The following is a 57671-nucleotide window of genomic DNA, read 5'->3' as shown; positions in this document are numbered from 1 at the left end:
TTACGTAACTCACAAAAAAGATCGGAGTCGAGACCATGAGATTACTTATCAACTTGTTAAGACCGCGATTGTTAAAGCTGGAGTGAAGGTGGATTTGTGGGAGTATGCCATCTGGTTGCTTTGGAAATCTTTACTATTTCGGGATCTCAAGTTTGACGAATTGGCAGGTGCTCATCGATTATCTATTCACACAGTACAATCTAAAAAGAATGAGGCGATCAAAACCTATCGTTCTCAATATTTACCTATAGATGCTGAATCTAGCGCGGTACTACCTCCTGGTTTTCTCTGGCGATTCTTCTTACCTCATGAGGTTTTTTTCAAATCATAATTTCCAAAGCTATAGCTTTATCCTTTGGAATTGAAAAAAACGAAATTGTGTTTAACTTTGTTTGAATGAATAAGGCAAAAAAGAAATTAGTGAAAGATTCGGAACAACCACTTTCTGGTTAATCACTAAATCTTAGATTTAATGTGGTTTTTAGCCAATTTCTCATTGCTATATAGCTATTAATTGATGTAATAGATACATCAATTAATAGCTGGTGCAAAAAAATGTCTACTTTCAAAATCCCAATCTCTTTATTTAAAATTAACCGGAAAAACAATGATTCAATCAGAAAAAAACTTTTGCTTTTGTACTTTAGCATTAGGGAAAAAATATAGCGCTCTTGCTTCCTTATTAGCAAAAGATATAGAAAGATATTCTCCTAACACTTCCTTTATTATTTTAAGCGATCATCCGGAAGAATTTAGTAAATATTCTCAAGTTTTAGTCTTTAAGCATCAGCAAAAAGGTGTTAAATGTTACCACGATAAAAGATTTGCAATTGCAAAAGCTTTATCACTTTTTAATTCGTGTATATTCATTGACTCAGATATGCGAATCTTGGCACCAGTGCCAGAAGATATGCAGTGGCTGCTAACACCAGGAATTAGCGCTAGAGCTTGTATGGATATGCCAAAAAAATTTACTAAAGTTCTTGCAGGAACTGCTAGTAGTAAATTCGTCAGAGAGTTTGCAATTGTTAAAAATGCAACAAAAATTCTTAACTTGGAAACAAGTTGGAAAGATATTAATTTTGTTCACGAGTACTTATTCTCAGTCACTAAGGATTCAGGTAAAGAAATTGAATTTTTGCAGCAATGGGATATGCTTGCCAATTACTTTGAGCTAAACGGAATTTATGAAGGTGAAGGGAGCGCAATAGGTTTAGCTGCTTATAAAGCCGGTCTAGCAGTTAGATGGAGTGAGATGGAAGGCATTTCATTTTTCAATAATAAAATTGAATTAGTAAAAATTAGCAAGGGTCAATCAACTAGGGCTGAAATTTCTCAGTATTTTGAAGCTCACGAACAAATTTTATACCCTAAACGCCCTTTCCTGAGCAAAGCTATAGATAAACTTGGAAAAGCAATTATGCATTTTTACAGAAAAATGCGGTTCAAAATTGTTAGCTCTTCTTTGTTAAACTGATATCTTAACACTGTTATCCAAGTTGAAAAATCAGGTTTTTGGGCAAAAAATCTAGGTTCTTGGCTTCGCAATTACAAAAAACTCAATTTTCTTTTAAAACTACCTTTGAGAGCATCCCATTAAAGTGATTGCTATCATAATCGCCTAGCATGAAAAATGCGAGTTCCGTTAAATGATAGTTTCTCATAGATTTAGATCAGAATTTTAAAGGGAACTTACCCTATAGAACCCTATGCGAAGGTTTGTTTAGTCACTCATTCCAGTCGTTCGGTTTTGTGGCGTAAGATTTGAGAAAAGGTTTTCTGTCAAAATTGTTAAATCAAGTGTTAAATGCTATTTTCTAGTGTGATTGTGTGGAGTATTGAAACAGATGGTTTCATTTATAACTCGGACACCGGGCATTCCGGGGGATTCTGCTTCTGAAACTGACGGATTAGGGAAAGGGATTGAGAGCAGTTTTGAACTGAATTTAATCTCATTACCAGCAAATCCTTTATTTGGCACAGATGGGATTCGGGGACGAGTGGGAGAATTACTAAGTGCACCTCTAGCATTGCAAGTTGGTTTTTGGACGGGAATTGTTTTGCGTAAATATGCTACTCAAGTAGGGCCAGTCATTCTTGGACAAGATTCTAGAAACTCTAGTGATATGCTAGCAATGGCTTTGAGTGCAGGGTTAACAGCAGCAGGGCTAGAGGTTTGGTATCTGGGATTATGCCCCACTCCTTGCATTGCCTATCTCACCAGCATTAGTGATGCCATTGGCGGAGTGATGATTTCTGCTAGCCATAATCCGCCAGAAGACAATGGTATTAAAATTTTTAGTACCGATGGTGGGAAATTACCCCAAATATTGCAGGTAGAAATTGAAGCCGGACTACGTGGCAAAATATCACCTATTGCTAAAGTCAGTAATTGCGGACGGCATTACTCACGTTTGGAGTTAGTAGGGCATTATAGTGAGGCGCTGAAAAAACCCTTGAACAGTGCCACAAAGCTTCAGGGGATGAAGATTGTTTTAGACTTGGCGTGGGGAGCAGCAGTCGGGTTAGCACCAGCAGTATTTACAGAAATGGGGGCAGAGGTAATCTGCTTACATAATGAAGCCAATGGCGATCGCATTAATGTCAACTGCGGTTCCACGCACCTAGATATTCTTGCAGCCACAGTACAAGAACACAACGCCAACATCGGCTTTGCCTTTGATGGCGATGCTGATCGCGTCTTAGCAGTAGACAATACTGGCAGGCAAGTTAACGGCGATTACATTCTCTACCTATGGGGACGACACTTAAAACAAAACCAACAATTGCCAGATAACCTGATTGTATCTACAGTCATGGCTAACTTAGGCTTTGAGAAAGCTTGGCAGCAAATTGGTGGTAACTTAATTCGTACCGCAGTCGGCGACCAATACGTACAAGCCGAAATGTTGCGGACTGGGGGAATGCTAGGCGGCGAACAATCAGGTCATATTCTTTGCCGTCATTATGCTGTGACTGGAGATGGCTTATTAACAGCCTTACATATAGCAGCTTTGGTGAAAGAGGCGGGTGTTCCCTTTAGCGAATTAGTAGATCAAAGCTTCCAGACCTATCCGCAGCTGTTGCGGAACGTGCGAGTTGTTGATCGTGATCGCCGTTTAGGATGGCAAGATTGTCAACCTGTGCAAGAAGCGATCGCTGTTGCTGAAGCTGCAATGGATGATTCCGGCAGAATTTTGGTTCGCGCCTCTGGCACAGAGCCAGTAATCAGGGTTATGGTAGAAGCTGCCAATGCTGAACTTACCAACTACTGGACAAATGAATTAGTTTCCAAAGTTCAACAGTATCTGATGGACTAAATTAGTTATTATCTCAGCTTTTAACAAGCGCCAATTTTACGTCACAGTTTCTACTAATGACCAGGGCTGGTTAATTTGTAGAAGCTGTGACATTTGTATTTGCATTGTTAGATCGTGAGCGACTTATTACCTTTCAACAAAACTCACCGCATTAGGATAACTAGTCATGGCATCACTCTGAACGTGTTATTATTTATTTCGAGATTCTTAGCTATATGTTCTAAGATAATATTATGCTTGTTTTTGTTATCCCACTCAAAAGTGCAAAAGTTTCTAATTCCTGGGAACGTGTTACACAATTATTTGAAAGATGCATTAAATCAGTTTGCAATCAAACCTCACCCAACTTTCACGTTATTGTTGTTTGTCATGAAAAGCCGAAAATAGAATTCACTCATTCTCATATCACATATATTACAGTTGATTTTTACCCTCCCAACGAAACTAACCCTGTAGCTAAAGGAGATACAGATAAGGGGCGTAAAATATTAAAAGGATTGGTTTATGCTCGTCAATTTTCTCCCACTCACACTATGACAATTGATGCTGACGATTGTGTTAGTAAAAATTTAGCCAAATTTATTCTACAATATCCAGATTCTAATGGATGGTTTATAAATAAAGGTTATAAATATCAAGAAGGCAGTAATTACATATATATTAAAAGAAACAATTTTTATAAGATGTGCGGCAGTTGTAACATTATCCGATATGATTTAAATGATTTGCCTGAAGCCGCAGAATATAATCGTGGCTATGGATATTATAGATATTATATAGACCACGCTAAAGTCAGAGATATTTTAAAGAACAGAGCAAAACCCATTAAATCATTACCATTTCTAGGTGCAGTTTATATATTGGACACAGGAGAAAATCTTTTTGATAATTCAAAAAGATTAAAATTTAACATTTTTAATCGCAAATTATTAAATCAATCATTTATAGATGAATTCGGATTGTACAACTTACAGCAATCTAGAGAGATTTGTCAACTATAATATATTTCCCTGAGGCTGATAGGCTACAGCACCATTATGCCGAAAAGAAAATCAAAATCCCAACCATCTAAAAAATTGAAAAAGCAGGCTAAAAAGGAAACTTCTACCCTTAACCTCAAAGAACAGTTAGCCCAAAAACGCAAAGCAGCCCAAGCACGTAAAGAACTCACTAGCTTACTTACCACCGCCACCTTTGGCGGTGTCTTCGTTGGCATTGTGCTTTTTTTCATAGGTGGAATTAAAGCAGCAGTCCCTGGTGTCTTGGGGATAATTATCATGTCCCTTTCCTACAAATACCCGCGTCAAGCGCTATATGCATTCATCATTTACGTACCTATTGGGGGTACTATAACTTACTACTTGGGCAATAGTCCCATACTCCAATTAGCTAAAGATGCCTTTTACATTCCAGCCCTAATTGGACTTTGGCAGACTTGCCGTAACCAGGGGCTACCCCTAATTATTCCCCAAGGCATTAAAACCCCATTTTATATTGTTTTGGGTTGTAGTCTGCTAACACTATTATTTATTAATGGTGGACAGCAGTTTAACCCGCCTAGCGTCGGATTATTGGAAAAAGCACCCCAAGAAATACCATTAGGTATGGGAATTCTGGGACTGAAAGTATTTTTAGGCTATGTCCCTTTGATTGGTTGTGCTTACTATCTAATTCGTAATAAACAGGATTTTCTATTTTTATCGCGCCTCCAGATTGTCCTTACACTAATTTGCTGTGTGCTGGGATTTATTCAATACCTATTACTACTAACTGGTGTATGTCAAGGCACAAGAGGTCTGGAAGGAAATGCTTTATTTGTCACATCACTAGAAGCCCGGTGTTATTTTGGTGGAGCGCTCCTATATAGTCCCGAAGAAGGAGTCATTCGCCTACCAGGGACATTTGTAGCTCCTTGGCAGTGGGCATGGTTCTTAATTTCCAGCACCTTTTTTACCTTTGCCACTGGCTTTACCGACCCCTCCCCAATATGGCGACTAGTTGGTTTAGGTTCTTTAGTAACAGTTTTTATCAATGCTGTAATTTCTGGACAGAGAATCGCCTTAGCTTTAGTACCAATCTGCTTTGGAATTTTGTTATTGCTCACTGGTCAAATTGGCAATTTAAAAAGATTTATCCCCATAGGGATAGGACTTGCCTTTGTTCTGGGAATAGCAATGGTGACTAACCCTGCTGTTGTTCAAGAGAGAACCGAGAGTTTTACAGGACGATGGGAGGCTTCACCACCTCAAGATTTTATCGTTCAGCAATTTCAAGAAAATTGGAAAAACGTAGATGGGCCATTAGGAAGCGGTTTAGGTCGAGCAACTAACTCTGCCCGCGTAATGGGTGAAACTAAGCTAGTGGAAACCTACTATCCCAAAGTACTTTTTGAAGTGGGAATTATTGGAGTGCTAGCTTTTCTGGGTTTGGTCACTAGTTTAACAATTATTGGCTTTAAAACCTATCGCTCCATAAAGAACCGTAATTTCCGCAGTTACGGAGCGGCTTTGTGGGTGTTTATATTGTTTATTAGCTACAACACCTATTACTATCCTCTGGATGTTGACCCGGTTGCTGTCTATTATTGGTTTTTTGCGGGAGTTCTTTTTAAATTGCCAGAACTAGAGAAACAAGATATACAAGATGCTAATCCTCAGCAAAAAAATCAGAAAAAACGTCTAAAAACAATTTAAATGAAAGAAAAATGGCAAAAGTTATCATAGTAGGACAAAAACACCTAAGCATTCCCAACTCACCTCGAAATTCTCGGCATATACTTATCCGCCCCAAGCCTTTCCCCACAGGTAGATATCCTATAGAAAAAATTTGGTATCCTTTAAGCAGCTTTTTTCCCTGGCAACCTATATGGGGAAGATACCAAGCTATTCATTCTTTCAACAAAATTTTATATACAAGCAAACCTTGGTTTGTTACCTTTGAGGATCATCGTTTTTTATATAGAAATGCTCAAAGTCAAGGTAAAGCTGCAATTTATGAATTGTTAAATAATCGATTAGCACTAGAAAATTGCAAAAAACTTATAGCTATCTCAGATTATGCGAAATTGAGATTAATTAAGCGGATGGAAGGTTGGAAGATAAAAGAAAAAGTAAGTAAGAAGTTGGATGTAATCCATCCAAGCTTTCCAGTAAGGGTCAACGAATCGAAACTTTATCAACAACAGCAAAACCTCCAGCTTATATTTATAGGAAATCACATTGCCCGCAAAGGTGGGATTGTTGCTTTAAGACTTGCTAAAAAAGCTGAAAAATTAGGTTTACCTATTACTATACATATAATTTCCGATCTGGGGCGTGGTTCAGGAGTTCCCACAGATTTCCCCGATGAAACCAAATATGTAGAAGATTTAAAGTTGTTGGATTTAAATAACGTTGTCTTTCATAAAAATATTCCTAATGACAAAGTTCTTGAGTTATTATCGCAAAGTCATTTTCAATTAATGGCGACATTACATGATACTTACGGCTATAGTATCATCGAAGGTTTTTCAGTTGCAACTCCTGCAATTACAACAAATGTATGCGCTTTACCCGAGTTTATTCGTCACGGCGAAAATGGCTATATTTTAAGGTTACCAATTAATGAAAATAGGCATTGGAGTAATTGGCTGTATGAAGAAAAGACTAAAACTATTGAATATTGGGAAATTTTAAACAGCACTTATGATTATTTGGCAGAGCAAGCATTCCAACAAATCACCCAATTTCTTGATAGAAGTGATAAGCGAGAACATTACGAATTTTTAAGTGCGGGAGCGTTAGCTCAAGCGCAAATTGTACATAACTCTGAAAAGCAAAATGAGTTATTTGATGAACTTTATGCAGCAGCAGTATAAAGAATTAAAGACAATCTTAAGCAGTCATTTGCTATTGACTGAATTTAAATTAAGGCAATAGTAACTTAATAAAGTAAATGAAAATTAAGTTTTATAAGGTTATTATCAAATTAGAAAAATCACTGAATAAAAATCATGGATAATTGGCCATTAATTACTGTGGTTATCCCGACCTATGGTCGAGAGGAAGCCCTACAAGATAGTATTGTAGATGTTTTGAAACAAGACTATCCAAATTTTGAACTTTTAGTGGTAGACCAAACCCCTAAACACCAACCAGAAATTCAAGCCTATCTAGAAGAGATGGCGAAGGCAGGTAAAATTAAGTGGTTGCGCTTAGATTGGGCAAGTTTGCCAGGGGCACGGAATTATGCTGTGCGGCGGTCATCTGGTGAAATAATATTATTTATTGATGATGATGTTCAGCTAACCCCAGAATTATTAGCAGCCCATGCGAAGAATTATTTGCAAAATCCAGAAGTAGGGGCTGTAGCCGGTCGGGTATTTGACAGAATGAAATTGGGTGATTCTGGAGGAGATTTACAGATTGAATATCTACCTCCCCAAGCTATGGACCCAGGAATTGCTTGGTATCATATTGATTTAGTACATACCATCAAACCTCAGCAAGTACTGACAGCCAGGGGTTGTAACATGTCATTTCGCCGCGAAATTTTTACTAAGTATGGGCTAAGGTTTGATGAGAGGTTTCGCGGTAGTGCTGTGCGCGAAGAGTCAGACTTTTGTTTGCGGGTGCGACAGACGGGGTATAAAATTTGGTACGACCCAGAGGCTCATTTGGTGCATTTAGGCGAAGAAACAGGGGGTTGTCATGATATTAGTATGCGATCGCTCAAATATCAACTCACCTTTTATCACAACCATTTCCTATTAGGGTTGAAAAACCTTACTGCTAGTCAAGCTTTACGCTTATACGCCCGTTTATTTGATTGTCACGTTCTTGGACGCCCACCTTGTCACAAAAGTGGTTCCCCCATTAAAATTGCCACTCGTGCTATTTTCTACACTTTGGGTTTTTTGAAAGCCTTGGGTACTGTCATTCAATCACTTTGGAACGATGGTCAAATTTATAGCCGATTGGATGAACAAGTTTAATTAGAATTTATGAGTCAGGAGTTAGAAGTTAGTGAATATTAAATAATAACTGACAAAAAATAAATATCAATTAATAAATATCAATGAAAATTTTAGTTGCTAGCCACACTTATATCGTAGACCTCAACTGTGAAAAACTACGTGCTTTATCTCAACTAGAAGCCGATATTGAAGTGACAGTTGTAGTCCCAAAGCGTTGGAAACCAGGTGGTGTACAAAATAGAATTATTGAAACAGAATACTGTGATGAAGGCACATTTAGAATAGTTCCCATTTCTAATTTTAGTCAAAATCATCAGGGACTCCTTACCTTTGGTACTGATTTGATATCTTTGTTAAAAGAATTTCGTCCCCAAATCATCCAAGTGGAACAAGGGTCTAGGGGACTAGCTTATACTCAAATGATTGCTTTAAATCAGCTATTAGGGCTAAAAGCAAAAAATGTATTTTTTACCTGGTGGAATTTACCATATAATCTGAAATTACCAGTTGCTTTATTAGAAAAATATAATCTGAATCACAGCCACGGCATTATTTCTGGTAATCAAGATGGAGCAGAAATTTTACGGCAACGGGGATATAAAGGGGCAATTAAAGTCATGCCGCAACTGGGTGTAGATGAAAGTTTATTTACTCCCAAACCTCAATTTGATTTAGCAGCTAATTTGGATATTAAAAAAGAAGATTTTGTTGTAGGTTTTGTTGGACGATTTGTGCCAGAAAAAGGTTTATTAACGCTTTTGCAAGCCTTAATTAATTTGAAAAATCAACCTTGGAAACTACTTCTACTGGGACGAGGAGAGTTGCAAAGTCAATTAATCAAAATCGCGGCAGAAAACAATATTGAAGAACAATTAATTTTGGTAGAAAGCGTTCCCCATAACGAAGTTGCAAACTATATTAATTTAATGAGTACTTTAGTACTACCGTCAGAAACAACTTACAAGTTTAAAACTTTAACTTCTGTTGGCTGGAAAGAACAATTTGGCCATGTGCTTATTGAGGCAATGGCTTGCAGAGTACCTGTGATTGGTTCTAATTCTGGTGAAATTCCCTATGTAATTGGCGATGCTGGTTTAGTATTTCCTGAAGGTGATGCTCAAGCCCTTGCTAATTGTTTAGTTCAATTAATGGATAAACCAGATTTTGCTCATACTATGGGTGAAATGGGTTATCAAAAAGCAATGATTCAATATACAAATAAAGCCTTAGCTAAACAACAATTAGAGTTTTATCAAGATTTAGTCATTAGTCATTAGTGAATACAAATGACTAATGACAAATGACAAATGACAAACAAATGAAAATATTACAGATTGTTCCTTCAATTTCTCTGATTTACGGCGGTCCCAGTCAAATGGTACTAGGATTAGCTCCAGCTTTGGTAAGAGAGGGAGCAAAAGTTACAATTATTACAACTGATAGTAATGGTGATAATGGTCAAATCCCTCTAGATGTTCCTTTAAATCGCCCAATTAAACAAGATGGTTATGAAGTAATTTACTTTCGTTGCGCCCCATTTCGTCGCTACAAATTTTCCATAGATTTATTAAACTGGCTAAAACGTCATACTCATGAGTTTGATATAGCACATATTCATGCTCTATTCTCTCCTATAAGTAGTGCTGCTGCTATTGTGTGTCGTCAGCAAAAGCTACCTTATATTTTCCGTCCTTTAGGTACTCTCGATCCGGCTGATTTACAAAAGAAAAAACAATTAAAGCAGCTTTATGTCGCAATTATAGAACGTCAAAATTTAGCTGGTGCAGCAGCAATTCATTTCACGAGCGCTCAAGAAGCTAAAATCTCAAAACGATTTGGAGTGTCTACGCCAGATTTGGTGATTCCGTTGGGTGTAATCCCCCCTCAATCCCCCATTCAAAATGTATATAGTCTGTTAAGAATACCAGAGGATGCACCTTTAGTATTGTTTATGTCACGAATTGACCCGAAAAAGGGGTTAAACTTGTTGATTCCGGCGCTAGAGAAGTTGTTAGCGGTTGGTTATAAGTTTCATTTTGTCTTAGCTGGGACAAATCCCCAAGATCCAGATTATGAAAAAAAGATAATATCTCAAATTCAAAATTCACCACTGCGATCGCACACTACAATTACTGGCTTTGTTACTGGTGAATTAAAAGCTAGTTTACTACAAGCTGCTGATTTATTTATCTTGCCTTCCTACTACGAAAATTTTGGGATTGCTGTAGCTGAAGCAATGGTAGCAGGTATACCCGTAGTAATTTCTGACCAAGTGCATATTTGTCAACAGATACGTGATAGTGAGTCGGGTTGGGTGGGTGCAACAGATATCCAAGAACTATTAGAGTTACTGCAAGAAGCTTTGCAAAATCCAGCAGAACGCCAACGACGCGGATTAAACGCCCAAAAATATGCATTGGAAAATTTTAGCTGGGATGCGATCGCTCGTCAAACAATCCAAGCCTACCAGAAAATTCTGGCAAACAAACTGTAAGTGTCATGGGAGCAATGTGATAGGTTGAAATAGCAAACTGTTAAGAGCAATCATCTCTTGTGGCTGCTAAAGATCGCTTTCATCAAGTTGTTAAGACATCTCTCACCAAGGATGGGTGGTATATTACTCACGATCCATTACAAATAAAGGTAGGCGGTGTTGATATGGAGATTGATTTAGGGGCGGAACGGTTACTGGCAGCAGAGCGAGGTGATGAAAAAATTGCGGTTGAAGTCAAAAGTTTTCTGGCTAGCGCATCCCCAATTTACCAGTTTCATACAGCATTGGGTCAGTTCATTAACTACCGAGCAGCTTTGCGTCGTGAAGAACCGGATCGCGTCCTTTATTTAGCTGTCCCTGACTTAACTTATAACAGCTTCTTTCAACTTGATTTTCCCGCCTCAATTTTACAAGAAAATACTGTCAAACTGCTGATATACGATATTCAATTGGAGCAGATTGTACAATGGAAAATCTGACAGATGAATTAATGAACTATCAGCAAACTGTGCAGCAATTATTAATGGGCTATGCTCAAAATAAGCCTGCTTATGGTGATATTGAAGTTGAAACTATTTTTGATACTCAGCGAAATCACTATCAAATTATGCATTTGGGTTGGCAACATAAGCGCTGGATTCATCAATGTGTAATGCATCTTGATATTCGGAATGAAAAAATCTGGATTTTCTACAATTCAACTGAACATGATATCGCAGCCGATCTAGTCAGGCTGGGTGTACCAAAACAAGATATTGTGCTGGGGTTCCATCCTCCTTTTATGCGTGAAATGAGTGATTATGGGGTGGGATGAGAAAGTTAAAGAACGTTTCTCACCGCTCGTCCCTTATTTGAGAGTGCTGATAACCTAAAATTTTGTTTCAAACCGCTAAAGTCCGATTGGGAAATAGGGGTTTTATGTCATGATGGCAAAGTAGAACACATATGATCTTCTAACTACAGGAAATCTCTCATGGCTCTCCGTCTAGGTGACACAGTACCCAACTTTACACAAGCCTCAACACACGGCGACATCGATTTTTACCAATGGGCAGGTAACAGCTGGGTTGTGCTGTTTTCTCACCCTGCTGATTTTACACCTGTTTGCACAACAGAACTCGGCACAGTTGCCAAGCTAAAACCAGAATTTGACAAGCGCAATGTCAAAGCGATCGCACTCAGCGTTGATGATGTAGAATCCCACAAAGGCTGGGTGGGAGACATTGAAGAAACTCAAAGCACCACCCTCAACTACCCAATTTTGGCAGATGCAGATCGCAAAGTTTCTGACCTTTACGACATGATCCACCCGAATGCTAATGCAGCTGTGACGGTGCGATCGGTTTTCGTGATTGACCCCAACAAGAAACTCCGCCTCACTTTTACCTACCCTCCCAGCACGGGACGCAACTTTGATGAACTTTTGCGGGTAATTGATTCTCTGCAATTGACTGATAACTACAGCGTGGCGACACCAGCTGATTGGAAAGACGGTGAGGATGTCGTAATTGTCCCCTCACTCAAAGATCCAGAAGTACTCAAACAGAAATTTCCCAAAGGTTACGAGGAAGTTAAACCGTATCTGCGGCTAACTCCTCAGCCTAACAAGTAAATCTGAAAATGATTTTGGATAAAAAAGCAAAGACGCAAAGTTATATCTTTGCGTCTTTGTTTTTTGCGTGAGAATATAGTCAGTGAGCTAGGCATCATAACCTGGAGGAAATTTCGATGTTTTCATCCCCTTTGGTTTTGCAAATTCCGTCATCAATGCAAATGACAGACGAACAATTTTTTGAGTTTTGTCAGATGAATCGTGACTTACGCATTGAACGAAATAAATTTGGAGAATTGGTAATTATGCCTCCGACTGGTTCAGAGACAGGAAACCGAGAAGGTAACATATTTGGGCAGTTATGGGTTTGGTCGGAACAAGATGGTACAGGTATAACTTTTAGCTCTAGTACCGGATTTAAGTTATCAACAGGTGCAGAACGCTCTCCAGATGCTTCCTGGATTAAACTAGAACGGTGGAATGCTTTATCTCCAGAACAGCAGCGAAAATTTGCTCCCATTTGTCCAGATTTTGTAGTCGAACTCAAATCTCCTAGCGATAACCTCCAGACTTTGAAAGAAAAAATGGAGGAATATATGAATGAGCCAGGAATACAGTTAGGCTGGTTGATTGACCGTAAACACCGTAAAGTTTATATTTATCATCCTAGATTGCCAGAGGAATGTTTAGATAATCCTGCTATCGTTAGCGGCGAGTTGGTATTGCCTGGGTTTATTTTGAATATGAATAAAGTTTGGTAGGTAAAGTTCTATAAAGTAATTTAACTATTCACGAGCAATGAGGTTAAAAATGTTGACTAGTGTTGAAGGAATATATCGTAATGGTCGAGTGGAACTCACTGAACAACCTATCGATGTAGATAAAGGAACGCGAGTAATTGTGACTTTTATCAGGTTAAATGGGATTGACCTAGCCTCTCAAGGCATTAACGAAGCGCAGGCTGAGATTTTGCGATCAAGGAGCATCCCGAATGTGTAAAAACATAAATTGTCATTTTTAGCATAACGTAGTCAAGCAAAGCAATCGCATTTGTGTATAATTAACGAACACAAGCTCCAAGCCCTATACGTTCGCACAGCATAGAGAGTCCTAGAGAAAGTATTAAGAGTAAATTCCAGCTAATTAACTTAATTGCTAATATTTCAGTAAAAGTAAAGTTTATCCCTAAAAAAAAATGAGTACCTAGTTGTAAAAAAATAAGGCTGAGAATACCATTAATACAAAAAATACCAAGACTATATTTTGATAATAGTTTGACAGTTATCCTTAAAGGTAAAGGTATTTGATTTTCCTCGATAGAAGAAAAGCATATAAACATAACTATTGCACTCAATATACAAGAAAATATTGCATACTCAAAAGGAATAACCTGTCTATCAGTAACAGTATGCAAATAGTTATATTCACCAATCATAATCAAGCTGGTAGATACAAGCATAAATATTTTTACTAGTGCAGGTATATGATTAGATAATTTTACAAGCTTAAACCAGTTTTTATAAAAGCAAGCACCTAATGACATATACACAAACCAGTAAGCAAAAAAAGGACGACCGATACTTCGTAAAAATATAATTATATCCGTACCAAATACTCTTAAGTTGGATAAATAGATTAAAGCCAGAACAATTAGTTGAAAGACTAATACTATAAAAAAGTTTTGAAGTTTCCCCAATTGACGATTAAAAATAATAAATACAGGTAAAAACTGCAACATTACCAAAAGGTAATAATAGCCAGGAAATATCTTGCCCCGTAAAACAAGTATAAGAAGAGATTCAGTTTGATTTGCTTTACCTAACAATCTCAAAGCCACAGCTAAACCACCCCAAAATAATGTTGGAATTAGCAAGCGAGTAAAACGTTTTTTTAACACAGGATAGAAAAATGCAGTAGAGTTTTTTTCTAAGCTACGCTCAAGCAGTAAAAAAGAGATTGTGAAAAATACTGGCACACAAAATCTTAAGGGTGCAAATAGTATATCCATCAAGTACGAAGCTGATGAATAAGTGGACTCAGGAATAAAAACACTGTGGTAAGAAACAACTGCTGTAATGCTTATTGCTTTCAGCATATCAACCGAGAAAAGTCTATCTGTTTTTAGATTAGTATTTTGTGACACATCTAAGTCCTTGAATGTATAGTCAAATTTACGGTATTTTATAGTAAAATTTTGTTAATTTACGGGCACTTTCTTCCCACTTTTGATTACCTGTAACAGATGCCCAATAAGCAAAAGCACGAATTTGTGATCCAGGTCCTACTTTTTTATATCGGGAACCATCCCTGGTTTTTTCTCGCCCACCTGTGCGGGTATTCCCCTCGGTGCTAATTTCGCCAGAAGACAAGATTCGTGTTTGTTCCCAGGAGAGTGATTTGTCAATCATCTGTGCTACTTTGGGAGTCAAGGAATCATTAGGGAAGTATGTTACCCAACGTTGGGCATATATCATACCTACTGTTTGGTAACTGCTGTCATAACCACCTTTTTCTGGGTTCACACCATTTGGAAGTTGCAGGGATAAGCCGTCTTTAATCGATTCACGACTGTATTTAATCAATTCTTCATCGCCAGTCAGTTTACCTGTAAGCCCTAAAGCTGCTGCAACTAAATAACGACGGTGGGTGTAGGGTTCGTTGCGTCTGATTCCATTTTTCCAGACATTAGGCAAAATCATCCATCGCGCAGCACGATGCACCAAAGGTTTATATCTGGCTACTTGGTTAGCATACTTTTCAGAATACGGAGATTGTTCTATTACTAGAAGGGTATGAGCAACAGATTGTACAAAAAAAGATGTACTGTGAAAGCGATCGCCCGTTATAAAGAAGCTACCATCATCAGCTTGATGGGCAAATCCCCAGTCAAACATTTTAAATCCCGCTTCAATGGCTTGTGGATCATTGTTAATCAACCCACCAATAATTAAGTCTTCCCCATATCGTTGCTCTTCAATATACCAACGTTTAGCCTGATTACGTATCCAAAGGACGTTTGCACCATTAGCACCATTAGGCATCATTGATTTCTGCAAACCTGACAAATGTCGGTAGAGAACATTGGCGATTAAATCAGTTGATTCATGCTCAAAATCTGTTTTTGCAGAAAGTTTGATGGGAATTTGTTTATTTTCCTTTACCAATGTATGGATTCCAGCGTTTACAGTACTTCTGTTAGAAGTCGCAGCAATAAAGACGATTTGTGTTACTAGCTGCAATAACAATAATATTGAGAACCGAGATACTAGACATCTCAGTATAAGCAAAAAACTTTTTTTAGTCACAGATATTACCATCAAATTTACTGCTGCTATTCTTGTTTAGCTAAAAAAACTAGAGACTAAGCTACCAATCCTGGCTTGGTACAATAATATATATCTTCATCTGGCATCAAGCCAAATTTTTGAATATTATCAATCCCTAATTCTTGCGCGTAGCTATCAACTTTTACTGTAAATCCAGCTTTTTCAAGCTTTTCTTTATAATCACGGCCATACATTCTCATGTGATCATGATGACCAAATAGCCGTTCTCTTTCTTCAGGTGATAAATCACTTGTTCCTTCCAGGGTCTTCTCTAGCTTAGGATCAAGGGGGATATGTAAAATTGCCCAGCCGCCAGGTTTTAATACTCTGCATAATTCAGCCATAGCTTGCCAATCATTAGGAATATGTTCTAGAACATGGCTACACAAAATTACATCAAACACATTATCTGGATATTGAATATTTGTAATATCCATCTGCACCATTGCTTCGTTTGGTTGTAAATCAGCACTGAGGTAACTAATATTAGGCAGATTAGATATAGATTTTTTGAGAAGATATTCTGGTGCAACATGAAGTAATTCGAGTTTTTGTGAAAGCAAATTTGTCTTGTTCTTGAGATAAAGCCAAAGTAAACGATGCCTTTCTAAAGATAAACATCTAGGGCATATAGCATTAGGTCGCTTCTGAGCGCCAAAAGGTAAAAACTTTTGAAAATTTCTTTCACAGCAAGGGCAGAAAACATCATTGCCAGCATACCAGAGTGAACGTATATAAAGATAGGGAGTTCCTAGTTTAAAAAAGAAAGAACGTTTTTTGAGAATATATGGATATATCTTTAGAAAAATAGAGCGGTTCATAAGTGCCTCAGATCAAATGTAGTATTTAGTAAATTTTCAACGAGAAGAATTTTGCGAATCATTTACTTGCTTAAGTTTTTGGAATCCAGCAGAATCTAACAGTAAGATTACACCTCCTGGTAAGGCTAATAGCCAACTTAGCATTGTCATCGTAATAGATAACAAAAGAGCTTGCTCTCCAGTTAGACCAATTCGATTGAACAAGTAAATCCATAAACCTTCTTTTACACCAAGACCCCCTAGAGATATAGGAATTAACGTAATTACCGCTATGATCGGAATAAAAACTAAAAGCTCCAGGTAAGAAATAGGAATTTTTAGTTGTTGAGCTATAAGATAGTGATAATAAACTATAGCAAGCATTAATAAAAAAGAAAGACAGATCGACAAGCCTAAAGCTTGGCGATGTTGAACAAATTGTCTTAAAAGCATTTGGATTTTAGCAAAGCGGACTCCTAAATTTTGCAAATGTAGTTTTTGTAGCCAAGGTTCTGCTAACTTTAGTAACTGAGGACTAACAATTAAAAACACTCCACCAACTAAAGAAATAACACAACCAAAGAAAAGTAGAATAATATCCCAACGTCCAACTACTTTCACGGCAGGAGGTAAGCCTAATATAGCTAAAGCAGATAAAGCAAAAAGCCCTGTAAATCTTTCTAAAAATACAGATACAAGTGCAGCTTCAGAATCTTTAGTTTCTTTTGTTAATCGGTAGACACGATAGGCATCTCCACCAAAAGAACCAGGGAGAAATATATTGAGAAACATTCCAGCAAAATAACTTTTGAGGAGACTAATCATCGGTACTGAATGTCCAGTGGAATGGAGTACAACTAGCCATCGCCAACAACTCAACCATTGACAGCCTGTATAATAAATTAGAGCAAAAGCAACAAATGGCAAAGATAAAGTCTGAAACTGTTTCCAGGTTTGATTAATATCTATATGAGTGAATATTAGGACTATAAGTCCTATACTAATAACAGTTTTAAAAAGTACTATTGGTTTGATTTTCACTTTAATCTCTTTAGCTCAACGAGTGTTAGTAAGCTCCTAAATCTTTACCTTGGTTAGGTATACGATTTGGTAATCCATCTTCTGGTTGCCAAAGCCTTAAACGAGTTCCAAAAGTTTCAAAAACAGGTTGACCCAAGTTTTTAATATAGTCCCTTAGTTGAGGTGTTACTCTGGTATTTCTAACATCATCTATATTAATCCATACTCGATCTGACTTTTCTAAAATATGGTTTAACTGGTCTACATTATTAAGAACAACTCCACCACCCCAACGATCAATCAATTTGCCATTATGCCAATATAGTCCATCAAAATTCTCATGCTCTTTAGGATTGAATAAATAATAATCTAGCTTTCCTAAGCTAGTGGGTGTAAAAGAAGACATAGGCGAAATAACGATATCTTCCGGTTTTCTATGATTTCTGACATAAGTTAATAGTTCATTATTTCGTCTAGTTAAAGATTCTTGGTAACTAGCTAAAACTCTCATTGGCTCTAAATTAAATCCGATTAATATAACAAGGCTAAATAAGGCCAATGATTTTAAATAAGGAAAACTAGATAATAAGAAATTTATTTTTTCTATTAAAACTTTAATTAAACAGATACTACTATAAATTGAAAGCAATATAATTAATGGATAAACGCTATATACATAACGTTCTGCAAGATTATATGTTAATACAGTAACTAACAAAAAATTAATCAATATAGTACTAAATAAAAAAATTATTGTTGTCTCTTTAATTTTTACAAAATAAAGGAAACCAAGTAAAAAGAATAAGCTCAAAACTATATGTGATCTATCAGATCCAATCAATAACATAGCAAACAAATCTGTAACATCAGAAAAATGAAGTCGCAAATAAGAAGCGGTTGCATTAGATAATGCGGCTAGAGGAGTTATATTTCGTATAACAGCAATAGCCAAATTATAAATAAAAATGGCTATAGTCATTATGCTACCTACAACAATCTGCCAGTCATTGCGTAGGCAAAATGGGCGATATAAGTAGATAAAACCGATAAAAAATACTGGTATAACTGTTAAATTAATCTCTTGAGTTAGTAAACTCAAAGTTAAAGAAACAAAAAAGATGTACTGGTAATGTCGCCCTAATTTTTCAATAAAACCTTTTAAAAATGACCAAAAACTAAGAATAGTTAAAAATTGGAGAAGTTGATAAGCTCGTATAAAACGTGAATACCAAAGTTCACAAGGTTCTATGGCTAAAACTAATGCTATTAGTAAAGCAATCCAAACTTTACCAGTAACTTTACGAGCCAAGATATAAATTAAAACTAAAGTTGCTGTACCCCAAATTACAGATAGCAAACGAGCATTAACTATAGAATCTCCTACTACCCGTAACCAAAGAGCCAGTAGATATTGATAAAAAGGACCGCGAGTATACCAAATACCAGAAGTAGCTATAGGTGCACCTGTGCGAAGAATACCTCTACTTGCATCCAAAGAAGTATTTTCATCAGAATCTAAGTCAATAAAACCAAGGTTATAAACTCTTAGCCCAAATCCTACACTGACAATTAGGATAAGAAATATCCACTCACCCCAAATAGGCCATCTCTGCTGTATAAAATTAAATTTATCTTGCAATACTCGGATTGGTGATTGTTCCCGTCTTTCCATCCAAACGAAAATGTAGGCAATAATCGCTACTACAAATACTAAGCTAAAGACAAAGAAGACATTTCCACTCGATGCCAAGCTGAAACTAACACAAGCTACTAAACCCAGCGAGAACCAAATAAAAGATAGAGGTAATTTATTAATCTTTCTATTGACGCGAATGTAAACTAATGTCAATATAAGTATGGCTGTAAACCCAAACAATATTACATAGTTACTTTGCGGTTGGGCAAATAGTAAACCAACTTCTGCTTCTGCAAAGCGGTGTTTTAGTAAACCAATAGCCGCTAAAAATAAAGTACTTGGTGAGAGTATTGCAGATCCTGCAACAAAGTTATCCCACCAACGATTCCCATATCCCAGCCATAAACCTAAAAGTGGAGCATAAATTACCGCAAAGACAACTCCTCCTATTAACCATAAACTTTGATGCCATAAATAATTAGGGTAATTGAGCAGATATGCATTACCTTCAAAGTTGCGTTGGAAACCTTCTGCTTTAGGTTTACCTAAAAGACTTACAAGTTTATCCTCACCTGCACCTTCTGTCCATCTAGATATAGGTTGATTTAAACTTGTCCAAGTATTATCAGTGTTAATTTTGCCAACAATTTCGCCTGTTGTTGTTTCTGCCCATCCATCGAGAAAAAAATTAAGAATATTATTAGGGTTAATAGAATTAGTCCCTATTAATACTGTATTTAGTGGACTAATTAAGGTTATAGCTAATGTATTATTTCCAGGTTTGAGAAACCTTGTAATTTCTAAAAGATGCAGTTGGTTATTATTTTCGTTTCTGTAACTATTAACAAGATTGCCGTTGATTAACAGAGAATATGCACCTTGCCCAGCAAATCGAATGTAGGCGCGAGAAATCCGATCTTTTGGTATTTGCCAACTACCTCTGAGCCATGCTTGCCCTTGAGAACTTTGATTTCCTGCAATCCAATTACCTTGTAGAGGGCGGTCAAACAAATTTTTACTTAAGCGACTGTAAGTTGCTTCTCTAACTGAACCCAGTAATTTCGCTTCTAACCAATTTTCATCTGAAAAATCTCGGTCAAACCATTGAAGAGATTGACGAGTTTCTGACAGATTAGAAACTTTCCAGATAGTTTCTCCCGTTGACAAACGAATCGGTGTAGCATCATCTGTAGGATAAACAGCCCCCTCAACAACTACACGAGGATTAGTTTGTCCTTTTTGAATTTCTAATGCAATAACATTTTTACCTGCGCTTAAATAACGAGTTATATCTACATAAGCTGTTAATTTCCAGTCATTGGAACTAGCCAGTAAATAATTAAGTGATGTTTGAGTTACATAGCGATTACTATCATTAATATTTTGAAAAGGTAGTCTTAGACCTGCACCAAGACCACGAGAACTATTGGTAACATTGTTTTCTTTTGCTACCTGCCTTCCATTCACATATAAAGTAAAGTCATTATCAGCACTTATTCTTAGCCAGCCTGCTTTTGCCTTATCAGGTAAGTTAAAGGTATTACGTGTATAAAAACGGTAATTAGGTGTTTGAGGGGCAATCCATTGGACTTGTTGTGACCAATTTACGCGCTCTACAGAAGTAGGTATTTTCTCCCAAATAGAAAACATCAAACTTCCCAGTAATAATCCTAAAGCTAATATTAACCCCAATGGCAACCAACGCTCTGAACGTTCCATTATTATTCCTCTAATCCTGATTCATCCCAAGCCTTAGTGTCAACCGACTGACGGTATCTTTCCCAGGTTTTACTAATATTGCCTTTGTTATATTCATTCCAAGTCAGATGGACATAGGCTTGTCCCATTAAACCAATCCCTGGTTCTTGAAAATACTTCTGTCCATCTATGATTTGTTTAGCAACTTCAGCCGATTTCTGAAATTCTCCATTCACAACCCTGGCTAACATCAGGTCATATAAAGCCTCAACATGACCTGGAAATATGTTAAATGATTGTTCAAAAATATCTGCTGCTGTGCCAGCATTTCTAGTATTAGCTTCGTTAAAATAATTAACACCTCTATTTAAAATGGCTGCAACCAAATACCCTCTTACTAAAAAGCGGTTAGGCTGAGTATCTAAAGATTTTTGAAAATAGTTTTCTGCTTCTAAAAAATTACTATTTTGATAATTTTCTAGACCCTGAATGAAATTAATTAATCCTATTTCAGCAACATCTGTATATAACTCTGCTCTGGCCAGACGCTCTAAAAATTCTTCATCTCCCTGCAAAGGTGGATACAATCTTGTTAAAAGTTGGCTGGTGTTTACTACTTGAGAATATTCACCTTTGGCAAACTGCACATTTAATTGATAATTAACAATATTAAAATAAATATGAGAGCCTAAAATAGCAGTAAATAATAGTAAGTTCACAGGCACTAAGATTTTCATGTCTTTAGTTAGAGAATTGATTCCCTGCTGTTCACATGCTAGATAAAGGCTCATTAGGCAAATCAGTATTCCAATTAGGCTGAAGCTCCAACCTTGTCCAATAAAAGCAAAAAAACTATTTTTATAACCAAATCCTTCAAGGATAACTTTATCCCATGATGGAAATTGAAAAAATCGGCTATCCTCAATTTTTATGCCAAAACTAGAAGTAGGATCATCTGGATTATCTAAAACTATATTCTGTTTCCATTGAGCTTGAACTTCTGAGAAATTTTTATCTACATGAGATGATACTTTTTCTCCCTGGTTATAGTATTCTGCTGCAACGAAAGATACAGCAGGCGACCAAGTTGTAATGAAATAGGGAAACAATAATATTGGTATTAATACACCCCAAAAAAATAAGCGTGGAGCTTGTCGAACATGAAATACAAAAGTGTAAGTAAAACCAGCGATCGCACACAAAGCTAATGGCACTCTCACAGCATTTGCCCAAAATAGATTTGTCCCGAATGCTTCTAGGGTTTCTGGAGGTAACCGATACCAAGGATAGATAGCTCCTAGTAATAGTAAAATAGAGCCAATTAGCAGAGTAATTCTTTCTCGATTAAACCAACTAGTAAAGACAAAAAATCTGTAACTCCAATAACTTTGATTCATCTGTTAATTTCTCTCTGCGATTGGCAATGATGCAGATTTCGTGTTTAGGCGATCGCCTGGATTTAAAGCTCTAGGAGAAGGTACTACCTGTTCTCCAGGTTTTAAGCCTTCTAGTACTTCGCGTTGATTATCAAATGTTCTTCCTAATTTGACTTTTTTTACAACAGCTTTGCCTGCTTCGGCAACCATCACCATACCTTCACCACCAGACAAATGAGTAACAGAACTTTCTGGAATCATTAAAGCTGTTCTACTTTGCTCAGTAAACTGAACATAACCTTGCAAACCCGGAGGCATTTGCAACTTATCAACAGCAACCCAAACAGAATAGGTAAATTGTCGGTCAATACCCACTTTACTGGGTTTATCGGTATTAGTTTGTACAGTCGGATTTAGCTGAATAACTGTTCCTTCAAAAGTACGTCCAGGGTATGCCACCAACCGGACTATAGCTTTATTACCAACTTTCACAGCGTTAAGCCTAGCTTGATCAATGTAAGCCTTAAATACAACATTCTGAGTTAAAGTTATTAACGAGTCACGGCCCCGTGCATCCGCTATTTCACCAGCATTTATGTTTACCGAACTCACTAAACCATCGGTGCTGGCATATATAACTGTTCTACTTAAATTTCTCAGAGCCTCTTGTAGTTCTATTCTCCTATTGTCAACTGTCAGGCGAGCATTTTTTACATCTTTATCTAGTGTCTGCTGGGCTAATAACAGAGCTTGGTGAGAAGAAATGAAGTCGTTTTGGCGAGCAATGTAGAAATCTTGGTTGGTAAATTGCTGGCTTTGGGTACTAATAATTCCCTGTTGAGCAGCTGCTAGTTCTCTTTTGCGCGTTGCATAGATATCTTGCATATCATAGAGTTGAAACTTGGATATTGCTCCTTGATCTGCTAAAACTTTAATTTGTCTCAGTTTCTCTTCAGCAGTCCCTACCCTTACCTGAGCAGCCTGGATATTGTTGTTTAATTCTTGCTCTGCAAGTTTGTCAATTGTTCTTAGTCTAGTTTTAGCTGAATAAAACCTGTCTTGAGCAGACTTAACATCCTCTTTCAAGTCTGATAACTTTTCTGATACTGAGTTTTCCACGGTTGTGAGGTTCTTTTCTGCAATAGCGAGGTTATTGCGAGCCGTATTCACTCCATTTACAAAGGGAGCTTTTTGTAACTGGAGCAGAGGTTGGCCTCGGCGCACCCATTGCCCCTCCTCAACGAAAAGTTTTTCTACAGGCCCCGATACTAAAGAACGAACATTCACCTCCTCCATACCAACAGATTCACCAGGAGCAGCTAGATTATCCTCTAAACTTTTTGACTCTACTAACGCAGTTTCTACTTGGATAGGTTTACCAGCCATACGTTGTAAAGCTGGATAACCAAAACCTGAAGAGTAAAATCTTGATTCTGGATCTTTGAGAGCAGGGAAAAGTACAGTAAAGCTTAAAATCCCCATTAAACCTAAAGGAGCTACTACGCAAGTAGTAAGAATCCCGCGAGTTAAAAGAATACGTTGTTGTATCATGGTATACGGAAACGTTATTCAAGTCTGGATTTACTTAAGTATTTTTGTAAAAGCTATATGGATAGTTCCCTGAATGGATAACAAACTAACATTCCTTATAAAAATCGCAATTAATCGTGTAAAGGCTATATGAATATTTCCCTGAATGGATAACAAACTAACATTCCTTATAAAATTACAATTAATCGCAAATTTTACTAAGCAATAGTTTCGGTAGCTTTTTCGGGTACAGTGTTATTCAATGCGTTTGCCAATACTTGCTGCCACATAGGCGTAATGTGATGCCAGTTAAAACGAACTTGTATATCTGCTAAACCTTGTTGACCCATTTTTTGGGCTTTAGTGGGATTCAATAACAAAGTCAAGATTGCTTGTGCTAAAGCTTCTGGGTCTTTTTCTGGTACTAATAATCCTGTAGTTCCAGAATGGATTACATCGACAATTCCTCCTACAGCACTGGCAATTACTGGCTTTTGATGGGCTAAAGCTTCTATCATTACTATTCCTAAGCCTTCGGTATCGCCCTTGCTATCTACAATTGCTGGTAGTACAAATATGTCACACCCAGCGTATTCATCAGCTAATTCTTCTTTACTGACAAAGCCAAGGAAATCTACTACATCATTTAGACCTATTGCATCACACTGTGATTTAATCTCATCTTCAAGAATTCCCTTGCCCACAATACGTAAGCGTACAGGATATTTCGCTAAGACTAAAGGTAGAGCCGCCAATAAATATCGCAAACCTTTACGTTCATCTAACCTACCAACAAATAGAAGCTTAGATACTTCCTCTGGCAAAGGTTTTTTAGGTGGCTTTGGCTTTATAGTCATACCGTAAGGGATAACGGTAACAGGCCCGTCATAAATTTTACAAATTAACCCACTAGTAAAAGAAGAATTGGCTGTCACACCTTTAGCCAGAGGGAGTAACCAATGGAGGATATGTGTCACGAAACTGAACTTATTAGCTAACATAAGTTCGGCTCCGTGGAAACTAAATACCATCGGAATACCCAATAATACATTTGCAGGTAAAGCAATTAACCCGTGAGGAAAGGGCCAATGAATCTGGAGTAAATTTGGCTTTTCCTTGCAGCATACCCAAAACAATTGCAACATACCAAACAATATATAAAAAGCAGCAGCTATCAAATAAAGAGGCTGTCTTTGCAACTTGGTAGGAGCACCATCTCTTGTCAAATTTTCAAAATTTTTTGGGCAGTAGCGAAAGCGATATACTTTTACTCCATCTAATACGTGGGTTTTAGAACCTTCGTAGGCAGGAGCAAATACTGTAAACTTAGCCCCTGTTGCTTGCAAACGTAAAATTGCTTCACGTATAAAAGCACCATGATTGTCGTCAGCAGTCATAGGATATACAGAAGTGATAACAAGAATGTGTTTACCTTCAATATTCATAGATGTGAAAAAATTACTACATTAGGATAAAAATGAAACCCAGGAGAATATGACTAATTCTCTCTGGGTTTATTTCTGGCTATTTGAATTTACTAGACTATTTCCTGTTGAACAACACCAACATAGTTTATGACTGAATTAATTCTTTTCTCTTGGCGTCGATTAATTAGACGACCTTGAGTTTGAAACCACCACCATAACTTGACAAAATCAATAGCTGAAGTCAGAAGACGCTTCTTGCCAAATTTGCTTATTCCAGAGTGCCGAGGATGCCAAGGTGTAGGAACTTCTATAACGTTATATTTCTGTGCTGCTAATACTGCCAATAAGTAGCGATGGGTAATTGTTTCAACTGGCAGAGTCGATAATAAATCACGACGGACTAGTTTAATCCAGTTCATATCATGGATTTTTAAACCGAAGAGTAAACGACAAGTGGTATTGGCTAATTTTGAAGCAAGAATCTTCCCATCACCTCGTTTTTGCCGCCAACCTGCTACTGCATCTACCCCTGGTACACAAGCTTTTAATAGTAATGGTAAGTCAGTCCGAGGATCTGACTCTAAGTCTGCTTGTCCCCAAAAGATCCAATCAGTTTTGACATATTCTAATGCCGTCTTCCATACTTCAGTTACACCAAGCCTGTAGGGATGGCGAATGATTCTTAAATAATCGCATTTTTCACTCATTTGCTTGAGGATTTGATAGCTATTATCTGTACTGCCATCATCAACCACTAATACTGGCAAACTAAAGCCCATATCCTCAAAAGTTTCTTCTATATTAAGCAGGAGTCGTTCTAAATTTCCTTCTTCGTTAAGACATGGAATAACTATAGTAACTGAAGAATTCTGAGGCAATATATCTTGTTTAAGATATGAGTTTTTAATTACGTCTCTAACAGTTGTAGTAACCATTTTTTATTGCTCCAAATTCAGTATTTGTCTTAAAAATGCCACTTGTTTAAAAATTAAAAGCTTTTAATTTTTTCACATTAATAGAGTAGTATTTAAATAAATTAAATACTGTTTAGTAGTGCATCTATTTACTAGTAAAAATTGGATGTCATTAGCTAGTTTATCAATGGCTCATCAACTCTAGCCACCAGGACATTTATCAAAAAAAGGGAATTTATTTAATCGAGCTAATATTATATAAGTAAATTTCGGTATGAAATAAAGTTTTAGCTCTTGATTTATATCCCTGTCTTTATAAACAAATATAATTTCTATTTTTATAAAATAAATCAGTATTTTTAGCAAATTTTTGGAAAATTATTATTAACAATAATAGGATTTTTGTTGAGCAAAATTTATTATTATCAGTATTTTTACTATTGTTTTTGAATAAAAATAAGTTATTGGGTTATTTGAGTGTTAACACTTAAATAAGTAAAATTCTAGTAATAAATATTACTAATTTTTCGTTTATTTAAGTAAAAGTTTAAGCTGTGATTGTAAAAATTTCTAAGTATAGAACGAAAAGTTAAGCAGAGGAATTGGAGTTAAGTTTTATATACCGCGTATTGTAGTTTCCTCTTTTTCCTTTACCTTGAATACCATCACTCGGTATAAAACGTCTACAGTCACTCGTCGCACATGAGTAAAGGCGGTTTCTCCAACATAGCTGCCTTTTGCCTTCTGTCTCCTGAATTAGACTCACTTGTTATACCAGCTTTTTCGCCACTGTTGCATTTCTTTAATCTCTGTATTTTGTGCCTTGATAATTTGTTGGGCTAATTGCTTGATTTCAGGGCGCTTAGACTTACTCAAGACATCTTTAGCCATTATTACGGCCCCTTCGTGGTGAGGAATCATCGCATTGATAAAGCGCAGATCAAATTCAGCATCGGCTGCACCTAAATCCTGACTCATCATCATAGTTTTCATTTGATCAGACGACATTTCCATCATGTGCCCCATTTGACTGTCATAAGCCATTGGTTTATCTCCCGCTTTGGGATACCAAGCTTTTCGCCACTGCTTCATCTGAGTGATTTCTTGGTTTTGCGATTTGATGATATTGTCTGCTAGCTTTTTGATCTCAGGACGTTTTGATTTCTGCTGCGCTTCTTTTGCCATTTGCACAGCCCCTTGATGGTGCGGTATCATAGCGTCGATAAATCGTAAATCTAAATTAGCATCGGCTGGGCCTAAATCCATTGCCATGCTGTGATTCATATCACTACCGTGGTTCATCATCTGCTTGTCATTAGCATTGGTAGCAGTTACCTCCGGCGCTTGGCTTTGGTTTTGAGAAGCAGTATTGGTACAGCCTGTAATTAACCCACCTGCTGAAGCGATCATACTCAAGCTTAACGCCAAAAACCCATTCCTCAAAGATAGCAGTTGCATAAATCTCACCTAACAGTTTCCTAATTCTATATTTAACGTGAGTTCGATGAACCTCTCCCTGTTTTGAACAAAAGTTCAAGTCTTTCCGTCTCTGAGTCGGAGAGGGAAAGGTTTTGCGTAGTAAAACCAGGGAGAGGTTTTTTATTCAACTGATGAAATCTAAAAAACCCCGACTTCTTTGATGAAAAACTCCACCCACAAGGGGATGGAGTTTTGGGCATGGGGAAGAAGTTACAAGTGCCCAATACTTCTCTTCTTAGGTTGCGCCCTAAGCGTAGCTATGCCGCAGGCTTTACGACTACGCCCCTCGGCTTTGCTCGGGCTGAACTCAGTACAAGTGCCCAATGCCCCAAGCGACGGGGCGACTATCCCTCTCCACACCACTTGCGGGATGGCGTTTCCCGTCGCTTTCAATAAATCAGGGTTCTTATTGTTCATTTATCACTTAAAATTGTGTAAGCTTCATTAACTAAGTGCATTTTCTCTCGTGCTTGTTTTAGCAGTTGCGGCTGATTAATAAACAAATCTGGATGCCATTTTTTTACTAAAGTTCGATAAGCCTGCTTTATCTCAGCCAAAGAAGCATTTGCTTGCAATCCTAAAATGCTGTAGGCACGAGTAATCTTATCTTTTTCCGTCTGGGTTTTTGGTTGATTGGGTGCTTTGTTGCTTTGAGTTGCATTTTGCTGTTTACCAGTTTGAGAACCAGGCGAGCGCATCTCTGCTTTCATTCGCGCTATTTCCTCACTGATTTCCCAATCACGAAATTTTGCCTCTAAGTCTTCTTCCCGTAGATAGGGAGAAGCTTTTGGCGGTGGTGGAGAAACAGATTTTACCCTTGTCTGAGTATTCTTAACAGTATTTTGCTGTTGGTTAACACTAGTATCTTTTTTAGAAGAAGTTTGAACTCTCTCTGGCTGTGGCGAATTTTTTCTATGAGTGTTGCTAGATTTAGGTATATCTTTATAAGGTTGATAATTTGAGGATATTTTGACTTTTTCTAGCTCTCGTAGCAACTGATTAAAACCGTTTTGTAATTGCTGCAACCTTTCACGTTTTTCAGTAATTTCTAGCGGTTCTTGACTAACTTCAAAACAAATTACTTTTTCGGCTTTCTGTTCATATTCAGCCAAAAGAGATAATCCTCGACTACTGAAGCCAGATAAATAATCTTCAATTGCTATTATACAAAGTTTAGCAACTTCCTGATGATAAGATTCTTTTGCTAATTGATCGTCTTGTTTTTGGATATTCTTGTTTAGCAAATAAGAAATACTCCCAACGACAGCAGCACCAACTGGGCCGCCTAACAACCAACCAATACCACCACCAACAGCGATGGAACCAGTTTCACTCAAATCATCAGTATTGCTTGGCTTTGAGGGTAATATTACTTGTGGTTCGCTCGGAAAGGGAATTATTAAATCTTGTGGTCGTTCTTTTTGGAAAAATTCGTAAGCTTGATTAAGCCATTTGACTAAAACTAATTGTAACTGACTCAGGTCTTTTTTCAGAGTATTTGTTTGCCAAGTTTTAAAGTTATTTTCAGCTAATGCAACTGCTGCATCAGCTTGATATTTTATGAGTAGCTTGGGTAATGCTAACCAATCGCGTAACTCTCCTACACTAGTAGTAAAACCTTTAGAAATTAATTCGACAGCTTTGCGTTTAATTTCAATTTTATTATATTCTTTATCGTTAAAAGATTTTATTTCAATAGCAATCGGGTCAATTTTAGATTTTAACAAAAGTTGGATTTGAGAAGCGATCGCTTGCACTCTTGGCAAACGCACATTACCACGATTTGGTTGCAAAATCCCCACAATGTTTTGCAAAGCTGTTTCAAAAGCCGCTAACCCACTACTATTGGCAGCAGCAACATCGCCTTTTAATCTGGCTCTTAAAGCAGGTAAAGCATCAACGCGATATAAATTACTAAAATCTGGAGGGAATTCGGCTCGAAAGCTTTCTGCAACGAACCGTAAGCGATTTTGAACTTGTTTTTGCTCGTCTGGTTCGAGTAAGTTAATAAAATTAGCAACAAATATAACTGTTTTAATACCGCGATCTAATAGCCAGTCTCTTAAGTTTTCTCGCTCACCTAAAGTCATTAACTTACGTGCATCTAATAATTGGATGACTAAATCTGCACTTAATAGTTGTTCTCGAATTAAATTATCTTGTTCATCTCTATCATTAGTTCCTGGTAAATCGAGAAATTCTACACCCGTTTCCAAAAAGGGATGGGGACAAAAAACTTCCACAGATGCTACATCTTTTCGCATCTGCCTATTGCCATCAAGAATTGCAAATTGTTGTAAAACTTCTGTACCACTGCGATAGATTTCTCTCCCATCTAGCAACATGATGCGAGTCCGCACATCAGAACCATACCTGACAGTAATCGCCGTGCCTGTAGTGGGAATTAAATCAATTGGTAAAGTGCGATTCCCTAGCATGGCATTGAGTAAAGTAGATTTACCATGATTAAAGGGGCCAAACACCGCAATCCGAAAGCTAGGATTAACTAGATGATTGGAAATGGTAGTTATATCTTGATGCAGTTGCGATTTGCGTTCTAAATTCAATAATGCAGATGCAGATTTGAGAGAATCTGCTAAATCCTTATAACATTCATACTGTTGTTGCATAGTTCCTTTATCTTCCTTGTTCCCAGTTTCTAACTGGGAACAAGAGTAACGAGATGTATTAGCTATAATACGCTAATAGATTGCTATACGCTGCCTCAATTTTTTGCAAATGAGCTATTACATTTTCCTGTAAGTTTTTTAAACGGTTGAACTCACTTTCACGATTTATTTCGCGGGTTTGTTTCTGCTTGACTAGATTATCTAATTCAGATTTACGAGACACAATATCATCGTTAATCCGTTTACTCACTTCTCTTTCATAAGAGTCAAAACATTCTTTAACGGCATTATATACAACCTGAGATTGCTCATGCGCCACTTGTGGTAGATGTTTAACTAACTCTTTCTTCGCCGTTTTAACTAACTCTTTACGCGCTTGATCTGCTTGCAAAAATCCAACTCCTAAACCTAGCAGCGCAAACCCGATGGGGCCAAGAAAAATACCTGTCACTGCTGTAATTATCCCACCAATACCAATTACAGTGAAGTAGTTTAATAAGATATTTTTCCAATCAAATCCAGCGCCAGCTAGCGCCACGCCAGCAAGATTTCCTCTAGACAAGGATAACAATCCCATTGCCCATTTTGCCCATCCGGGGGAGTTATCTTCTTCAGCAGTGGTAGTCGTATTTACTTTGACGTTTTGTCCAGTGAGCTTTTCTGTGATTTGGTCTGTGATTTGATTATAAGACGCGCCATATTGTGCAGCACTGTGAGAAAGTTCTTTAAAAGCTGCATTGATATCTTTTTCAGCAGTTAATGTCCAAGCAGCAGATTTGTCAGTAATATATTGCTCAAAAGCTTTTTGCAATGCGGTGTTAAATGTTTCCCGTTTACCACTACTGAGGAAATCAAACAAATTTAATTCCGGCTGATAGCGTAAGAAATCGGTTTCAAAGGTATTACCTAAGTTTAAAACGTAGCTGCGAAAAGATTCGGAAATTGTTCTTGCTTGAGTGTCTCTAGTATTGATAATTTCTTTTTGGAATTCATCTCGAATACCTGTGAGTTTGTTAAACTCTGGTTCTACTGAATCAATCCGTTTTTTTAATTCATTTACATCTTGGTCAAGTAATGGTATGCGTCTTGCAACTGCTTCGCGGGTATGATTGCAGGCAACTCTTGCTAAGGTTCTGACTTGACGAAGTTCTGCGATCGCACGTTCTCTGGTAAGAAAAGTATTAAGCGCTTCCATAAACTTCGGAAAGCCAGTCCCCTGTAAATCAGCTTGGGGATTTTTTAACCGTCGTCTGAGTGCTTGAATTGACGAAAGCTCAAACACGCGTTCGTCATAAATATTCTGACCTTCTACAGTACAATATTCTGCTAAATTCGCATTAAATACTTGCCGCAATCTATCCTCAGATGCTTGTAATTCTTCGACATCATCAGGATCAATCAATGATTCCCGCACCTGATCCCAAGCATTAATTAAGAATAAAACTGTCAATCCTCGACCTTTGATGTAATTTTCTAGGTAGCGACGCTCACCCAAGGTACAAGGTTGAGAAGCTCTCATCACAAACAAAATTGCATGGCAATTATTTACATAACCCAAAGATAATTCATTTCGCGCTTCTGTATCATTCAATCCTGGACTATCAACAATTTCAATTCCCTTTTCTAGTAGCGTTAAGGGATACTCAACTACTGCATAATCAACATCGGGAAATGCTTGTTTTTTCTCCTGCTCTAGTTTTTTAGCTTCAGCCGGATCAATGGTATATTTATATTTAAAGTTCTGAAAGTCTAGCTGTTGTGGGCCTTTTCCATCATTAAAATGAATGGTAACTTTCTTTTCTGGCCCATAGCGTAGAACTGTTAACACTGCGGTACAAGGATTAACATCGCTCGGCAATAAGTTTTCCCCAATTAAGGCATTGAGAAAGGTACTTTTTCCGCGCTTCATATCGCCCAATACTAAAAGACGAAATACACCTTGGCGGAGGTTTTTACTAGCTATTTTAATATCTTCAATATCTCGCTCTAAACTGAGTTTTCCTGATAAAGAGTCTCCAACCAACTCAGCTTGATTAATTGTTTGCGCTAAATTACTCAAACATACAGAAATCTCCGTTCGCACTTGAGCAACGCGCTCTAAATCTTGGATAAATCTGTCAGTTGCTACCCGGTCGCTGATCATAATTACACCTTAACTAAAGATTGGTTTTTTTAGATTCCAAAAATAATTTGTAAGACATCCACCCCAGTGCAGCAACAATAATAAACCCAGCCAGTACTGAGGCTATTTTCACTGCAACCAGCGCTATCACACCAAGAACAAAAAGTTTTCCACCCAGAATTACTTTTTTCACCCAAGGTTTTTGGGAATTTTCTGGTTGATGCTTCACAGTTTGATGAAAAGCTATATCGGTAGCATGGATGTTACTTTCCATTTCCCGGAGTCGCAATTCAATTTCTCGTTCTCGTAATAAGTGTTCTCGCTATTCAAGTTCTTTTTGGCGATCGCTTTCAGATGTCATCAGTGTCCATCCCGTTTAAGACCAAGAAAAGATGTCAATATTTACTCATTATTTATACTGTATCGTAACTTACACAAGTGTTTAATATCCCCAGTAAAATTACTATTTTAATTTTCATTGACTGCTAAACTTAAGCTGGAGGTATCTACCACAAAATACACCTGCTTTCCAGAAAATTGTGGCAAAAACAAATATTACCGTCTCACTAAAAGAATGATTTGCGTAAAAATAAGAAATACAAGCCAGTCGGGTAGACAGCAAAATCTAGAGGAAATCATCATGTTTTCATCCCCTTTAGTTGTGCAAATTCCTCCCTCAATGCAAATGATAGACGAGCAGTTTTTTGACTTTTGTCAGATTAATCGTGAATTACGCATTGAGCGGAATCAATTTGGAGAAATATCAATTATGCCTCCCACTGGTTCAGAGACAGGTAATCGTAACTTCAGCATCGCTGGTCAATTATATGTTTGGGCAGAAAAAGACGGGACAGGTGTTTGTTTTGACTCCAGCACAGGATTTAAGCTATCAACAGGTGCAGATAGATCGCCTGATGTTTTCTGGATTAAACTGGAATGGTGGAATGCTCTCTCCTTAGAACAACAGCAAAGATTTGCCCCCATCTGTCCAGATTTTGTAGTTGAACTGAGGTCGCCTTCTGATAACCTCCAACCGTTGAAGGAAAAAATGGAAGAATATATGAGGGAGTCAGGAGTACAGCTAGGTTTGCTAATTGATTGCAAACATCGCCGAGTCTATATTTATCGTCCTGGTGTACCAAAGGAATGTCTGGAAAATCGTGCGACTGTTAGCGGTGAATCGGTATTACCTGGGTTTGTTCTAAATATGAGTAAAGTCTGGTAGTGTACGCCTGTGTTCTCTATGCCTAATAAGATTAAATAAAAGACTTTTGAACCGTCCAGATGCAAAGGATCTAGGGAAAAAATAAATTTTACCAGTCATCTTGAAAAGGCTGGTTTATATACATCATAGGATTTTAGACAAATCAGTTGTAAATTATGCCACTGCTATAAGCCAAAATTTTTATAGATACTCACACAGGTATAGCCAAAATGGATATTAAGAATGGCTTCGTCGGTGCTGTTGGCAACACACCCCTAATTCGCTTAAATAGTTTCAGTGAAGAAACAGGATGTGAAATCCTCGCTAAAGCTGAATTTCTCAATCCTGGCGGTTCCGTCAAAGACCGCGCCGCACTTTATATCATCGAAGATGCAGAAGAGAAAGGTTTACTCAAACCCGGTGGCACAGTTGTAGAAGGAACTGCTGGTAATACTGGCATTGGATTGGCGCATATTTGCAACGCCAAAGGCTACAAATGCCTAATTATTATTCCCGATACTCAGTCACAAGAAAAAATAGATGCACTAACAGCACTAGGCGCAGAAGTTCGTCGCGTCCCTGCTGTACCCTACAAAGACCCAAACAACTATGTCAAACTATCTGGCAGAGTTGCTGCTGAGTTGGAAAACGCTATTTGGGCGAATCAGTTTGATAACTTAGCCAACCGTCGCGCCCACTACGAAACCACAGGGCCAGAAATTTGGATGCAGACAGATGGTAAAATAGATGCATGGACAACTGCAACTGGTACTGGTGGTACTTATGCTGGTGTGGCGTTGTACTTGAAAGAACAAAATCCGGCAATTAAATGCGTTGTTGCCGATCCTTTGGGTAGTGGACTTTATAGCTATGTCAAAACTGGCGAAATCAATATAGAAGGAAATTCTATCACCGAAGGCATTGGTAACGGTCGTGTCACAGCCAATATGGAAGGCGCACCTGCTGATGATGCTATTCAAATCGATGACCAAGAAGCTTTACGGGTAGTTTATCAACTGCTAAGGAAAGATGGGCTGTTAATGGGCGGTTCAACGGGTATAAATGTTGGCGCAGCTGTTGCCATAGCGAAGCAGTTGGGTCCAGGACATACCATTGTCACTATCTTATGTGATAGTGGTTCTCGCTATCAGTCGCGGATATTTAACCCTGAATGGCTAGCCTCAAAAGGACTTTCAATAGATTAGTCATTAGTCATTAGCTTCCGACTTTTGACAAAGGACAAATGACAAAGAACAAACAACAAAGGACAAATGTCAAATATAACTCAACCATCAAACTTCCCCACAATAGACCAACCCTCTTCTCCTAAATGTGTGCGAGTTTGTCAAAATCGCACTTGCAAAAAGCAAGGTGCAGTTAAGGTTTTAGCAGCTTTTACAGCTTTGCCAATCCCTGGTGTAACGGTAACGGCTAGCAGCTGTTTGGGACAATGCGGCAATGGGCCGATGGTGCTGGTATTACCTGATATGGTTTGGTATAGCGGTGTTCAACCCGATGAAGTATCTCTACTGATAGAAAATCATTTGCTAGGTGGTCAAATAGTTCAACAGATGCTCTATTATCGGTTTCATCCCCAGAAATCAAATTAATTAACAATATCAATGTCTGCAATATTGTTGACTGAAGTGAGGCATCCAATGAATATCCAACAGCTGCGTCAATCCTTAAAACAAAAGTGGCTGAGTTACTACGAGCAAAATATTTCGTGGCTGGTCAAAATACGAATTTGGGGCACTTACAATGGTCTGCGCCGTCCTTTATCCGGTTTTATTTTAGCAACACTCTCGGTTTTAGAACCCCAGTTTGATGAAATACTTGCTCTTATGCTGGATCTGAATAACGATCCAGATAAAATAGTCGCCGCTTTAGGTCTTAACTTTAATCCTGATGAAGAGTTACGTTTAATAAAATTAGACCATTCTATGGCTATAAGCCAAGTTGAAAGCGAGTCGCCAGATGAGAAGCATTCTGAGGATAAATATCTGTCATCGGCTGTAACTGCCAGTAACACTGCGCCTGATTCTCTTGTCAAGACTCTAGACTCCAATTTGCCAGGCATCGAGAAAATTGTGCCATCATTTACAGCTACCACTGAGGTAGTTCCCACACGCGAACCTGAGTTAGTAGTTGCATTTACTACTAAAGTTGCTCCAAATACTCAGGAGAAAATGCCATCCTCTGGTTTACTAACTGAATATGAACCAGTAAGTAGCTGCTTTACAGCTTGTGATCAGACATCGCCTCTTGAACGCTTCCCTTCAGGAGCATCGCCGACAATGACCACTGAAGTTAAGAGCAAAGCTAAAACTATGGCATCTGTGGCATTAGCTACCGAGGTTAAGAGCAGCGATAAAACAGTGCCTACCTGCATTCGCAAAGCGTCTCGTAAAGAAGCAGCTTGTCGTCAGATATCGCCATCTGTCCGAATCCCTTTAGGCGCATTGCTGGCAACTACCATTGATATTTGTAGTAACCGCAAACCAGTGCGATCGCTAGCAATTAATACTGAAGTCAAAAGTAATAGCAAACAACCAAATATTCAACCACAATATCTTAAAAGCAAAGTAAATTTACCAACCACAAACGCTCGTAGTATAGCTTCTTGGGTAGATGAATTTTGTTACGGCGCTAAGAATAAAGAAGATGTTTTGACTTAAATTATTTATGGGTAATCGTGAGAAACAAACGGGACTTCTATGACTTCACCCTCAGTTTCTCCCACTTGGACTTTTAAGCCTACACCACCAGCTTTAGTACGAATGTAACCTAATCCAAAGTAACCATCAGCCGTTTCTGTATAACTGGTAAGTTTGCCGACCTTTTCATCTCCAACTGCGATCACACTTCCAACTGACGCAGGGGCACTGAGGCGGATACCCAAAAGGTGTTGTTTTACACCTTTGTATGTGTTTAACCGAGCAATAGTTTCTTGCCCAATATAGCAACCTTTATTAAAAGAAATTGTTTGCCACAAACCAACCTCCAGAGGATTATAATCATCTGTGAGTTCCGCATCTGGGGCAGGACGACCTTGTAAAATTCGCAAAGCATCCCAGGCGCGATCGCTCATCTCTATCGCCCCAGCTTCTAATAATTTATTCCACACTATTGCTTTGTCAGTATAAGGGAAAGTAAAGGTGTATCCGGAAGCCGCTAACCCACTACCCACAGCAATCCGTACCCCTTCAGCCTGAGCAATGGTGTATACTTTGTGACTTCCGTAAGGTTGCCCGATGAGTTCGCCAATACCCAACTTTTCTAAAACAGCGTCGCTTCCTGGGCCAATGAGGCTGAAGGTGTTGGTGTATTGTGTAATATCAGATAATTCCACCTTATCGGCATAGAAAATATATTTATCCAGCCATTCCATAAGATATTGGCGGCGGTTGGGTGAAACTAGCAGGATTACTGCATCTTCTCTAACGTAGGCGGTTGCTAAATCAATCGTCCTGGCTGTAGAAGTGACAAAAACTGTATCACAACCTAGTCCAGGCTTGAGTATTTGGAAATTGTTAGTACTTTGGTTGTGTAAGAAATTGAGGCGATCATCGCCAGATACTTTGATGCGTCCCCAGGCAGTACGATCGCATATCGCAACCCCAACTCTGGCTGCTTGGATAGCTGCTGCGTCTTTATCATCAATTGTAGATATTGGCATGGTGATGAGAAGTGCCCTGTTTCAATGTTGTCGCACTGAAAATCTTAGCAAATAAGCGTTTGTGGCTTCAATTGCAAAGGAGTGAAAAAGGCGAGGCGATCGCTGTGATTTAGTCAATTACTTAAGAAATATCTCTTTATCTCAACCTAATCAAGAAGATTAAATCAGTGAACAGTCAACATTTATCAGTTATTACGGTAACTCTTTCGAGGATTTAAATCAGTTATCAGGGGACAATGAACAGTTACCACGCTCCCAGTTGAGTTGCATTTTTTAACTGATAACTGAATAATTGTTAAAATAATGAACTTATCCAAAAAGACAGTGAAAGCCTTGATCTACCGTAGGGGCAATTCATGAATTGCCCCGACATTTTGTATCTGGTCTGAATTATCAAAAAGCCTTACAATTTTGTCCCACACTCAGCACAGAAGTTGTGCGTAGGAGCATTTTTAGCATTGCAGTGACTACAATACACTGGTTCTGCTGCCGCTTTCGGCGGTTGCTTTTGCAAACCGACCATTTGAGCGTTGCTCTTACCTGGGGCTACCATTGGATAGCAGTTTTCGTCTCTGGTGACGTGGACATTCAATATCACCGGGCCTTTGTGTGCCAGCATCTCGGCGATCGCATCTTTTAATTCACTGCGATCGCTAATTACCATGCCTTTAATGCCATAAGCTTTTGCCAATAACTCTACGTCTGGCATCCCTACTTCCATGTTGGAGCATGAGTAACGCTCACCATAGAAGGCTTGCTGCCACTGGCGCACCATCCCTTGCCAGCCGTTATTGATAATTATTGTCTTGACATTTATTCCATACTGTGCTAATGTACCAAGTTCCTGCAAACACATTTGGAAACTAGCATCACCACTAATACAAATGACTTCTTCATCAGGAAACGCTACTTTCGCGCCCATTGCGGCAGGTAAGCCAAAACCCATCGTTCCCAAACCAGCGCTAGAAATCCAGCGTCTTGGCCCATTCTTCAAGAATTGTGCTGCCCACATTTGATGCTGTCCGACATCTGTGGTGTAGAAAGCCTGGGGTGCTTGGCGACTAACTTCTACAATCACTTCTTGGGGTGAAATGCTGTCGGGATGCTGCGGCACTATTAGAGGATACTCTTCGCGCCAACGGTTAACTAAATTTAACCACTCTTGGTTTTGATTAGGGGTAGCCTTAATGCCTGTTTCTTTGCAGCGACGCAATAAGTCTACTAACACGTTCCGCACATCGCCGACGATAGGTACTTCCGGAACGCGGTTTTTGCCGACTTCTGCCGGATCGATGTCGATGTGAATTACTTTAGCGCGGGAGGCGAATTCGTCTAACTTGCCTGTCACGCGATCATCAAATCTAGCGCCGACGCAAATGAGCAAGTCACAATCACTAACGGCAAAGTTAGCGTAAGCAGTGCCGTGCATCCCCAACATTCCCAAAGCTAGGGGATGATGTTCGTCAAATGCACCGATCCCCATTAAGGTTGTGGTGACAGGGATATCAAATAATTCAGCTAGTTGTTTGATTTCTTCATGGGCACTAGCTGCGATCGCACCACCTCCGACATACAAGAGAGGACGGCGACTTTCAGTAATCAACTGGATCGCGGCATTAATTTGTCGGGGATTTCCCTTCACTGTGGGACGATAACCGCGTAACTTCACTGAACCTGGTTTTACAGGCACATAGTCAAATTCTTCTAAAGCTACATCTTTGGGGACATCAATCAAAACTGGCCCCGGACGCCCACTGCTAGCGATGTGGAAGGCTTCGGCGACAATTCGCGCCATATCTTTGGGGTCACGCACTACATACGAGTGCTTGACGATCGGTAGCGTGATCCCGTAAATATCGGTTTCTTGAAACGCATCTGTACCAATCGACGGACGTGCTACCTGTCCTGTGACTACAATCATCGGGATTGAATCCATGTAGGCGGTGGCGATCCCGGTTACCAAGTTGGTTGCTCCTGGGCCAGAAGTGCCAAAGCATACTCCCACTTTTCCAGTTGCACGGGCGTAACCATCGGCGGCATGGGCTGCGCCTTGTTCGTGTCTTACGAGAATGTGCTTAATAGCACCAGTTGCTTCCACCTTATACAGGTCGTCGTAAATTGGTAGAATTGCCCCACCAGGATAACCGAAAATATAATCAACGCCGTGGCGATGAAGGCTATCAAGCAGAGCAAAACCGCCAGATGCACGTTTGGGCACGACTGGGGGGCTAGAAGCACGAGACTGTTTGTGATTCTCTGTTTGTGGGAGACTGATTTGGGAAAGCAATTCTCCTGCGGAGACACTTTGTAAACGCACGGTCAAACCTCAGACTATAGCTAAAGTTAATGTTGAATTCTGTATTTAAGACTTCATTTTAATTGAAAACTTCAATCAAAATCTGATTAATTTTTATATTAAATATAAAGCTAGATTATTAGCCTACATTAATTAAATAACATCTTGCAAGACTTTGCGGGTATTTTGCCAAGCCCAAATACCGACAACTACAACAACAATACTCATTGCTATAAGCACAATTCGCAAGCCGAGAGCATCAGTTAAGGGCCCAGTAATCGCCAGAGGTAACGCTAAAGCAATGTTGACAGCATGATTTTGAAAGCCAAATACTTTACCGTGCATGGTAGGTGGTGTTTGCTGTTGAATCAAAGTTTGCATAGGGACACCAATTAAGGCAGCACCTATACCCAAAAATGCACAGAGTCCTAGCGCCAGTAATAAGTTGTGTGTAAAAGTGAACACTCCTAAAACTAGTGCCATCATCAAAAACCCAATTAAAGGTAGAGGCTTGCGATGTAATTTCTCACCCCAGTTACCTAAAATTGCTGCACCAAATACCATACCCACCCCTGCTGCTGCCAAGAAAAAGCCAAACTGTTTTTCTTTTAGACCAAACTCCTGGGCTAATCGAATCGTCAGCACCGTTAAGGCTGCAAACACGCAATATAAAGTTGTCAGTTGCAGCATGGCGTTTAAGATCAAAGGGTTTTTCTTGAGATAACGCAGGCTTTCGGTGAATTCAACCCAAGGGTGATTTGATACCTGATGTTCCTTTGAGAGTTTGGGTTCTTTAAACTTAATTGGCTGCATGATCAGAGCCGATAATATGTATAATCCACCAACCACAACCTCTTGACCGTATTCTTCTCCTATCAAGCTTTTTGCCAAACTCAAAATCGGCTCTCCTATAGCAAAGCCAACAATTAAAGCTCCCATCATCGTGCTGCTAAACAGCGCATTGGCTGCCAACAAATTTTCTCGCTTCACCAATAAGGGAATAGCTGCTTGTTCAGCTGGTGCAAAAAATTGCGTCACTGTGGAAATGGCAAAAGTCAGGATTAACAAAATCAAGAAATGTCGTGGTAACAAGGGAAGACACAGCGTCAATATTCCCCGCACGACATCTGAGCCGACCATAATTAGCTTTTTTGGCAAGCGGTCAACAAAGATGCCACCAGCAGATCCAAACAAAATTGCTGGTATTGTAAACGACAGCATCAAGGTTGAGTACATGGAGTTTTGTGCCAAGCCAGGAAGCGGTGAGTAGTTCTCCAGCAGAGCAATCAGCAAAACAAAGAAGACCTTATCTGCTAACTGGGACAGGAGTTGTCCAATCCACAGGAGCATAAAACCACGGTTTTTTAGCAGTGCGCCAAACCCGTTATTAACAGCAGCCGGTTCAGTTGGAAACATTTAGATACTTTATTTGGGTAGATGGGGATAGAGCATTGGGCATTGGGCATGGGGCAGAGAGGAGAATAAACGCTAACTCCTAACTCTTAACTCCTCACTCCTAACTCCTCTTTACTTACTCCATTGTCCGGATTAATTTGCTTCATAGTGCTTTAACAGCATAAGCAAAAATTCAGTTGCTGTCAGACGACCTTTAGGTGGATAAATTTCAATGGATGAATCTACCCAGCAGCCTTGTACAGTTTGAGGAGATTTCCAAATGGACAAATGATCAACTGCTGGCTCTGCATAAAAGTTAGTTTCCCCACAACCTAGCAAAGAAGAACTCCAATGGGTGAAATAATCATGACTCATCCGGTGAATAGGGAAATTACCCTGTAGTGGTACTCCCCATCCATCTATAGCAATAAACGCTTTGACACGACCACCTAAGAGTTGCCACAAATGTGCTGCCCCTATTGCCCCAACTACGCCAGCACTAAAACTAATGAATATAATTGGTGATTTTAAAGAGCCAGTCAAGCGATACCTGCGGTGAGCTACGCTAACGCGCAAAAACTGCACAATGTGCAAGGCTGATAAAACCAAAACATTTTTACCCGGATAAACCAGTATATTTGGGGGATTGTCTGCGATCGCGCTATTAGAAACTAAATCTAACAATCCTATTTTAAAGCTTTGAGTTAACTCTGGCTCATGAATTCCAGGGCAAATAATTATATACATCTTTTACACAACTTTTGATTTTTTTACTCGTAAATTTTATATGTCTTTTGATGTATTATCTTGATTTTCCCACCTATCCTATCCCCCTGGATGGGATACTATTTTACTAGTAGGGGAAATATTTAAGGTATTCCCCAACTTCATATCTCTCTGCACGCTGGTTATATTGAGGAACTCATTGTGGTTGCCACGCCGGAAAAAGTACAACACACCCACGAGCATCTATCAGGTAAAGACCGTGTAGCCGTACTGCTTATGGGCTATGGCGAAGTCGAAAGCTACGAGGATTTCGCTAACTATAACGAACAGGCTTTAAATCTACTGACAGCAAAATTTGCACCAGTACCAAACTGGATTTATCCGCCTCTGGCAAAACTTTTGGCGCTATTTGACCGCCACGAGTGGGGACACACACACCACGATTTTATCTCCCCACACAATGCTATCTTTGAACAGCAGAGGGCTGGAATCGAGAAGAATTTACAAGAAAAATGGGGCGATAAGGTTCAAGTTTTCAAGGCTTTCAACTTCTGCGCCCCTTTTCTACCTAATCAAGTTTTAGCAGAAATCAAAAACCAAGGCTTTGAGAAGCTGCTGATTTACCCACTGCTAGTTGTTGATTCTATCTTTACCAGTGGCATTGCGATCGAGCAAGTTAACAATGCTCTGGTTGAGTTGACTGATGGTGGAGAACACTGGGTTAAAGCACAGCGTTATATTCCTTCTTTCTTCAACGAACCAGCTTACATCGATTTGATGGCTCATCTGGTTGAGGAGAAAATTGCTGAGTTAACCACAGCTTATCTACCTTCTCAAATCGGTATTGTGTTAATGAATCACGGCTGTCCTCACAAAGCTAAAGGCTTTACTTCTGGGATTGCCGAAAGTGAAGCAATGTACGATTTAGTTCGGGATAAGTTGATTAATCGTTATCCTTTAATCTCAGTGGGTTGGCTCAACCATGACACACCCCTAATTGATTGGACACAGCCAAATGCAGAGCAAGCGGCAAATAACCTGATTCAACTGGGTGCAAAAGTGGTAATTTTTATGCCAATTGGCTTTGCTACAGAAAACCACGAAACTTTATTGGATGTACACCATATCATCCATGCTTTAGAGAAACAGCATCCTGGTACGAACTACGTGCAAATGGCTTGTGTTAACGATCATCCAGAATTTATGGCAATGGCGGCCCAATGGGCTGATGCTCATATTGCAGAGTTGTTGTCAGAGCAAGCTTTGGCAGTTAATCCTCAACTGGCTGGGGATCACCATCATCACCACCATCATTAAGTTGAGTAACGTGGGCAAAGCTTTGCTCAATAATTACTAATTCGTAATGAGCTGCGCCCCGCTTCGCTCTAAGCAAAGCTATGCCGCAGGCTTTACGTAATTCGTAATTAAGAGGGGTAAAGCAAGCACTGATTACAACTACGAATTATATTGAGACTCCCACGCTTCAAGGCGTGGGATTTTTTATATCTTACTTACAGTTAAATTTCTCTTTAACCCTCAGTATGCAGATAAAATTATTTTTTTTTAATCATTCTTAAGTAAAATTCCCAGCAGACTCAGTATTATTACCCAGGATATTTAGACTTTATCAAGTTATCGTGTACCCAATGATATCGACTTGACTACGTGTTAAGCGATCGCAAGCCAGGAAGCTAAATGAGCATCCACAAGTTCTTAATGATGAACCAGCTACTAATTGGCAGGCTTATCCGCTAACTCAACCTCTTGACTGATCTAAAACAGAAACAATTTTTAGCTGCTTTAGGCGTTAATTATCATACACCAGTTCTGTGTAAAGATGCCCCAAACTCTCTTAAAGCCATGACATGAATCATTAATCATCTGCGAATCCCAAAATACAGGTGTAACCTACATAAAAATAAAGAGAGTGGGAAACGCGCCAGAAGTTCGCTGCATCACAGTGTATCCAAAAGAAGTTGTTGGTGAAGTATTTGCCTAAGTCTACTTTTAGGCAAAAAAGTTGGCGTGCTGTTATCGAACAGCCAGAATTTTTGTGGAATCAATACACTGTTTTTCTCCGAACTTAGCATCATACATAGAAATCAAACCCTGAGTCACAAGGATTTACGGATGCTAATTGAAACCAAAATCGGAACTTCTTTGAATTACTATCTAATCGCTTTTGATGCTAATGGCAAAGAACGCGAAAACAATGGAGAGCTAATTAGCCAAAAGGTATTAGAAATCTTATCCAGCGCCAAAAAATCTGACAAACCAATCACAGATGTCTTTTTGATGAGCCACGGATGGCAAGGTGACATTCCGGCGGCAAAAGACCAATATGACAGATGGATTGCAGCTATGGCTAAAAACCAGGCTGATATTGAAAAAATGCAACAGGTGCGATCAGGATTTAACCCCTTGTTGATTGGTCTACATTGGCCTAGTAAGCCTTGGGGAGATGAAGACCTAAATGCAGTATCGCCAGACAAAACAATTGTGTCTTTTGACACGACAGATGATTCTCAGGAAGAATTAGTTGAACAGTATGCTCAACGGATAGCTGATACTGAAACTAGTAGAGAAGCACTCAGAACAATTTTCGCTGCGGCGGGAGAATATGACTTTGCACCTGACACATTACCATCAGAGGTGCGTGAAGCTTATGAGGTTTTGATTAAGGAAGCATCTTTGAGTAGTGAAGCAGAAGATGCAGATGCGTGGAGCGAAAACGAATCATTAAATTTAGATCCTGAAAGTGTATATGAAGCTACCCTGATAGAAGAAAACGAAGATGTCAGCTTCGGAATTGGGGATAGTCTGAAATCAGCCGGAGATGCATTTTTGAACATTCCGAGATTGTTATCTTTCTGGAAAATGAAAGACCGTGCTCGGAAAATTGGTCAAACTAGCGGCTTAAATTTGTTAAACAGACTTCAACAGGTGACAGATAATACTGTGCGATTTCATTTGATGGGGCACAGTTTTGGATGTATTTTTGTTTCAGCTACCGTAGCAGGTACCAAAAATAACACATTAATCCGTCCAGTTAATTCTCTTGTCTTAATACAAGGCGCTTTATCACTCTGGTCTTTTTGCTCAAATGTCCCTCATAGAAAAAATATTCCTGGCTACTTCCGCTCTATTATTAGCGATCGCAAAGTTATAGGGCCGATTGTTACTACCCAATCCGAGCATGATAAAGCTGTCAAAAATGCTTATCCTATGGCGGGAACACTAGGAATATTTGGAGGGCAAGATATAGACTTTGACCCTGATAGTGAGAAAACATATCCTGGTGTCGGTGGCATTGGTTGTTATGGAATTCAAGGTGATGGTTTGGAAATTATTAATCAGCCAAAAGGTATGCTACCCCTGCAAGAAGCCTACAACTTTGAACCTGGTAAAATTTACAACTTGGAAAGTAGTAAATATATCATTGTTCCTCCTAGTCTCTTAGACCTTTTCATGGGCGCTCACAATGCTATTGACAAAGCTGAAGTAGCTCATGCTCTATGGTCGGCAGCCCTTGCTAGTTAATGAAACAGTGTCTTAAAAGGTAAAAAGTAAAAAGAGAATCTCTGTAATAAAAATTAGGAAATTTTAAGCGATCGCCTTTTTTATCCATCAATAAATTTAGGCGGTTCACAACCATTTCTTTTACTTTTTACTTTTGCTTTGTTCAATGAATTCCAAATACAAGGATTAGGTAAAATGAGCATAGAACAGCTGACACGAGAGCTATATTTCAATGGAATTGACGGTGCATCAGGAGAGTATTTGTTGTCTCCATTGACACCTGAGCAGCTTTCTAAGATTGCTCAGGGCGAAGACTTTGACCCCATAGAAATCAGCGAACTCAAAAAAAAGGATCTGCATGTTAAAGGTCTAGAACCCGACTTTGCCCCAATAGAGGGAGTAGATCCTAAAGACCTTGCACAGACAGGTTGGGGAGTTATCTTCGCTTTTAATGCCGACCCAGCAATCAAAGAAGCACTGAAGGAACTGTTAGAACATCGGCAAAAACAAGCCTCGAAAAATCACGAGAACTATTATAAAGAATACACTGGCCCTAAAGGTTATCGTCCAGGGGAATCAAAAAATCAATTTTTGTCGCGTCATGGAGTTGGACCAGGCCCTGCTGACCCAGATAAAATGCCTTATTATCTGTTAATTGTTGGCGATCCAGAAACCATTCCTTATCGTTTTCAGTACCAACTTGATGTGCAATATGCGGTGGGTCGGATTTACTTTGATACCCCCCAAGAATATGCTCAGTATGCTCGCAGTGTTGTACAGGCTGAAACTACTAATTTAAACCTACCTCGTCGCGCTAGCTTTTTTGGAGTACGTACAAAGGGTGATGCAGCCACTGAACTGAGTGCTGACAACTTGATTCGACCCCTAGCTGATTGGATGCTTGATGAGCATAAAGACAATAGTTGGACAGTACAAACCTTACTTGCAGAAGAAGCCACCAAGGCGCGGTTAGGGAAACTGTTAGGAGGTGAAGAAACACCCGCTTTGCTGTTCACCGCTAGTCATGGTATGGGCTTTCCAAATGGAAATGAGCGGCAACTACGCCATCAGGGCGCTTTACTCTGTCAGGACTGGCCCGGCAAAGATAAGTGGAGTAAACCAATTCCTGAAGAATTTTACTTCTCTGCGGACGATGTTGGTGATGATGCTAAATTACTAGGGCTAATTGCCTTTCATTTTGCTTGTTATGGTGCTGGGACACCTAAATTTGATGAGTTTGCCCATAGAAAAGGCTCCAATGAAAGGCCAGCGATCGCTCCTAATGCCTTTATTGCACCTCTACCCCGCAGGCTTCTAAGCCACCCCAACGGCGGTGCTTTGGCTGTCATCGGTCATGTGGAACGAGCTTGGGGTTGCTCTTTCGTTTGGGAAAAAACTGGTAAGCAATTGGCAGTTTTTCAAAGTACCTTAAAGCGATTGCTAGATGGTCATCCTATAGGGTCAGCTGTTGAGTATTTCAACGAGCGCTATGCTGAACTTTCGTCTGATTTGAGTACAGAATTAGAAGAAATTAAATATGGTGCGCTCAGCGATCCGATGAATTTATCTGGTATGTGGACGGCAAATAATGATGCTCGTAGTTATGCCATTATTGGTGACCCCGCAGTTAAATTAGTTGTAGGTGACAATCACACAAGCAATGATCGCTCTGTTATCTCATCAGTGAATTTACCCGCCGCCCCTGCAACATCCCAAGCATCTGATACATCAGCAATTGGGCAAGCCCAGGCAAACTTAACCCAAGCCCTAGAAAAGTTTATCAACACAGTTGAGCAAGCTTCTGTTGATCGCACGGAAAAACTTCAGGCAGCACTCTCAGCCGTAGTGAATCTAGTTGATACCTTGAAAAAATTGAAATAATTGGGCATGGGGTATTGGGCACTTGTACTGAGCGTATCGCTAAAGGGAAAGCTCCGCTAACGTGTAGCGTCTCCAAGAGTTGCCGAAGTATTGGTCATTGGTCAATAATTAATAGTTATTCTTCTCCTGCTTCCCCTGCTCCCCGCACTCCCCCCAGGGCAAACGCATCTAAAGTATAAGAATCCTTTAATAGCAAGGGTTTTGGCGTTTTTAAATTTAGCCTATTTTTTCGTCAATATCCTTGTTCAGCAAGGGTTTCAGAAATACCGTGCGTTCGCCCTGGCACTCCCCCCACTTTCTACTCTCCATTCCTCAATCAAAACCAATGAACACCTTTGAGATTACCATCCAACGCAAATCAGGAGACAACTGGCCAATTGTAGTAGAACACAGTCAACCAGGTGTCCTCCTACCGTTGCGATCGGAAGGTAATCTCTGCCTAACTGCTGAAGATTTCCAGCATTTAACCAGTCTTCTGGGACAAGTACAGGATTACGGGACATTATTAGGCAAAGCACTGTTACGAGACGAAGTGCGGGATGGATTTATTAGGGCACTGAGTCAGAATAAAGAAACACTGCGGGTATTGCTATTTATTGAAGCCCCAGACAAAGAACTCAGAACCTTACGCTGGGAAAGGTTATGCGCTCCCATTGATGGCGACTGGCAGATGTTAGCCCTCAACCAACGAGTGCCTTTTTGCTTCTACATTCCTGCCATTACTGATCGACTCTTTCCTGCCATTGGGCGGCGAGACTTGCGGGCGTTGGTCTTGGTGGCAAGTCCTTGGGATTCCCAAAAGTATAAATTGGATACTTTTGATGTTGAAGCTACGGTCAAAAGTGTCCGGTTAGCCTTGGGAGATATCCCTACTGATGTGTTAGCAACAGTTGATAATGCCATTGGTTTACCGACTCTAGACGAACTTTGCGCTCAACTAACTGACCGGACAAAGCAGTATACAATGTTGCACTTTGTCAGCCACGGTAGGGTGCTTGATGATGGCGAAACTCTCCTCTACTGGTCAAAAGCTGATAATACAGTCGAGGTGGTGACAGCAACAAGATTACTGGAAAGAGTGCGTACGTTACGGGGAGCTAGAGGACTACCCCATTTTACTTTTCTCTGTACTTGTGAGAGCGCTAGCCCAGATGCAGAAGCCGGATTAGGAGGATTAGGACAGCGCTTAGTGCGGGATTTGGGTATGCCTGCGGTGGTGGCGATGACTGAGAAGGTTACTATCAAGACGGCTCAGATATTAGCAGAGAAATTTTACTTCCAACTTAGAGAGTCGGGGGAGGTGGACTCAGCATTACATGAAGCTACAGCCTTTCTAGCAGAACGTGGTGACGTTACTGTACCGGCGCTGTTTAGCCGTTTAGGGGGACGACCTTTATTTAGCGATCAGCTTGACAGAGAATTAACCAACGCCGAAATTCAATATGGTCTAGAGCGCCTTGTACAGTTGCTACCAGAGCGATCGCCTATCCTAAAAAAAAGGTTTACAGAACTAGCACAGCAGTTAGAAAACACACTAGGGGCGGATGTTACAGCTTTGAGCAAACCAGCCCTCCAAGAGCGATCGGAGGTTTTAGAAGAGATTAACAACTTCTGTGAGGAAATACTTGACCTCAACTTTCATGCTTTGGCATTGGGTCAGCAACCACCCATCTATGATTCTCGTTGTCCCTTCCGGGGTTTGTATCCTTTCCGCGTAGAAGACCGCGAGTTTTTCTTTGGGCGAGAACAACTGATTGTCCAACTGCAACAAAAGCTGAATGAACATAACTTTTTAGCTGTGTTAGGCGCTTCTGGCAGTGGTAAGTCATCGGTAGTGTTAGCCGGATTGATCCCGATGCTAGAACAGTTGCAACCTGGTGTAGTTACAGCATACATGACACCAAGCAGTAACCCTATTGAACAACTACAAACTACTCTCTCTCCGGTGCAAGGCCAATCTTCAATATTAGTAATCGACCAATTTGAAGAACTGTTTACCCTCTGTACTGATGAAACTGTAAGGGTGACTTTCATCGAAAAATTGCTCAGTCTGATTCCATATCAAAAAGTCGTGATTACCATGCGGGCAGACTTTTGGGGCGAGTGTGCTACCTACCGCAACCTGAAAGATTTGATGGAAGCAAGGCAAAAACTAATTGGCCCAATGGATGCGGCAGAATTACGGAAGGCAATGGAAATGCAAGCTGCCCAAGTGGGTTTGCGCTTTGAACCAGGATTAAGCAACTCGATTCTTGATGATGTTCAAGGTGAGCCAGGAGCCATGCCACTGTTGCAACATGCATTGTTAGAGATGTGGAAGCGGCGACATGGTAGATGGTTGCGCTGTGTGGAGTATGAAGCGATTGGTGGTGTAAATATGGCGATCGCTCAAACTGCCGATGATGTCTACAATAGTTTGTCACCCTCAGAACAAGACCAAGTTAAGAATATCTTCATCCGCTTAACCCGCTTGGATGAAAGCGCTCTCCAGGGAGAGAAACGTCGGGATACAAGACGGCGAGTTTGGTTAGACGAACTAGTACCTACGGGTGGCGATTTAGCAAATACTAAGCAGTTGGTGCGGCGGTTGGCTGGCGAAGGAGCGCGATTGGTAGTTACGAGTGTAGACGGATCTACAAATCGTGAAGAGGTGGAAGTAGCTCATGAAGCCTTAATCCGCTATTGGCCCCGATTGCTTAAGTGGTTAGATGATAACCAGATTAACTTACAACTACGCGAAACTATTCGTCAAGCAGCTTTGGAGTGGGAAAAGCAGCACAAAGACGAGAACTATTTGGCACATCGCGGTGGAAGGTTAGAAGATGCTCAGGTATTAGCGAAACAAACCAGCTTTCTGAACCACTTAGAGGCTGGATATGTAGATGCTTGTGTAGAATTTCGCGATCGCCAACATAGGGATGAAAAAGCGCGTAGAAGGAGAATATTGAGACTCAGGTTCGCTATCTTCGCAGTCATCTTACTGTTCGGCACATCTGCGGCAACGGTAATAGGAACAATACTACTGACTTTGAGACAGAAGCCCAATATTGTATTTGCGTCTCCTGGGCAAAAGATTCAAGGAACTACAGAATATAAATACTTTTTCGTTATAGAAAAACAACCTGATCTACAAGGTGCAAAACACCAAATTGTAGTAGGTATTCAAGACAAAGATCAAACAGCTTGTATAATGAACGAAGTAATCGAAACTGGAGATAAACAGGGAAACAAAAGTTTCACCCTAACTGCACCCAAAAAAGCAGGAGTTTATTATATTCAGTCTAGATTTGAGATGGAAGATGACTGCGATAACGCTCAAAAGAAGTGGTTAACTGAAAAACCAGAACAGAAAACGGTAAAAACAACTAATTCTGTAGGAGTTATTGTAGTTGGCAACCTACTTGACTTTATTATTTATCATCAATTGTGGGATGCCTACAGTAAAAATATACCTAATATTGCTACTATTAATAGTTTTGATAATAACGTCTATTTTATTTTGAAAAATTTTAAATTAATCAACTCTTCCACATTTAATTCGGGTGGTATACAAGAGAGTCATTTGGATAAATGCGATCGCATTGCTACTAATAAATAATTTGCTAGGTTCAACCAATAAAATTGTCTATTGTAATTTTTTATAGTGGTTATTTACCTCATAGATATTGCAATTATCAAAACGATTTTACCTTTAAATTTATAGCCACTATGAATAAAAATAATAGTTGCAACTACAAATATCAATTTGGTATTTTAAAATATTATTATAAAATACCAAATTTTTGTCAGTAAAGGAAGCTATTTTTAATATAAACACTAATTTTAAATATTTAATTTTTTATCATTTGATTAAACAACTTTTTAATATTTATTTTTTCCTAATTTTTAATATGTTGTGCTATGGTTAATTGGATTATTGAAAAGGTGAGCATAACCTTTATTAGCAATTAGTAAAACTGCCTTTTTTAGCCAATTTGTGTTGACATAGCAGTTAAATAGTTACCAAAAAACAGGAGTCAATATGTCCATAGCTTCTCATCTCATATCTTCTTCTTCAGGACTAACAAAATCAGATATACAAAGTCTTTTAGTGCTTTTATATAAATTAGTAAAATTTAGTAAAGCATCGTTGCAATATATGCAATATGAATATAATTATAATTATATTCCGCCTCTAGCTATAACAGGCGCTCTACCATTGCCAGTCATTAAAGTACAACTCCCAGTTCAAGAGTTACCTAATTTAAAATGGGTACTTTCAGTAACTCAAAAACTAACACTGATTTTGGTAAATGATACTGTCAGTAGCTTTTCAAATTTATTTGATCGCAGCGTGTCTTACGGACTGGATGATGATGACCAAAGCGATAACTTGTCCCTCAACACTAAAGTCCAAGCTTTAGCAGATATCGAGCAAAAAATTCAAGATGCTGAAAGTAATCAAGAGTTAGAAAAAATTGCTTTTGATTTGGCATCAATTACTCAAGAGATTACCGAAAATTTTGTTGCTGTCAATCCCTCTAATGAGGTATCGTTTGAAATTGAAGAAACCTCTGAGTTTGATAGACATATTATAGCTATTGATGAGGAATTTGAATTACATTATTTTCAGGAAAATGTAGGAAATGTAGATTTTTCTGCGTCATCTAACGTAGAAGATTCAATCACAGATTTGTTAAGTTCTGCTTTTAAGAAAATCATTACTTCTGATGCAAAATTGCTGGAATTAGAAAACACTCAACCCTCGTCTATAGAAGTAGAGTTTTCTATAGGAGAATCTGCAAATAGACTAAATTTTGAAGATTATAATAAATTATTTAGAAAAATCCCTCTTCCAGAAATTAGCTCTAGGTTTCAAGAGGATTTGGTTTTTGCCTATATGCAGGTTGCTGGCCCAAATCCACTGATGCTTCAAAAGGTATCAGAACAAGAAGAAACTTTACAAATTACTAACGAACAATACCAGCAAATAGTTGGTACGTCGGACTCTCTTGAAGCTGCAAAGAGAGAAGGTCGGCTGTATAAAGCTGATTATTCCAAGTTAAAAAACATGGAAAATGGAACTTTTCCTAAACAACAGAAGTATATCTATTCGCCTTTAGCATTATTTGCAGTACCACCATCTGATGGCTCATCTCGGTCTTTAGTACCAGTGGCTATTCAGTGTCAGCCGGAAGATCCAGTATTCACACCTCTAAATGGTGATAACTGGGCGATCGCTAAAAGCATTGTGCAAATGGCGGATAGCAACTACCATGAGCTAATTAGTCATCTTGGTCGCACTCACTTATTTATCGAACCTTTTGTAATTGCTACTAAGCGGCGATTACCAGCAAACCACCATTTAAGAATTTTGCTCGACCCTCATTTTGAGGGAACTATATTAATCAATTACGGCGCTCATAAAATCTTGATTGCCAATGGTCGTGAAGTAGATGCAGTTTTAGCTAGTACCATTGAAAGCGATCGCCAGCTAACTGTTGAGGGCGCTCAAGATTATTTGCATCATTTCAACAATGCCATGTTTCCCAACATTTTAGCAAGTCGCGGTGTTGATAATACTTTTGAACTACCTGAATATCCTTATCGAGATGACGGACTACTGATTTGGAATGCTATTCATAAATGGGTGCGTGCCTATTTGAGCAGTTACTATACCAGTGAGTCACAGCTACTAGCAGACCAAGCTTTACAAAATTGGGCAAAGGAATTAATTTCCGAACAAGGAGGTCGCCTCCAGAATTTTGGTGAAGATGCTTCAGGCACAATTAAGACACTAGATTATTTAATTGACGCTGTTTCCACAATCATTTTTACTGCTAGCGCCCAACATGCTGCGGTTAATTTTCCGCAAAGCGAACTCATGACCTATGCACCTGCTTTTCCTCTAGCCAGTTACTCCCCAGCACCCACAAATCCTGACGAACCAGGCGATTTGATGAGTATGTTACCTCCTATAGACCAAGCCAAAACCCAACTTAAGCTAACTTATTTGCTTGGCTCGGTCTACTATACCCAGTTGGGGCACTACTCCAACTCATACTTTAAATCCAAGCCACAACTGAGTTCGGCTCTGCTTACTTTTCAAAATGAACTAAAAGGAATTGAGCAAGAAATTCATCAGAAGAATCGTACAAGGATAATGCCTTACAAGTTCTTGCTACCTTCCCAAATTCCACAAAGTATCAATATCTAGTAGTATGTCAAGCTCGTTTTAAGGGTTTGTAGTAAGCACTTTAGTGATTAGAAAATAAAAATAAGGACTAAAGTCCTTACTACGAACTTGCCGACTCTAGAACTAATCAACTAAACTCTGAGCAAATCTTTAAGAGAGTTTTTTATCTAGCAGCTTGCCTTCAGGACTGAACCCACTCCAAGCTTGTCAGATCGCAATTTGTTCGGGAATTGCCTAACCATGCACCCATCGGACAATTAACCGTAGGTGATTTAAAGCATTACTACTAGGACTTACGCAAAAGTAAACGCGCTCAGAAGCAATTCATGAATTGCTCCTACATGAAAATAAGGGTTTCGGCTATTGTTTACGTAAGTCCTGACTACCATTAAATTTTAGTAGAGTAGCAAAGCTTTAACTAATCAACACCCCGCAGCTTGCGAGTATTATCAACTAAACTCTGAGCAAATTGATCGAATCTTTGCGAAAGTTTTTCATCTACTAGCTTGCCTTCTGGACTGAAAGCACCCCAAGCTTGTCCGATCGCAATTTGCTCTGGAATCACCCAACCATGCACCCATCGGACAATTAGCCGTAGGTCATTTAAAGCATTACTATTAGACTGACCACCCAAGACACTAATTAATCCTGTCACCTTATCAGACAGTTGGTCAAAGCTCATCAAATCTAGGGCATTTTTCAGGACACCACTAACGCTACCGTGATACTCAGGTGTCGCTAAAATTAACCCATCGGCGCGGCTGACGGTATCTTGCAAGCGCTGAACATCTGGATACTCTGGATACTCCTTTGCAGCAGTACAAAACGGTAGCTGTAACTGTCGTAAATCGAGAATTTCTACCTCTGCACCCACAGCTTCAACCCTTTGCACTGCTATTTGTAAAGCAAGCTGGGTATAGGAGTTGGGTCTTAAACTACCACCAATACCAACAATTCTCACCATAATTAACCCACAAACTATTAACTAGCTACTATTACCAGACTTCTTAAAAAAGCGGAATCGTTATGACTATGTTTATCTTAGCGATTTGTGCTGGGATGTGTCAAATTGATATCTATTGAGTACTGGGGGCTGGGGACACAACCACAAGCGGTAGTTGAGCGCAGTCGAAACTCAGTGCATCGCTGGGGGCTGGAAACTGGGAAAGAATTATTGTAATCCTAATGTCTAATACCCAATCCCTAATACCCAATCTCCAATCCCAAATCCCCAATACTTAGTCTGGAAGTTAGACTAGATAAGAAAAGTGTAATTTCCAGTTATTACAATTTTTGGTAGAAGAATAGGCATAAAACCATAGCTCAACTTGTGCCAGCAGATAAAGGGTAATTATTATGACAAATTTGGGAAAAAAACCATTGATAAAAAGACAGTCGTCAAAGCGTGGTGCTTGGGTTAGTGCGTTGGTGCAGCCTGCACTTCTCTACGAGACGCTGCGCGAACGGCTGCGCTCAGTGACTACCTTAGGCATCGCAGCTAGTTTGATTATGTTACCAGGAATTTTTGGGAGTACTCCCGTCTTGGCACAAAAGGCAGATAGCACCTCTTTAAATTATGGCGATTTAATCAAGAAAGCGAAGGCGGGAGAAATCCAAAAAGTAGAGCTTGACGAAACTGAACAGCTAGCAAAGGTTTATCTCAAAGGGCAAAAGGCTGATACACCACCGCAACAGGTGAGACTTCTGGCACAAAACACAGAGTTAATTAACATCCTCAAAGATAAAAATGTTGATTTTGGCGAAGTTTCCTCAGCTAATAGTCGAGCTGCTGTTGGACTATTGATCAATCTCATGTGGATTTTACCACTGGCAGCTTTAATGCTATTGTTCCTGCGTCGCTCTACTAATGCTTCTAGCCAAGCAATGAATTTTGGTAAATCCAAAGCTCGCTTCCAAATGGAAGCAAAAACTGGAGTAAAATTTGAAGATGTAGCCGGGGTTGAAGAAGCTAAAGAAGACCTCGAAGAAGTTGTTACTTTCCTGAAACAACCGGAAAGGTTTACTGCTGTAGGCGCACGTATTCCCAAAGGAGTGTTGTTAATTGGCCCTCCAGGTACTGGTAAAACTTTACTAGCTAAAGCGATCGCAGGTGAAGCAGGTGTACCATTCTTCAGTATTTCTGGTTCAGAATTTGTGGAAATGTTTGTTGGTGTAGGTGCATCTCGCGTGCGTGACCTCTTCAAGAAAGCCAAAGAGAATGCCCCTTGTCTAATATTTATCGATGAAATTGACGCAGTAGGTAGACAACGAGGTGCTGGTATCGGTGGTGGTAACGACGAGCGCGAACAAACCCTCAATCAACTGCTCACAGAAATGGATGGTTTTGAAGGTAACACAGGCATTATTATTATTGCTGCCACTAACCGCCCAGATGTTTTAGATGCAGCGTTGCTCAGACCAGGACGCTTTGACAGACAAGTGATGGTGGATGCACCGGATCTCAAAGGGCGACTGGAAATTTTGAAAGTCCACGCGCGCAATAAGAAAATTGATTCTAGCGTATCATTAGAAGCGATCGCTCGTCGCACTCCTGGTTTTACTGGCGCAGACTTAGCCAACTTACTCAACGAAGCTGCCATTCTCACGGCTAGGAGACGCAAAGAAGCTGTCACCCTTTTAGAAATTGATGCTGCTGTGGATAGAGTCGTTGCAGGTATGGAAGGTACCGCCTTAGTAGACAGCAAGAGCAAGCGATTGATTGCCTATCATGAAGTTGGACATGCTTTAGTTGGCACATTTCTCAAAGACCATGACCCTGTGCAAAAAGTTACACTCATCCCACGGGGACAAGCACTGGGATTAACTTGGTTTACTCCCAACGAAGAACAGGGGTTAATTTCCCGTTCCCAACTCAAAGCCAGAATTACTGCTACTTTGGGTGGTCGCGCCGCCGAGGAAATTGTTTTTGGGAAGCCAGAAGTGACTACAGGTGCAGGTAATGATCTGCAACAAGTTACAGGAATGGCGCGGCAGATGGTGACACGCTTCGGGATGTCAGAATTAGGCCCATTGTCACTAGAAAATCAGAGTGGAGAGGTATTTTTGGGACGTGACTGGATGAATAAATCAGAATATTCTGAGGAAATTGCCGCCAAAATTGACTCACAGGTGCGCGAAATTGTCAACAATTCCTATATTAGAGCAATAGAACTGTTGCAACTCAACCGCATAGTTTTGGAGCGTTTAGTAGATTTGTTAGTAGAACAGGAAACAATTGAAGGTGATGCATTCCGCAAAATTGTTGCTGACAATACCCAGGTAGCCGATGCACAAGTGGCTGTACCTCATTAGGGAATAGTTGACACTCCCTAGTACATTGTGGCGGAAGTTTGCATATCTTTAATAAGAGGATTTGCGCTGTGCTGTACTAGTGAAAATCTAAATATTCAGATTCCCGACTTTTTAAAAAAGCCGGGAATTTTCTTGAACAAAAGTCACAAAGCTACCTCAGCCTTCCCCAAAACTAGCACACATAAAGTCTCGCCACTGTAAAGTTTATACCAATTCTGTATAAAGATGCGCCAAATTATATAAGGAACGAACCGCAAAGGGCGCAAAGGACACAAAGGAAGAAAGAAAATTTGGCGCAGCCTCACAAAGAAATAGTATTAGGCTATCGCTATATATAGAGCTAAGTACTACAAGGGTAAATGGACATCATGAAACAGCTACTCCGAGTCTATTTACAGAATAAACTTGTTGAGTTCCTGCACTAATAAATGCACCGTTGTTGATGGATTATCTTTGGCTAGAGTGTGAGGAACATATTGTTTAAGAAGATTTTCAGCATTTTTAATAGCAATAGCTTGCTTATCAAATAGCTCATCATAAATCGTTTCGCTATTTTTCTGATATGTCCGACCAGATAAAGAAGTTAACTTCTTCAAATAATCACTTCGAGGAATACCAGTATTGAGAAATTCAAAATGCAGAACATACCATAATTCAAATGCTTCATTAGAATAAGCTACTTGAAACCCTTGAGCTTCAGCATTTTTAATAGCGTTATTAAAATCTTCTATAGTCCAAGAATTACGATCAAAAACACACCAAACCTGATCGTACTCTTCTTGCTTATTCAGTTCCTTGGCGCTTTGAACTAGTTTGCTGGGATTCTCTCCTAAACCCTGCACGTCTATTTTAACGACATTTTTAGGAACACGAAAACTCATAAAGTAATTAGGTTCGGTTTTGGCTCCTTCACATACGATTAAGAATCTCTGCTTAACTTCCCTAGTATTAACTTTTCTCGGTGAATATCCACGAGAGTTTGCTTTTGTTCTAGCCATGAGAGTCGATTAGATGATTCAAATTTCCAATATATGGAATTGCGCCATATCTACCTTGAATATAATCACTCTCAAATGAGGTATCGTTACTTACATTGTATTCTGCTAAAGAGTATAAGTAGAACAGGGCGAAAAAACCAAACTGTGTAAAGATAATTAAATACGTATAATCCATCTACCACGGTAACAGTGAAATGGGCAGCCGTTT

General features: G+C 39.3%; 44 protein-coding genes (1 of these 44 running past the window's edge). 25 read left to right on the top strand and 19 right to left on the bottom strand.

Annotated elements, in window-relative coordinates:
- From V7L20_RS12830 to V7L20_RS12765, 14 genes are all read left to right on the top strand, one after another.
- Positions 1-331 carry the 3' portion of a PIG-L deacetylase family protein gene (locus V7L20_RS12830; RefSeq protein WP_334744445.1) on the top strand. It extends 479 nt beyond the left edge of the window, so the window shows 331 of its 810 coding nt (coding positions 480-810); its start codon lies off the left edge, out of view; its stop codon occupies positions 329-331.
- Positions 332-607: 276 nt separating this feature from the next.
- A complete protein-coding gene (locus V7L20_RS12825) occupies positions 608-1477 on the top strand; it encodes a hypothetical protein (RefSeq protein WP_334744444.1) in 870 nt (289 codons plus the stop codon).
- Positions 1478-1847: 370 nt separating this feature from the next.
- Positions 1848-3320: a phosphoglucosamine mutase gene (gene glmM / locus V7L20_RS12820; protein ID WP_334744443.1), complete on the top strand. Its 1473-nt coding sequence runs from the start codon at positions 1848-1850 to the stop codon at positions 3318-3320.
- Positions 3321-3553: 233 nt separating this feature from the next.
- Positions 3554-4321, top strand: coding sequence for a glycosyltransferase family A protein (locus V7L20_RS12815; protein WP_334744442.1), 768 nt, complete (start codon positions 3554-3556; stop codon positions 4319-4321).
- A 36-nt stretch (positions 4322-4357) separates the two neighbouring features.
- Positions 4358-6013 carry a hormogonium polysaccharide biosynthesis protein HpsL gene (gene hpsL / locus V7L20_RS12810; RefSeq protein WP_334744441.1) on the top strand — a complete coding sequence of 552 codons (1656 nt, stop codon included), beginning with the start codon at positions 4358-4360 and terminating at the stop codon, positions 6011-6013.
- Positions 6014-6024: 11 nt separating this feature from the next.
- Positions 6025-7176 (top strand): glycosyltransferase family 4 protein, encoded by a 1152-nt coding sequence (locus tag V7L20_RS12805; RefSeq protein WP_334744440.1) that lies wholly within the window; start codon positions 6025-6027, stop codon positions 7174-7176.
- Positions 7177-7311: 135 nt separating this feature from the next.
- Entirely contained in the window at positions 7312-8292 is a 981-nt protein-coding gene (hpsN, locus tag V7L20_RS12800; RefSeq protein WP_334744439.1) for a hormogonium polysaccharide biosynthesis glycosyltransferase HpsN, read from the top strand.
- Between the two features lie 83 nt (positions 8293-8375).
- Positions 8376-9551 (top strand): hormogonium polysaccharide biosynthesis glycosyltransferase HpsO, encoded by a 1176-nt coding sequence (gene hpsO / locus V7L20_RS12795; protein ID WP_334744438.1) that lies wholly within the window; start codon positions 8376-8378, stop codon positions 9549-9551.
- Positions 9552-9592: 41 nt separating this feature from the next.
- Positions 9593-10768 carry a hormogonium polysaccharide biosynthesis glycosyltransferase HpsP gene (gene hpsP / locus V7L20_RS12790; protein ID WP_334744493.1) on the top strand — a complete coding sequence of 392 codons (1176 nt, stop codon included), beginning with the start codon at positions 9593-9595 and terminating at the stop codon, positions 10766-10768.
- Positions 10769-10827: 59 nt separating this feature from the next.
- A complete protein-coding gene (locus V7L20_RS12785; protein WP_334744437.1) occupies positions 10828-11247 on the top strand; it encodes a XisH family protein in 420 nt (139 codons plus the stop codon).
- A complete protein-coding gene (locus V7L20_RS12780) occupies positions 11235-11582 on the top strand; it encodes a XisI protein (protein ID WP_334744436.1) in 348 nt (115 codons plus the stop codon). Before V7L20_RS12785 ends, V7L20_RS12780 begins: the two co-directional genes overlap by 13 nt.
- A gap of 159 nt (positions 11583-11741) precedes the next feature.
- Positions 11742-12380, top strand: a complete 639-nt coding sequence (locus V7L20_RS12775; protein ID WP_334744435.1) for a peroxiredoxin — start codon at positions 11742-11744, stop codon at positions 12378-12380.
- Between the two features lie 116 nt (positions 12381-12496).
- Positions 12497-13081 carry a Uma2 family endonuclease gene (locus V7L20_RS12770; protein ID WP_334744434.1) on the top strand — a complete coding sequence of 195 codons (585 nt, stop codon included), beginning with the start codon at positions 12497-12499 and terminating at the stop codon, positions 13079-13081.
- Positions 13082-13130: 49 nt separating this feature from the next.
- Positions 13131-13319 (top strand): hypothetical protein, encoded by a 189-nt coding sequence (locus tag V7L20_RS12765; protein ID WP_334744433.1) that lies wholly within the window; start codon positions 13131-13133, stop codon positions 13317-13319.
- A 61-nt stretch (positions 13320-13380) separates the two neighbouring features.
- On the opposite strand, the gene V7L20_RS12760 is transcribed toward V7L20_RS12765, so the two are convergent.
- The 10 genes from V7L20_RS12760 to V7L20_RS12715 form a co-directional block, all read right to left on the bottom strand.
- Positions 13381-14463 (bottom strand): acyltransferase, encoded by a 1083-nt coding sequence (locus V7L20_RS12760; RefSeq protein ID WP_334744432.1) that lies wholly within the window; start codon positions 14461-14463, stop codon positions 13381-13383.
- Positions 14464-14491: 28 nt separating this feature from the next.
- Complete coding sequence (locus tag V7L20_RS12755) at positions 14492-15484, bottom strand: hypothetical protein (protein ID WP_334744431.1); 993 nt, start codon at positions 15482-15484, stop codon at positions 14492-14494.
- Between the two features lie 197 nt (positions 15485-15681).
- Complete coding sequence (locus V7L20_RS12750; protein WP_334744430.1) at positions 15682-16467, bottom strand: class I SAM-dependent methyltransferase; 786 nt, start codon at positions 16465-16467, stop codon at positions 15682-15684.
- 36 nt (positions 16468-16503) lie between these two features.
- On the bottom strand, positions 16504-17487 hold the full coding sequence (locus V7L20_RS12745) for a lysylphosphatidylglycerol synthase transmembrane domain-containing protein (RefSeq protein WP_334744429.1): 984 nt from the start codon (positions 17485-17487) through the stop codon (positions 16504-16506).
- Positions 17488-17512: 25 nt separating this feature from the next.
- Positions 17513-20821 (bottom strand): glycosyltransferase family 39 protein, encoded by a 3309-nt coding sequence (locus V7L20_RS12740; RefSeq protein WP_334744428.1) that lies wholly within the window; start codon positions 20819-20821, stop codon positions 17513-17515.
- Between the two features lie 2 nt (positions 20822-20823).
- Positions 20824-22014: a tetratricopeptide repeat protein gene (locus V7L20_RS12735; RefSeq protein WP_334744427.1), complete on the bottom strand. Its 1191-nt coding sequence runs from the start codon at positions 22012-22014 to the stop codon at positions 20824-20826.
- Between the two features lie 186 nt (positions 22015-22200).
- The gene (locus V7L20_RS12730) at positions 22201-23727 is read right to left on the bottom strand and encodes an efflux RND transporter periplasmic adaptor subunit (protein ID WP_334744426.1); all 1527 of its coding nucleotides are present in this window, start codon (positions 23725-23727) and stop codon (positions 22201-22203) included.
- Between the two features lie 197 nt (positions 23728-23924).
- On the bottom strand, positions 23925-25151 hold the full coding sequence (locus tag V7L20_RS12725) for a glycosyltransferase (RefSeq protein ID WP_334744425.1): 1227 nt from the start codon (positions 25149-25151) through the stop codon (positions 23925-23927).
- A 92-nt stretch (positions 25152-25243) separates the two neighbouring features.
- Entirely contained in the window at positions 25244-26068 is an 825-nt protein-coding gene (locus tag V7L20_RS12720; protein ID WP_334744424.1) for a glycosyltransferase family 2 protein, read from the bottom strand.
- 741 nt (positions 26069-26809) lie between these two features.
- A complete protein-coding gene (locus tag V7L20_RS12715; RefSeq protein ID WP_334744423.1) occupies positions 26810-27505 on the bottom strand; it encodes a DUF305 domain-containing protein in 696 nt (231 codons plus the stop codon).
- Positions 27506-27724: 219 nt separating this feature from the next.
- Here V7L20_RS12715 and V7L20_RS12710 point away from each other — a divergent pair, with 219 nt between their 5' ends.
- Positions 27725-27922 (top strand): hypothetical protein, encoded by a 198-nt coding sequence (locus V7L20_RS12710; RefSeq protein WP_334744422.1) that lies wholly within the window; start codon positions 27725-27727, stop codon positions 27920-27922.
- Between the two features lie 17 nt (positions 27923-27939).
- On the opposite strand, the gene V7L20_RS12705 is transcribed toward V7L20_RS12710, so the two are convergent.
- Genes V7L20_RS12705 through V7L20_RS12695 form a run of 3 tightly spaced genes read right to left on the bottom strand, consistent with a single transcriptional unit; the run spans position 27940 to position 32552 of the window.
- Positions 27940-30156 (bottom strand): dynamin family protein, encoded by a 2217-nt coding sequence (locus tag V7L20_RS12705; protein WP_334744421.1) that lies wholly within the window; start codon positions 30154-30156, stop codon positions 27940-27942.
- A 58-nt stretch (positions 30157-30214) separates the two neighbouring features.
- Positions 30215-32299 (bottom strand): dynamin family protein, encoded by a 2085-nt coding sequence (locus V7L20_RS12700; RefSeq protein ID WP_442943535.1) that lies wholly within the window; start codon positions 32297-32299, stop codon positions 30215-30217.
- A gap of 13 nt (positions 32300-32312) precedes the next feature.
- Entirely contained in the window at positions 32313-32552 is a 240-nt protein-coding gene (locus V7L20_RS12695) for a hypothetical protein (protein WP_334744420.1), read from the bottom strand.
- 366 nt (positions 32553-32918) lie between these two features.
- On the opposite strand from V7L20_RS12695, the gene V7L20_RS12690 reads away from it, so the two are divergent.
- From V7L20_RS12690 to V7L20_RS12675, 4 genes are all read left to right on the top strand, one after another.
- On the top strand, positions 32919-33503 hold the full coding sequence (locus V7L20_RS12690; RefSeq protein WP_334744419.1) for a Uma2 family endonuclease: 585 nt from the start codon (positions 32919-32921) through the stop codon (positions 33501-33503).
- A 209-nt stretch (positions 33504-33712) separates the two neighbouring features.
- Entirely contained in the window at positions 33713-34687 is a 975-nt protein-coding gene (locus tag V7L20_RS12685) for a cysteine synthase A (protein ID WP_334744418.1), read from the top strand.
- A 66-nt stretch (positions 34688-34753) separates the two neighbouring features.
- The gene (locus V7L20_RS12680; protein WP_334744417.1) at positions 34754-35092 is read left to right on the top strand and encodes a (2Fe-2S) ferredoxin domain-containing protein; all 339 of its coding nucleotides are present in this window, start codon (positions 34754-34756) and stop codon (positions 35090-35092) included.
- A gap of 48 nt (positions 35093-35140) precedes the next feature.
- Positions 35141-36160 carry a DUF5331 domain-containing protein gene (locus V7L20_RS12675; protein ID WP_334744416.1) on the top strand — a complete coding sequence of 340 codons (1020 nt, stop codon included), beginning with the start codon at positions 35141-35143 and terminating at the stop codon, positions 36158-36160.
- A 5-nt stretch (positions 36161-36165) separates the two neighbouring features.
- On the opposite strand, the gene ygfZ is transcribed toward V7L20_RS12675, so the two are convergent.
- The 4 genes from ygfZ to V7L20_RS12655 form a co-directional block, all read right to left on the bottom strand.
- A complete protein-coding gene (ygfZ, locus tag V7L20_RS12670) occupies positions 36166-37161 on the bottom strand; it encodes a CAF17-like 4Fe-4S cluster assembly/insertion protein YgfZ (protein ID WP_334744415.1) in 996 nt (331 codons plus the stop codon).
- A gap of 403 nt (positions 37162-37564) precedes the next feature.
- Entirely contained in the window at positions 37565-39478 is a 1914-nt protein-coding gene (gene ilvB / locus V7L20_RS12665) for a biosynthetic-type acetolactate synthase large subunit (RefSeq protein ID WP_334744414.1), read from the bottom strand.
- Between the two features lie 132 nt (positions 39479-39610).
- A complete protein-coding gene (locus V7L20_RS12660; RefSeq protein ID WP_334744413.1) occupies positions 39611-40873 on the bottom strand; it encodes an MFS transporter in 1263 nt (420 codons plus the stop codon).
- Between the two features lie 132 nt (positions 40874-41005).
- The gene (locus V7L20_RS12655) at positions 41006-41599 is read right to left on the bottom strand and encodes a hypothetical protein (protein ID WP_334744412.1); all 594 of its coding nucleotides are present in this window, start codon (positions 41597-41599) and stop codon (positions 41006-41008) included.
- A gap of 180 nt (positions 41600-41779) precedes the next feature.
- Between V7L20_RS12655 and V7L20_RS12650 the strand changes: the two genes are divergently transcribed.
- The 5 genes from V7L20_RS12650 to V7L20_RS12630 all read left to right on the top strand — a co-directional run bounded on the left by V7L20_RS12650 (position 41780) and on the right by V7L20_RS12630 (position 53174).
- Positions 41780-42895, top strand: a complete 1116-nt coding sequence (locus V7L20_RS12650; RefSeq protein WP_334744411.1) for a ferrochelatase — start codon at positions 41780-41782, stop codon at positions 42893-42895.
- 813 nt (positions 42896-43708) lie between these two features.
- The gene (locus tag V7L20_RS12645) at positions 43709-45118 is read left to right on the top strand and encodes a hypothetical protein (protein ID WP_334744410.1); all 1410 of its coding nucleotides are present in this window, start codon (positions 43709-43711) and stop codon (positions 45116-45118) included.
- 174 nt (positions 45119-45292) lie between these two features.
- Entirely contained in the window at positions 45293-46978 is a 1686-nt protein-coding gene (locus V7L20_RS12640) for a hypothetical protein (RefSeq protein ID WP_334744409.1), read from the top strand.
- Between the two features lie 325 nt (positions 46979-47303).
- Positions 47304-50576 carry an nSTAND1 domain-containing NTPase gene (locus V7L20_RS12635; RefSeq protein WP_334744408.1) on the top strand — a complete coding sequence of 1091 codons (3273 nt, stop codon included), beginning with the start codon at positions 47304-47306 and terminating at the stop codon, positions 50574-50576.
- A gap of 423 nt (positions 50577-50999) precedes the next feature.
- Positions 51000-53174, top strand: a complete 2175-nt coding sequence (locus V7L20_RS12630; protein ID WP_334744407.1) for a lipoxygenase family protein — start codon at positions 51000-51002, stop codon at positions 53172-53174.
- A gap of 397 nt (positions 53175-53571) precedes the next feature.
- Here V7L20_RS12630 and V7L20_RS12620 read toward each other — a convergent pair whose 3' ends face one another.
- Entirely contained in the window at positions 53572-54117 is a 546-nt protein-coding gene (locus V7L20_RS12620) for an NADPH-dependent FMN reductase (protein ID WP_334744406.1), read from the bottom strand.
- A gap of 392 nt (positions 54118-54509) precedes the next feature.
- Here V7L20_RS12620 and ftsH point away from each other — a divergent pair, with 392 nt between their 5' ends.
- Positions 54510-56465 carry an ATP-dependent zinc metalloprotease FtsH gene (ftsH, locus tag V7L20_RS12615; RefSeq protein WP_334744405.1) on the top strand — a complete coding sequence of 652 codons (1956 nt, stop codon included), beginning with the start codon at positions 54510-54512 and terminating at the stop codon, positions 56463-56465.
- A gap of 392 nt (positions 56466-56857) precedes the next feature.
- Here the strand turns inward: ftsH and V7L20_RS12610 are convergent, their stop codons facing one another.
- Positions 56858-57463, bottom strand: coding sequence for an RloB family protein (locus V7L20_RS12610; protein ID WP_334744404.1), 606 nt, complete (start codon positions 57461-57463; stop codon positions 56858-56860).
- Between the last annotated feature and the right edge of the window lie 208 nt (positions 57464-57671).

The sequence above is a fragment of the Nostoc sp. genome (assembly GCF_036916735.1).
GTDB lineage: Bacteria > Cyanobacteriota > Cyanobacteriia > Cyanobacteriales > Nostocaceae > Nostoc.
Note: the sequence above shows the minus strand (reverse complement) of the source record. Positions and strands in the feature narration are given on the sequence as shown.

Excerpts from the sequence above, each read along its gene's own strand:
- V7L20_RS12700 (WP_442943535.1), bottom strand. The coding sequence starts at position 32,299 with ATGATCAGCGACCGGGTAGCAACTGACAGATTTATCCAAGATTTAGAG.
- V7L20_RS12675 (WP_334744416.1), top strand. The coding sequence starts at position 35,141 with ATGAATATCCAACAGCTGCGTCAATCCTTAAAACAAAAGTGGCTGAGT.
- V7L20_RS12705 (WP_334744421.1), bottom strand. The coding sequence starts at position 30,156 with ATGCAACAACAGTATGAATGTTATAAGGATTTAGCAGATTCTCTCAAA.
- hpsN (WP_334744439.1), top strand. The coding sequence starts at position 7,312 with ATGGATAATTGGCCATTAATTACTGTGGTTATCCCGACCTATGGTCGA.
- V7L20_RS12720 (WP_334744424.1), bottom strand. The coding sequence starts at position 26,068 with ATGGTTACTACAACTGTTAGAGACGTAATTAAAAACTCATATCTTAAA.
- V7L20_RS12725 (WP_334744425.1), bottom strand. The coding sequence starts at position 25,151 with ATGAATATTGAAGGTAAACACATTCTTGTTATCACTTCTGTATATCCT.
- V7L20_RS12660 (WP_334744413.1), bottom strand. The coding sequence starts at position 40,873 with ATGTTTCCAACTGAACCGGCTGCTGTTAATAACGGGTTTGGCGCACTG.
- V7L20_RS12715 (WP_334744423.1), bottom strand. The coding sequence starts at position 27,505 with ATGCAACTGCTATCTTTGAGGAATGGGTTTTTGGCGTTAAGCTTGAGT.
- V7L20_RS12805 (WP_334744440.1), top strand. The coding sequence starts at position 6,025 with ATGGCAAAAGTTATCATAGTAGGACAAAAACACCTAAGCATTCCCAAC.
- V7L20_RS12775 (WP_334744435.1), top strand. The coding sequence starts at position 11,742 with ATGGCTCTCCGTCTAGGTGACACAGTACCCAACTTTACACAAGCCTCA.
- V7L20_RS12780 (WP_334744436.1), top strand. The coding sequence starts at position 11,235 with ATGGAAAATCTGACAGATGAATTAATGAACTATCAGCAAACTGTGCAG.
- hpsO (WP_334744438.1), top strand. The coding sequence starts at position 8,376 with ATGAAAATTTTAGTTGCTAGCCACACTTATATCGTAGACCTCAACTGT.
- V7L20_RS12695 (WP_334744420.1), bottom strand. The coding sequence starts at position 32,552 with ATGGAAAGTAACATCCATGCTACCGATATAGCTTTTCATCAAACTGTG.
- V7L20_RS12740 (WP_334744428.1), bottom strand. The coding sequence starts at position 20,821 with ATGGAACGTTCAGAGCGTTGGTTGCCATTGGGGTTAATATTAGCTTTA.
- V7L20_RS12825 (WP_334744444.1), top strand. The coding sequence starts at position 608 with ATGATTCAATCAGAAAAAAACTTTTGCTTTTGTACTTTAGCATTAGGG.
- V7L20_RS12635 (WP_334744408.1), top strand. The coding sequence starts at position 47,304 with ATGAACACCTTTGAGATTACCATCCAACGCAAATCAGGAGACAACTGG.
- V7L20_RS12750 (WP_334744430.1), bottom strand. The coding sequence starts at position 16,467 with ATGAACCGCTCTATTTTTCTAAAGATATATCCATATATTCTCAAAAAA.
- V7L20_RS12765 (WP_334744433.1), top strand. The coding sequence starts at position 13,131 with ATGTTGACTAGTGTTGAAGGAATATATCGTAATGGTCGAGTGGAACTC.
- glmM (WP_334744443.1), top strand. The coding sequence starts at position 1,848 with ATGGTTTCATTTATAACTCGGACACCGGGCATTCCGGGGGATTCTGCT.
- V7L20_RS12710 (WP_334744422.1), top strand. The coding sequence starts at position 27,725 with ATGGGGAAGAAGTTACAAGTGCCCAATACTTCTCTTCTTAGGTTGCGC.
- V7L20_RS12645 (WP_334744410.1), top strand. The coding sequence starts at position 43,709 with ATGCTAATTGAAACCAAAATCGGAACTTCTTTGAATTACTATCTAATC.
- V7L20_RS12680 (WP_334744417.1), top strand. The coding sequence starts at position 34,754 with ATGTCAAATATAACTCAACCATCAAACTTCCCCACAATAGACCAACCC.
- ftsH (WP_334744405.1), top strand. The coding sequence starts at position 54,510 with ATGACAAATTTGGGAAAAAAACCATTGATAAAAAGACAGTCGTCAAAG.
- V7L20_RS12690 (WP_334744419.1), top strand. The coding sequence starts at position 32,919 with ATGTTTTCATCCCCTTTAGTTGTGCAAATTCCTCCCTCAATGCAAATG.
- hpsL (WP_334744441.1), top strand. The coding sequence starts at position 4,358 with ATGCCGAAAAGAAAATCAAAATCCCAACCATCTAAAAAATTGAAAAAG.
- V7L20_RS12815 (WP_334744442.1), top strand. The coding sequence starts at position 3,554 with ATGCTTGTTTTTGTTATCCCACTCAAAAGTGCAAAAGTTTCTAATTCC.
- hpsP (WP_334744493.1), top strand. The coding sequence starts at position 9,593 with ATGAAAATATTACAGATTGTTCCTTCAATTTCTCTGATTTACGGCGGT.
- V7L20_RS12685 (WP_334744418.1), top strand. The coding sequence starts at position 33,713 with ATGGATATTAAGAATGGCTTCGTCGGTGCTGTTGGCAACACACCCCTA.
- V7L20_RS12730 (WP_334744426.1), bottom strand. The coding sequence starts at position 23,727 with ATGATACAACAACGTATTCTTTTAACTCGCGGGATTCTTACTACTTGC.
- V7L20_RS12655 (WP_334744412.1), bottom strand. The coding sequence starts at position 41,599 with ATGTATATAATTATTTGCCCTGGAATTCATGAGCCAGAGTTAACTCAA.
- V7L20_RS12770 (WP_334744434.1), top strand. The coding sequence starts at position 12,497 with ATGTTTTCATCCCCTTTGGTTTTGCAAATTCCGTCATCAATGCAAATG.
- ygfZ (WP_334744415.1), bottom strand. The coding sequence starts at position 37,161 with ATGCCAATATCTACAATTGATGATAAAGACGCAGCAGCTATCCAAGCA.
- V7L20_RS12610 (WP_334744404.1), bottom strand. The coding sequence starts at position 57,463 with ATGGCTAGAACAAAAGCAAACTCTCGTGGATATTCACCGAGAAAAGTT.
- V7L20_RS12630 (WP_334744407.1), top strand. The coding sequence starts at position 51,000 with ATGTCCATAGCTTCTCATCTCATATCTTCTTCTTCAGGACTAACAAAA.
- V7L20_RS12620 (WP_334744406.1), bottom strand. The coding sequence starts at position 54,117 with ATGGTGAGAATTGTTGGTATTGGTGGTAGTTTAAGACCCAACTCCTAT.
- V7L20_RS12640 (WP_334744409.1), top strand. The coding sequence starts at position 45,293 with ATGAGCATAGAACAGCTGACACGAGAGCTATATTTCAATGGAATTGAC.